This is a genomic window from Providencia sp. LY12, from assembly GCF_057621555.1.
In genome coordinates this window covers 4,255,417-4,313,087 of sequence record NZ_CM172594.1, presented here as the reverse complement: position 1 = coordinate 4,313,087, position 57,671 = coordinate 4,255,417, and the positions used below count along the sequence as shown (strand labels likewise).

55 protein-coding genes (2 of these 55 only partly in view) are annotated in these 57,671 nt (G+C 40.6%); 28 read left to right on the top strand and 27 right to left on the bottom strand.

The window, feature by feature from the left end; all coding sequences use genetic code 11:
• Together fdxH and fdoI are read left to right on the top strand one after the other, a co-directional pair.
• Positions 1 to 236 carry the end of a formate dehydrogenase subunit beta gene (gene fdxH / locus ACY3ZI_RS20490; RefSeq protein ID WP_036950684.1) on the top strand. The gene continues 709 nt to the left of window position 1, outside the view, so the window shows 236 of its 945 coding nt (coding positions 710-945); the start codon falls outside the window, past its left edge; it ends in the stop codon at positions 234 to 236.
• The gene (gene fdoI, locus ACY3ZI_RS20485) at positions 233 to 889 is read left to right on the top strand and encodes a formate dehydrogenase cytochrome b556 subunit (protein WP_036950687.1); all 657 of its coding nucleotides are present in this window, start codon (positions 233 to 235) and stop codon (positions 887 to 889) included. The genes fdxH and fdoI overlap by 4 nt, the downstream gene beginning before the upstream one ends.
• 71 nt (positions 890 to 960) lie before the next feature.
• On the opposite strand, the gene ACY3ZI_RS20480 is transcribed toward fdoI, so the two are convergent.
• Positions 961 to 1,614, bottom strand: a complete 654-nt coding sequence (locus ACY3ZI_RS20480) for a YoaK family protein (protein WP_487375764.1) — start codon at positions 1,612 to 1,614, stop codon at positions 961 to 963.
• Positions 1,615 to 1,927: 313 nt separating this feature from the next.
• On the opposite strand from ACY3ZI_RS20480, the gene fdhE reads away from it, so the two are divergent.
• The 6 genes from fdhE (at position 1,928) to ACY3ZI_RS20450 (ending at position 10,200) form a co-directional block, all read left to right on the top strand.
• Positions 1,928 to 2,863: a formate dehydrogenase accessory protein FdhE gene (fdhE, locus tag ACY3ZI_RS20475; RefSeq protein WP_036950693.1), complete on the top strand. Its 936-nt coding sequence runs from the start codon at positions 1,928 to 1,930 to the stop codon at positions 2,861 to 2,863.
• A 36-nt stretch (positions 2,864 to 2,899) separates the two neighbouring features.
• Positions 2,900 to 4,291 (top strand): L-seryl-tRNA(Sec) selenium transferase, encoded by a 1,392-nt coding sequence (selA, locus tag ACY3ZI_RS20470; protein ID WP_487375763.1) that lies wholly within the window; start codon positions 2,900 to 2,902, stop codon positions 4,289 to 4,291.
• Positions 4,288 to 6,156, top strand: a complete 1,869-nt coding sequence (gene selB, locus ACY3ZI_RS20465; protein ID WP_487375762.1) for a selenocysteine-specific translation elongation factor — start codon at positions 4,288 to 4,290, stop codon at positions 6,154 to 6,156. The genes selA and selB overlap by 4 nt, the downstream gene beginning before the upstream one ends.
• Positions 6,157 to 6,231: 75 nt before the next feature.
• Positions 6,232 to 7,890, top strand: coding sequence for an LTA synthase family protein (locus ACY3ZI_RS20460; protein WP_487375761.1), 1,659 nt, complete (start codon positions 6,232 to 6,234; stop codon positions 7,888 to 7,890).
• A 65-nt stretch (positions 7,891 to 7,955) separates the two neighbouring features.
• Entirely contained in the window at positions 7,956 to 8,957 is a 1,002-nt protein-coding gene (locus ACY3ZI_RS20455; RefSeq protein ID WP_036950702.1) for an NAD-dependent epimerase, read from the top strand.
• 76 nt (positions 8,958 to 9,033) lie between these two features.
• On the top strand, positions 9,034 to 10,200 hold the full coding sequence (locus tag ACY3ZI_RS20450) for a nucleotide sugar dehydrogenase (RefSeq protein ID WP_154638278.1): 1,167 nt from the start codon (positions 9,034 to 9,036) through the stop codon (positions 10,198 to 10,200).
• A gap of 73 nt (positions 10,201 to 10,273) precedes the next feature.
• Here the strand turns inward: ACY3ZI_RS20450 and ACY3ZI_RS20445 are convergent, their stop codons facing one another.
• Positions 10,274 to 11,476: an ROK family protein gene (locus tag ACY3ZI_RS20445; protein WP_036950706.1), complete on the bottom strand. Its 1,203-nt coding sequence runs from the start codon at positions 11,474 to 11,476 to the stop codon at positions 10,274 to 10,276.
• Between the two features lie 203 nt (positions 11,477 to 11,679).
• Here ACY3ZI_RS20445 and ACY3ZI_RS20440 point away from each other — a divergent pair, with 203 nt between their 5' ends.
• Together ACY3ZI_RS20440 and ACY3ZI_RS20435 are read left to right on the top strand one after the other, a co-directional pair.
• On the top strand, positions 11,680 to 12,498 hold the full coding sequence (locus tag ACY3ZI_RS20440) for a purine-nucleoside phosphorylase (RefSeq protein ID WP_211887601.1): 819 nt from the start codon (positions 11,680 to 11,682) through the stop codon (positions 12,496 to 12,498).
• Positions 12,499 to 12,622: 124 nt separating this feature from the next.
• Positions 12,623 to 13,879, top strand: a complete 1,257-nt coding sequence (locus tag ACY3ZI_RS20435; protein ID WP_036950710.1) for a nucleoside permease — start codon at positions 12,623 to 12,625, stop codon at positions 13,877 to 13,879.
• A gap of 76 nt (positions 13,880 to 13,955) precedes the next feature.
• Here the strand turns inward: ACY3ZI_RS20435 and ACY3ZI_RS20430 are convergent, their stop codons facing one another.
• Positions 13,956 to 14,819 carry a YicC/YloC family endoribonuclease gene (locus tag ACY3ZI_RS20430; RefSeq protein ID WP_132497006.1) on the bottom strand — a complete coding sequence of 288 codons (864 nt, stop codon included), beginning with the start codon at positions 14,817 to 14,819 and terminating at the stop codon, positions 13,956 to 13,958.
• A 123-nt stretch (positions 14,820 to 14,942) separates the two neighbouring features.
• Between ACY3ZI_RS20430 and rph the strand changes: the two genes are divergently transcribed.
• The gene (gene rph, locus ACY3ZI_RS20425) at positions 14,943 to 15,656 is read left to right on the top strand and encodes a ribonuclease PH (protein WP_036950714.1); all 714 of its coding nucleotides are present in this window, start codon (positions 14,943 to 14,945) and stop codon (positions 15,654 to 15,656) included.
• Between the two features lie 137 nt (positions 15,657 to 15,793).
• A complete protein-coding gene (gene pyrE / locus ACY3ZI_RS20420) occupies positions 15,794 to 16,435 on the top strand; it encodes an orotate phosphoribosyltransferase (protein WP_187128501.1) in 642 nt (213 codons plus the stop codon).
• A 54-nt stretch (positions 16,436 to 16,489) separates the two neighbouring features.
• Here pyrE and slmA read toward each other — a convergent pair whose 3' ends face one another.
• The 3 genes from slmA to coaBC all read right to left on the bottom strand — a co-directional run bounded on the left by slmA (position 16,490) and on the right by coaBC (position 19,003).
• The gene (slmA, locus tag ACY3ZI_RS20415; RefSeq protein ID WP_036950718.1) at positions 16,490 to 17,086 is read right to left on the bottom strand and encodes a nucleoid occlusion factor SlmA; all 597 of its coding nucleotides are present in this window, start codon (positions 17,084 to 17,086) and stop codon (positions 16,490 to 16,492) included.
• A gap of 233 nt (positions 17,087 to 17,319) precedes the next feature.
• The gene (dut, locus tag ACY3ZI_RS20410) at positions 17,320 to 17,775 is read right to left on the bottom strand and encodes a dUTP diphosphatase (protein WP_211887606.1); all 456 of its coding nucleotides are present in this window, start codon (positions 17,773 to 17,775) and stop codon (positions 17,320 to 17,322) included.
• Positions 17,747 to 19,003: a bifunctional phosphopantothenoylcysteine decarboxylase/phosphopantothenate--cysteine ligase CoaBC gene (coaBC, locus tag ACY3ZI_RS20405; protein ID WP_211887607.1), complete on the bottom strand. Its 1,257-nt coding sequence runs from the start codon at positions 19,001 to 19,003 to the stop codon at positions 17,747 to 17,749. The genes dut and coaBC overlap by 29 nt, the downstream gene beginning before the upstream one ends.
• 182 nt (positions 19,004 to 19,185) lie before the next feature.
• On the opposite strand from coaBC, the gene radC reads away from it, so the two are divergent.
• The 7 genes from radC (at position 19,186) to ACY3ZI_RS20370 (ending at position 24,756) form a co-directional block, all read left to right on the top strand.
• On the top strand, positions 19,186 to 19,851 hold the full coding sequence (gene radC / locus ACY3ZI_RS20400) for a RadC family protein (RefSeq protein WP_036950916.1): 666 nt from the start codon (positions 19,186 to 19,188) through the stop codon (positions 19,849 to 19,851).
• Between the two features lie 253 nt (positions 19,852 to 20,104).
• On the top strand, positions 20,105 to 20,341 hold the full coding sequence (rpmB, locus tag ACY3ZI_RS20395; protein WP_004265123.1) for a 50S ribosomal protein L28: 237 nt from the start codon (positions 20,105 to 20,107) through the stop codon (positions 20,339 to 20,341).
• A gap of 11 nt (positions 20,342 to 20,352) precedes the next feature.
• Positions 20,353 to 20,520, top strand: coding sequence for a 50S ribosomal protein L33 (gene rpmG, locus ACY3ZI_RS20390; protein WP_004265124.1), 168 nt, complete (start codon positions 20,353 to 20,355; stop codon positions 20,518 to 20,520).
• A 211-nt stretch (positions 20,521 to 20,731) separates the two neighbouring features.
• A complete protein-coding gene (rfaQ, locus tag ACY3ZI_RS20385; protein ID WP_132497010.1) occupies positions 20,732 to 21,796 on the top strand; it encodes a lipopolysaccharide core heptosyltransferase RfaQ in 1,065 nt (354 codons plus the stop codon).
• 1 nt (position 21,797) lies between these two features.
• Positions 21,798 to 22,922, top strand: coding sequence for a glycosyltransferase family 4 protein (locus tag ACY3ZI_RS20380; RefSeq protein WP_487375760.1), 1,125 nt, complete (start codon positions 21,798 to 21,800; stop codon positions 22,920 to 22,922).
• Entirely contained in the window at positions 22,915 to 23,712 is a 798-nt protein-coding gene (rfaP, locus tag ACY3ZI_RS20375) for a lipopolysaccharide core heptose(I) kinase RfaP (RefSeq protein WP_487375759.1), read from the top strand. The genes ACY3ZI_RS20380 and rfaP overlap by 8 nt, the downstream gene beginning before the upstream one ends.
• Positions 23,713 to 23,781: 69 nt before the next feature.
• Positions 23,782 to 24,756: a glycosyltransferase gene (locus ACY3ZI_RS20370; protein ID WP_211887612.1), complete on the top strand. Its 975-nt coding sequence runs from the start codon at positions 23,782 to 23,784 to the stop codon at positions 24,754 to 24,756.
• 43 nt (positions 24,757 to 24,799) lie between these two features.
• Here the strand turns inward: ACY3ZI_RS20370 and ACY3ZI_RS20365 are convergent, their stop codons facing one another.
• A complete protein-coding gene (locus tag ACY3ZI_RS20365) occupies positions 24,800 to 26,041 on the bottom strand; it encodes an O-antigen ligase family protein (protein WP_211887613.1) in 1,242 nt (413 codons plus the stop codon).
• Positions 26,042 to 26,396: 355 nt separating this feature from the next.
• On the opposite strand from ACY3ZI_RS20365, the gene mutM reads away from it, so the two are divergent.
• Positions 26,397 to 27,206, top strand: coding sequence for a bifunctional DNA-formamidopyrimidine glycosylase/DNA-(apurinic or apyrimidinic site) lyase (gene mutM, locus ACY3ZI_RS20360; RefSeq protein ID WP_487375758.1), 810 nt, complete (start codon positions 26,397 to 26,399; stop codon positions 27,204 to 27,206).
• Positions 27,207 to 27,209: 3 nt separating this feature from the next.
• On the opposite strand, the gene coaD is transcribed toward mutM, so the two are convergent.
• Positions 27,210 to 27,695: a pantetheine-phosphate adenylyltransferase gene (gene coaD / locus ACY3ZI_RS20355; protein ID WP_211887615.1), complete on the bottom strand. Its 486-nt coding sequence runs from the start codon at positions 27,693 to 27,695 to the stop codon at positions 27,210 to 27,212.
• A gap of 214 nt (positions 27,696 to 27,909) precedes the next feature.
• Between coaD and waaA the strand changes: the two genes are divergently transcribed.
• A complete protein-coding gene (gene waaA, locus ACY3ZI_RS20350; RefSeq protein ID WP_132497017.1) occupies positions 27,910 to 29,187 on the top strand; it encodes a lipid IV(A) 3-deoxy-D-manno-octulosonic acid transferase in 1,278 nt (425 codons plus the stop codon).
• Between the two features lie 205 nt (positions 29,188 to 29,392).
• Positions 29,393 to 30,856, top strand: a complete 1,464-nt coding sequence (locus ACY3ZI_RS20345; RefSeq protein ID WP_487375757.1) for an ArnT family glycosyltransferase — start codon at positions 29,393 to 29,395, stop codon at positions 30,854 to 30,856.
• Between the two features lie 89 nt (positions 30,857 to 30,945).
• Here ACY3ZI_RS20345 and rfaC read toward each other — a convergent pair whose 3' ends face one another.
• Genes rfaC through rfaD form a run of 3 tightly spaced genes read right to left on the bottom strand, consistent with a single transcriptional unit; the run spans position 30,946 to position 33,947 of the window.
• A complete protein-coding gene (gene rfaC / locus ACY3ZI_RS20340; RefSeq protein WP_487375756.1) occupies positions 30,946 to 31,908 on the bottom strand; it encodes a lipopolysaccharide heptosyltransferase RfaC in 963 nt (320 codons plus the stop codon).
• Positions 31,908 to 32,954, bottom strand: coding sequence for an ADP-heptose--LPS heptosyltransferase RfaF (gene rfaF, locus ACY3ZI_RS20335; RefSeq protein ID WP_108479147.1), 1,047 nt, complete (start codon positions 32,952 to 32,954; stop codon positions 31,908 to 31,910). Before rfaF ends, rfaC begins: the two co-directional genes overlap by 1 nt.
• Before the next feature lie 54 nt (positions 32,955 to 33,008).
• Entirely contained in the window at positions 33,009 to 33,947 is a 939-nt protein-coding gene (gene rfaD, locus ACY3ZI_RS20330) for an ADP-glyceromanno-heptose 6-epimerase (protein ID WP_036950761.1), read from the bottom strand.
• Between the two features lie 232 nt (positions 33,948 to 34,179).
• Between rfaD and ACY3ZI_RS20325 the strand changes: the two genes are divergently transcribed.
• Positions 34,180 to 35,373 (top strand): glycine C-acetyltransferase, encoded by a 1,194-nt coding sequence (locus ACY3ZI_RS20325; protein ID WP_487375755.1) that lies wholly within the window; start codon positions 34,180 to 34,182, stop codon positions 35,371 to 35,373.
• Positions 35,374 to 35,461: 88 nt separating this feature from the next.
• A complete protein-coding gene (gene tdh / locus ACY3ZI_RS20320; protein WP_487375754.1) occupies positions 35,462 to 36,487 on the top strand; it encodes an L-threonine 3-dehydrogenase in 1,026 nt (341 codons plus the stop codon).
• Positions 36,488 to 36,563: 76 nt separating this feature from the next.
• On the opposite strand, the gene ACY3ZI_RS20315 is transcribed toward tdh, so the two are convergent.
• Both ACY3ZI_RS20315 and envC read right to left on the bottom strand, forming a co-directional pair.
• Entirely contained in the window at positions 36,564 to 37,646 is a 1,083-nt protein-coding gene (locus ACY3ZI_RS20315; RefSeq protein WP_487375753.1) for a divergent polysaccharide deacetylase family protein, read from the bottom strand.
• 60 nt (positions 37,647 to 37,706) lie between these two features.
• Positions 37,707 to 38,999, bottom strand: coding sequence for a murein hydrolase activator EnvC (gene envC, locus ACY3ZI_RS20310; RefSeq protein ID WP_211887621.1), 1,293 nt, complete (start codon positions 38,997 to 38,999; stop codon positions 37,707 to 37,709).
• A gap of 418 nt (positions 39,000 to 39,417) precedes the next feature.
• Here envC and ACY3ZI_RS20305 point away from each other — a divergent pair, with 418 nt between their 5' ends.
• From ACY3ZI_RS20305 to cysE, 4 genes are all read left to right on the top strand, one after another.
• Positions 39,418 to 39,852 (top strand): rhodanese-like domain-containing protein, encoded by a 435-nt coding sequence (locus ACY3ZI_RS20305; protein ID WP_487377586.1) that lies wholly within the window; start codon positions 39,418 to 39,420, stop codon positions 39,850 to 39,852.
• A gap of 73 nt (positions 39,853 to 39,925) precedes the next feature.
• Positions 39,926 to 40,393 (top strand): protein-export chaperone SecB, encoded by a 468-nt coding sequence (gene secB / locus ACY3ZI_RS20300; protein ID WP_006660561.1) that lies wholly within the window; start codon positions 39,926 to 39,928, stop codon positions 40,391 to 40,393.
• A 9-nt stretch (positions 40,394 to 40,402) separates the two neighbouring features.
• On the top strand, positions 40,403 to 41,431 hold the full coding sequence (gene gpsA / locus ACY3ZI_RS20295) for an NAD(P)H-dependent glycerol-3-phosphate dehydrogenase (protein ID WP_108479153.1): 1,029 nt from the start codon (positions 40,403 to 40,405) through the stop codon (positions 41,429 to 41,431).
• A gap of 23 nt (positions 41,432 to 41,454) precedes the next feature.
• Positions 41,455 to 42,276, top strand: a complete 822-nt coding sequence (gene cysE, locus ACY3ZI_RS20290; RefSeq protein ID WP_036950776.1) for a serine O-acetyltransferase — start codon at positions 41,455 to 41,457, stop codon at positions 42,274 to 42,276.
• Between the two features lie 239 nt (positions 42,277 to 42,515).
• On the opposite strand, the gene trmL is transcribed toward cysE, so the two are convergent.
• The 14 genes from trmL to neuB form a co-directional block, all read right to left on the bottom strand.
• Entirely contained in the window at positions 42,516 to 43,019 is a 504-nt protein-coding gene (gene trmL / locus ACY3ZI_RS20285; RefSeq protein ID WP_006660558.1) for a tRNA (uridine(34)/cytosine(34)/5-carboxymethylaminomethyluridine(34)-2'-O)-methyltransferase TrmL, read from the bottom strand.
• Positions 43,020 to 43,139: 120 nt separating this feature from the next.
• On the bottom strand, positions 43,140 to 45,221 hold the full coding sequence (locus ACY3ZI_RS20280; RefSeq protein WP_487375752.1) for a polysaccharide biosynthesis tyrosine autokinase: 2,082 nt from the start codon (positions 45,219 to 45,221) through the stop codon (positions 43,140 to 43,142).
• A 32-nt stretch (positions 45,222 to 45,253) separates the two neighbouring features.
• Positions 45,254 to 45,682 (bottom strand): arsenate reductase/protein-tyrosine-phosphatase family protein, encoded by a 429-nt coding sequence (locus ACY3ZI_RS20275; protein ID WP_487375751.1) that lies wholly within the window; start codon positions 45,680 to 45,682, stop codon positions 45,254 to 45,256.
• Between the two features lie 22 nt (positions 45,683 to 45,704).
• The gene (locus ACY3ZI_RS20270; RefSeq protein ID WP_487375750.1) at positions 45,705 to 46,853 is read right to left on the bottom strand and encodes a polysaccharide export protein; all 1,149 of its coding nucleotides are present in this window, start codon (positions 46,851 to 46,853) and stop codon (positions 45,705 to 45,707) included.
• A gap of 330 nt (positions 46,854 to 47,183) precedes the next feature.
• A complete protein-coding gene (gene galE, locus ACY3ZI_RS20265) occupies positions 47,184 to 48,209 on the bottom strand; it encodes a UDP-glucose 4-epimerase GalE (RefSeq protein ID WP_487375749.1) in 1,026 nt (341 codons plus the stop codon).
• A 50-nt stretch (positions 48,210 to 48,259) separates the two neighbouring features.
• A complete protein-coding gene (locus ACY3ZI_RS20260) occupies positions 48,260 to 49,207 on the bottom strand; it encodes an NAD-dependent epimerase/dehydratase family protein (RefSeq protein ID WP_487375748.1) in 948 nt (315 codons plus the stop codon).
• Between the two features lie 3 nt (positions 49,208 to 49,210).
• Complete coding sequence (locus ACY3ZI_RS20255) at positions 49,211 to 49,954, bottom strand: glycosyltransferase family 2 protein (RefSeq protein ID WP_487375747.1); 744 nt, start codon at positions 49,952 to 49,954, stop codon at positions 49,211 to 49,213.
• Positions 49,917 to 51,056, bottom strand: coding sequence for an oligosaccharide flippase family protein (locus ACY3ZI_RS20250; protein WP_487377584.1), 1,140 nt, complete (start codon positions 51,054 to 51,056; stop codon positions 49,917 to 49,919). The genes ACY3ZI_RS20255 and ACY3ZI_RS20250 overlap by 38 nt, the downstream gene beginning before the upstream one ends.
• Positions 51,057 to 51,122: 66 nt before the next feature.
• Positions 51,123 to 52,178 carry an EpsG family protein gene (locus tag ACY3ZI_RS20245; RefSeq protein ID WP_487375746.1) on the bottom strand — a complete coding sequence of 352 codons (1,056 nt, stop codon included), beginning with the start codon at positions 52,176 to 52,178 and terminating at the stop codon, positions 51,123 to 51,125.
• A gap of 3 nt (positions 52,179 to 52,181) precedes the next feature.
• Positions 52,182 to 53,189: a glycosyltransferase family 52 gene (locus ACY3ZI_RS20240; protein WP_487375745.1), complete on the bottom strand. Its 1,008-nt coding sequence runs from the start codon at positions 53,187 to 53,189 to the stop codon at positions 52,182 to 52,184.
• On the bottom strand, positions 53,186 to 54,259 hold the full coding sequence (locus ACY3ZI_RS20235; RefSeq protein WP_487375744.1) for a glycosyltransferase family 4 protein: 1,074 nt from the start codon (positions 54,257 to 54,259) through the stop codon (positions 53,186 to 53,188). The genes ACY3ZI_RS20240 and ACY3ZI_RS20235 overlap by 4 nt, the downstream gene beginning before the upstream one ends.
• A complete protein-coding gene (gene neuC, locus ACY3ZI_RS20230) occupies positions 54,260 to 55,426 on the bottom strand; it encodes a UDP-N-acetylglucosamine 2-epimerase (protein ID WP_487375743.1) in 1,167 nt (388 codons plus the stop codon).
• Positions 55,423 to 56,691 (bottom strand): cytidylyltransferase domain-containing protein, encoded by a 1,269-nt coding sequence (locus ACY3ZI_RS20225; protein ID WP_487375742.1) that lies wholly within the window; start codon positions 56,689 to 56,691, stop codon positions 55,423 to 55,425. Before ACY3ZI_RS20225 ends, neuC begins: the two co-directional genes overlap by 4 nt.
• Positions 56,692 to 56,694: 3 nt before the next feature.
• Positions 56,695 to 57,671: the 3' portion of an N-acetylneuraminate synthase gene (gene neuB, locus ACY3ZI_RS20220; protein WP_487375741.1), read on the bottom strand. 64 nt of this gene lie beyond the right edge of the window; only the last 977 of its 1,041 coding nucleotides appear in the window; its start codon lies beyond the right edge, outside the window; it ends in the stop codon at positions 56,695 to 56,697.

The window sequence follows — 57,671 nt, the reverse complement described above, 5'->3', positions numbered from 1 at the left end:
ATCACGGATTACCAGAAAACCCGACCATCAGCCCAACAGTTACCTTCTGGAAAGGTATCTGGAAGCCGATTGCTGCGGTTGGTTTTGCGGCAACATTTGCGGCGGCAATTTTCCACTATGTGGGAATTGGTCCAAACCGCGTCTCCAAGAAAGATGAAGAAGAGGCTCTAGAAGATTTGCATAACGCAATGTCGTCTGACACTTCGAAATCAAAAGAAGGGGAGGATCAGAAATGATGCCAGATGATAACGACAAAATTATTCGCCACAAACCGATTGAAAGGATCAATCACTGGGCGGTTGTGATTTGCTTCTTGTTCACAGCTATCAGCGGACTGGGCTTTTTCTTCCCATCGCTGAACTGGTTTATGAACATTTTAGGCACGCCACAACTGTCTCGAATTCTGCATCCATTCGTGGGTACGGCGATGTTCTTGCTGTTCGTCTTCATGTTTTTCCGTTATTTCCACCATAACTTCATTAATAAAGAAGATATCAAGTGGGGGAAAAATATCGGTAAGGTACTGAAAAACGAAGAAGCTGGTGACGTAGGCCAATATAACCTCGGTCAGAAAGGGGTGTATTGGGTGGTCACTATCTGCTTACTGGCATTGGTTGTCACTGGTGTGATTATGTGGCGCCCGTTCTTTGCGGACTATTTCCCAATTCCAGTGTACCGTGCAGCGATTCTTATTCACTCGCTGTCAGCCATTGGCTTGATCCTGATGATTGTTGTGCATGCGTATGCGGCAATTTGGGTCAAAGGCTCTGTGCGTGCGATGGTTGAAGGCTGGGTGACACGTGGTTGGGCGAGAAAGCACCACCCACGTTGGTACCGCGAGCTAGTTGCTAAAGAAAAACAGCAACAAGAGCAGCAAGAGAAAAACTAAGCGTTTTTGTCTCGATGAATCAAGCCCACAACATTGATTGTGGGCTTTTTTTATAGCGAAGTTTGAGGCAATTAATCACGGATTGTGAAGCTGTAAATCAGCGCACATCCTAAGAGAATTAATACGGCAGAAAACCCGACATACTGGTAATTTACCGATAAAATCCCGCCAGCTAATCCCCCCGTAATAAAAGAGAGTACCGCCAAGAGTAAAACTTTTTTGCTACTGTCCCCAGGTACATTTTTCAAAAAGGCATTAATGCAGGATGTAGTCATGCCAGTAACATAGGTGGAATGGATCCCAACGGTTCCCGCCTTATTAAAATAACCATTTTGAATGCCCATCGATAAGCTGATCAGCAAAATGGCTAAATCAGGTGAATACAAAGACTGGATGAAAAAATAAATAGTGAAGACACCACTAAATATTAAAAATACCAGACCTAGAACAAAGCGATATAACACAATTGCGCTATGCTTGAGTCTGATCCAAGAACCCAAAAATGTTCCTGCAAAAAATCCTAATATGGAAATTGCAGAGAGTAGTAACATGCCAATATTCATTTTGGCGAGGTAAATCATACTTAAAATGCTATTTCCCGTTAGATGGCCAGTAAATACCTCAAAGATGACAAATGAGCAGGCATCGACAAATCCGCCAATAAAGGCAAGCAATAAAAAGAAGGGTGTGTGAGACTTCGCTTCGAAGTGAAATAATGCCGTCATATTATTACCCTTTATACGGATAGAGAGCTCACCATTATAGGTGCGAATTGGATTAACATCATGGAAATAACAGTAGTTATATCAAATAAAAATGTCCTAATACCAATTTGTTATTTCCACATACAAACCAGGGTTAACAACGGTGAATATTCGGAGGGCTAGAGTAGCCTATCAGCGACTTTTGTTTTATCCTGACGGGTAAAACGGCAAGACTTGCTGGTTAATCGAATATTTTCTTAGAGGCTTGCGGGGAAATGCGAATAGGCAATTTCTCGGAGTAAGTTGTTATAAAAAATATAAAAGAGAGAGAGCAATGGGTATTCGTATCGTCCCGAAAGAAGAATTAGGTCAAGAGAGATTAAAAGAGAAAGGCATCGGCTTTATTCCGCCTGTTTTATTCCCGAATTTAAAAAGCCTTTATCAACGTCGTGCAGAAAGATTAAAAGAGTTAGGCGTTGGTGAACATCCTTTTGCAGATTATCTGAACTTCGCTGCGGAAGTGGCAACGGCACAAAATAATGCGCAACATGACAATCCATTAGAGATGGATATGGAAGCGGTTTTAGCGCGTTCAATGGCAACGAATACTGCACCATTAGATGCAAAAACATTCCCACGCACGGATCACTGGCACAAATTATTACGTTCAATCATCGCCGAATTGATGCCGATCGTGCCAGATTCTGTCCGTACTGCCTTGGAAAACTTAGAAAAAGCATCAGAAGCTGAACTCGAAGAGATGGCAACTGCGCTGTTAAACGAACAGTTTGAAAAAGTCCCTGCGGATAAATCTATGTTCATTTGGGCGGCATTGTCTGTCTATTGGGCACAAATGGCGGCCAATATTCCAGGTAAAGCTCGCGCAGAACACGGAGATCACCGTCATTACTGCCCAGTGTGCAACAGCATGCCTGTTTCTAGCATTGTACAAATTGGGACTAGCCAAGGCTTACGTTATTTGCACTGCACACTGTGTGAAACAGAGTGGCACATGGTTCGTGTGAAATGCAGTAACTGCGAACAAACTCGCGACCTGAATTACTGGTCACTGGATGATGAAAATGCGGCAGTGAAAGCGGAAAGTTGCGGTGACTGTGGTAGCTATCTGAAAGTCTTATACCAAGAGAAAGAAGCCAAAGTGGAAGCGGTAGCGGATGATTTAGCTTCGATCATTTTAGACGCACGTATGGAAGAAGAAGGCTTTGCTCGTAGCAGCATTAACCCGTTCTTATTCCCTGGCGAAAAATAATCTGTTAGCTGCACAGTAAGAAAGAGAAGAGTGACTATGGATGAATCAAATGTCGCGCTATACCGCCAATTACCTGCCATCGATAAGCTTTTGCAATTCGATGAAGCGCAGGTGTTGGTAGAGAAATCGGGTCTGCATTGGGTTACGGAATGTCTTCGTGAAATGCAGGAACAAGCGCGAGCATCTATCGCACAAGACGGATGCTTACCGGATTGGCACGGTGATTGGTTAGCAGAACTTTCTGTTCGCCATCATAAATTGCAACACAGTGCGCTGAAAAACGTCTTTAATTTGACGGGAACTGTGTTGCACACCAATCTAGGACGTGCGGTGATGTCCAACACCGCCATCCATGCGGTCTCGCAAGTGATGAGCTCGCCAGTCACGTTAGAATATTCTCTTGATGGTGCAACGCGAGGGCATCGTGACCGTGCTATTGCTGACTTACTGTGCCAACTAACAGGGGCAGAAGATGCCTGTATTGTGAATAACAATGCGGCGGCGGTTTTACTGTTATTAGCCACCGTTGCCCCGCAGCGGGAGGTGATTGTCTCTCGCGGTGAGCTGGTGGAAATTGGGGGCGCATTCCGCGTCCCCGATGTGATGGCTCAGGCAGGCTGTAAATTGGTTGAAGTGGGTACCACGAACCGAACCCATTTACGGGATTATGAAAATGCCATTAATGACCAAACTGGGTTGTTAATGAAGGTGCATACCAGTAACTACAGTATTGAAGGCTTTACCGCAGAAGTTGAAGGGGAAGAGCTGGCCGTATTGGGGCAAAAATACCAATTACCAACGGCAATTGATTTAGGCAGTGGCTCGATGATTGATATGACCGCCTACGGATTACCTGCGGAGCCGATGCCACAAGCGTATTTATCTCAAGGCATTGATTTGGTCTCTATTTCAGGAGACAAATTACTGGGAGGACCTCAAGCGGGGATCATTCTTGGTAAGAAAAAATGGATTGATGCTATTCAAAAACACCCCTTAAAACGCGCCCTTCGCGTGGATAAAATGGTGCTAGCTGCGTTAGAAGCGACGCTAAAACTCTATCTAACCCCAGAAAAACTCACCACTGAACTGCCAACATTACGTTGGTTAACTCGTTCCCAAGAAGAAATTAGGCAGAGTGCCGAGAATATCCTCGTGAAGCTGCAAGCCTATTATGGGGATCGTTTCTTTGTCGAAGCTGAGCCTTGCTTATCGCAAATCGGTAGCGGTTCTCTTCCTGTTGACCGATTACCCAGCTATGCGATTACATTCGCGCCTCTTGATGGCAAAGGCGGTAATTTAGAGCGTCTTGCCAACCGTTGGCGTCAATTACCTCAGCCTGTGATCGGACGTTTAAAAGAGGGCAAATTGTGGCTAGACCTACGTTGTCTTGAGGATGAACACGAGTTAGTGCAGGCGTTATTGTCATGATTTTTGCGACAGCCGGTCATGTTGACCATGGTAAAACATCGTTAATTCAAGCGCTGACAGGCGTGAACACCGCGCATCTTCCAGAAGAGAAGAAACGCGGAATGACCATCGACCTTGGCTATGCGTATTGGCCGCAATCTGACGGTAGCTCAATCGGTTTTATTGATGTTCCCGGACATGAAAAATTTCTCGCGAACATGTTGGCGGGGATCGGTGGGATTAATCATGCCCTACTGGTGGTGGCGTGCGACGATGGAATAATGGCGCAAACCCTTGAGCATTTGTCGATTTTACGACTTGCGGGTTGCCAAGATGTCTCGGTGATTTTAACCAAAGCCGACCGTGTTGATGAGTTGAGAGTGGCAGAGGTCACTCAGCAGGTTCACGCGGAACTGCGTCGCCAAGGCTGGTTGAATGCGCCACTATTTATTACTTCAGCAAGTACAGGGCTGGGCATTGATGCATTGCGTCAATACTTACAGCAACTGCACCAACAACACAATTCTTCTACTAACCTGCAACAGCGTTTCCGTTTAGCCATCGACCGTATTTTCCATGTGAAAGGGGCGGGGATTGTAGTCACAGGAACGGCGCTAGCGGGTAAAGTGAATGTGGGTGAATCCTTATGGGTGACGGGGGCGGATACTCCAGTCCGTATTCGTGGGATTCATCGCCAAAACCAAGTGGCTGAGTTTGCTCAAGCAGGGGATCGCGTTGCGCTGAATTTAACGGGGAACATCGATAAAGAATCGATAACCCGCGGTGATTGGCTGCTGGCGGAGCAACCTGCTTTTATCGCTTCTCGAGTGATAGTGGAGTTGACCTGCGATGCGCCACTCAAGCATTGGCAACCCGTGCATCTTTACCACGGTGCAAGTCACATTACAGGGCGGGTCTCTTTGCTGACGGAATCAGGCGAAACTCCGATGTTGGCCGAGCTGATTTTAGATACGCCACTGTGGCTGGTGGATAATGACCGATTAATTATTCGCGATATTAGTGCGCGACACACCTTGGCTGGTGCGCGTGTTATTCGCTTAGTCTCTCCGCGTCGTGGTAAGAGACAACCTGAGTTTCTCGATTGGCTATCCCGTTTATGTGCAACGGATGATGAGCTGGCGCAGCTTAACCTACAGTTACCCAGCGGTGAGCTAGACTTAAACAGTTACGGTTGGTCGCGTCAGTTAACTCAGTTGGCATTAGATTCCTTACTGGAACAAGTTGATATCGTCCGTGTCGGCGATGTCGTACTTTCTGCGTTTAAGGCGCAGGTTGCCAAGGATAAATTGATTCAATCCCTCGAAAACTTCAATGAAGTTCATAGTGACCAGATTGGTGTGGGTAAAGCGCGATTGAAACGGATGGCGCTACCCACGATGGATGAAACCTTGGTATTCAAATTGATTAATGATTTGATTGCCGAGGGGGTGATTAAGCAGACTCGTGGCTGGTTGCATATGCCGCAGCATGGGTTAGTGTTTGATGCCAAGCAGCAAGGTATTTGGCAACAAGTGGAAGGGCTGTTCTCGCATCCTGAAGCTCGTTGGGTACGCGATATTGCCGTAGAAACAGGTCACGATGAAGATACTATTCGCCGTATACTGAAAAAAGCTGCACAAATGGGGATGATCGTAGCGATTGTGCGCGATAGGTATTATAGCAGCGAACAGATCCGCCAATTTGCCCAAATTATTTTGCGTCATTGTGCTGAGCACGAGGTGATTTTTGCCGCTGATTTTCGTAATGAATTGGGTATTGGTCGCAAACTTGCGATTCAAATTCTCGAATTCTTTGATAAAAGCGGCTTTACTCGTCGTAAAGAAGATGGGCATTATTTACGAGACAAAGGCATTTTTGTTGAATAAATTGTAGGGTTTCCGCCATTATAATGCTGGCAGTTTTATTAACCTCGATACCTTTTTGTGAATTGTGGAAGTCAAATGAATAAAAAACTAATTGCGAGTATTTATCTGGCGCTGATTTTTATTGGCTCGCTGTTTTTAGTCTTTGAAAAAAGTGGAGTTATCTATCCTGGTCTGATTTCCATTTGTGTTTATGCTGTCATATTCGGTGTTTTATTTACAGTCACTGCTCGTTTGGTTTTCTCTGCAATTATTACGAGTACCCTGTTTATTATCATCAAAATCTTTAATCAGTTAAAAGTTCACTATTATAAAGAGCAACTTTTCTTCACTGATATTAATTTGATGACGGATACCTCCAACTTAGGGACATTAGGTCACTATTGGTTGGCGGGCGTGGCGGTACTTGCGTTATTTATTCTGCTTATCATCAACGGTGTGATCAGTTGGCGCTTATCGACACCATGTAAACGCAAGATATCACGTGTGGTTAGTGTGCTCATGGTTATCGTGGGTTACTTTGGGGCGGATTGGGCAAGTACGCATTACTTTGATAAATGGTCACAAACGCTGCCGAAAGGTCGTGGTACAGTGACTAACTTGGTGATGTCTGCACAGAATGCGAAATACAAATCACCGCATTTTGTGGGTGATGCGAGCTATTTTGAACAAAAAGCGGCGAATGTTTCTTTGGCGAAGAATGAACAAACCGAAAAGCCTGACATTCTGCTGTTATTACAAGAATCCACAGTTGACCCTAAAGTTTATGATTTACCTGCGGGAACGAAACTGCCAGAGTTATTTATGTTCCAGCAAGATGCCAATATGATTGCACATAGTCCGATGCGTGTACAAACCTTCGGTGGTGGAACATGGTTATCTGAGTTTTCTGCATTAACGGGGTTAAATAGCGATGATTTCGGGGCACAAAAAAGCGGTGTGTTCTATTTTGTGGTCGACCATTTAAATAACAGCTTATTTAAAGAGATGAAAGCCAACGGTTATTACACGGTTGTCCTGACGCCATTTAATAAAGGGGCTTATCATTCTGGTCACGCTTATGAAACGATGGGCGTTGACCGTATCATTCAGCCTCAAGAGTTAGGTTATCCAGGCAAGTTGCAAGATAATTTATGGACGATCAGCACGGAAGATATGCTGAAGTACGTGAAAGAAATTTTGGCAACAGAAACGGACAAGCCCGTCTTTATTTTTGCATTAACCATGTATGAACACGGACCTTATAAAGAAGGTCACAGTGATGACTATGGAATTAAAGATAAGCTAGATAATAAAGATTCCGCAGGCGAATTTAGCCATTATATGGAAAAAATCGTCCATTCTGATGCGGCCATTCGTGATTTCGTTTCGTTTATGGAAACGCGCCAGCGTCCACTGATGTTCCTCTATTTTGGTGACCATCAACCGGGGATCAGTTTAGACAAATATAAGTCCACATTATCGTCTCCTGCTTATGCGACACAGTTTACCCTAAGAGATAATCTCAAAGCGGGTACCGCAATTAAAACAGGTGAGTTAACGGACATTTCATTCCTTGGTGGAATGTTATTGGAACGCGCAAATTTGAAAGTTTCGCCGTTCTATGAAGCGAATATTAAGATGCGCCATTTATGCGACGGTAAACTGAATGACTGTGAAGATAAGCAGTTACTCGATGGTTATCGCCACTATGTTTATCATGTGCTCGGTGTCGCCAATAAAGATGAGACCAAGTAGTTTATCTCTAATTAGTGCTAGAATGTTGATAAACCATCATTTAATAACGTAAGAAGATAACGAATATAAAATATTTGGTCACGGGAAGTGCCGGGTTTATTGGTTTTAGATTGTGTCAAAGACTGCTAGAAAGTGGGCATGAAGTTATCGGTATCGATAATATGAATGCCTATTATGATCAGGGATTGAAACAGTCTCGACTGCATATTCTTGAACAATATCCGCAGTTCCGGTTTATTCATCTTGATATCACTGACCGCGAAAAAGTGCTGGTGTTGTGTACTCAAGAGAATTTTGACCGCGTTATCCATCTTGCCGCACAGGCAGGAGTGCGTTACTCATTACAAAACCCATTTGCCTATGCTGACAGTAACTTGAATGGGCATTTAGCGATTTTAGAAGGTTGCCGCCAAGCGAAAGTGAAACACTTGGTGTATGCCTCTTCGAGTTCAGTGTATGGCGTGACCGATAAAATGCCATTCACTACCGACATGTCCACCGATCACCCTATTTCGTTATATGCCGCGACCAAAAAAGCCAATGAGCTAATGGCACACTCTTATTCACATCTTTATCAGCTGCCGACGACAGGCTTACGCTTTTTCACCGTGTATGGTCCGTGGGGACGCCCTGATATGGCGCTGTTTAAATTCACCAAAGCTATCTTAGCGGGTGAACCTATCGATGTTTATAATAACGGCGATCTGAGCCGTGATTTCACTTTCATTGATGATATTGTCGAAGGTGTTATTCGCGTTTCAGATATAATCCCGCAAGCAGACCCGCAAAATCGTTCTGATTCGCCAGCGCAAAGCAGCGCACCTTACCGCATTTATAATATTGGTAATGGGCAGCCTGTGAAGCTGATTGATTTTATTTCTGCATTGGAAAATGCGTTAGGAAAAGAAGCCATTAAGAACTTCTTACCGATGCAAGCGGGAGATGTTTACACGACATGGGCAGACACCGAAGACCTATTTAACGTCACCGGCTATCGCCCACAAGTTTCTATTGAACAGGGTGTTCAGGCGTTTGTTGATTGGTACAAGTCGTATTATCACCGTTAATATCGGTCATCAATACTATTTACCATCAATATAGTTTACCACCTGAAATATCCGCAGAAGGATTTGAGAGGCAAGTTTGAAAATAGCAATCGCAGGTACCGGCTACGTCGGTCTGTCTAACGCCATGTTACTGTCCCAGCACCACGAAGTGGTGGCGGTCGATATCATCCCTGAAAAAGTGGCGATGCTTAACAATAAGCAATCTCCGATTATCGATACCGAAATCGAACAGTTTCTAACGGAAAAACAACTCAATTTCCGTGCAACCGAAGATAAAGTCGAAGCCTATACGGGTGCACAATACGTGATTGTGGCGACCCCGACAGACTACGACCCAAAAACGAACTACTTCAACACCAATTCCGTGGAATCCGTTATTCACGATGTGAACAAACTGAACCCAGACGCAACCATTATCGTGAAATCCACTATTCCAGTGGGCTTTACGGAACGTCTGCGTGAAGAGTTTGGCTACACCAACGTGATTTTCTCCCCAGAATTCTTACGTGAAGGTCGCGCACTGTGGGATAACCTATACCCATCCCGTATCGTGGTGGGTGAGCGCTCTGAGCGTGCACAAATTTTCGCTGATTTGCTGTTAGAAGGCGCGATTAAAAAAGATGTGCCGGTGCTGTTTACTGACGGTACCGAAGCCGAAGCGGTTAAATTATTCGCCAACACCTTCTTAGCCATGCGTGTGGCGTACTTCAACGAATTAGACACTTATGCAGAAAGCCGTGGCTTAAATGCGCGTCAAATCATTGAAGGCGTCTCTTTAGACCCGCGTATCGGCAGCCACTACAATAACCCATCATTCGGTTATGGCGGCTACTGCTTACCGAAAGACACCAAGCAGTTACTGGCGAACTACGACGATGTGCCAAATAACCTGATTAACGCTATCGTGGAATCTAACCGCACGCGTAAAGACTTTATCTCCGATGCGATTATTGCTAAAGCACCGCGTAAAGTGGGTGTCTATCGTTTAGTGATGAAAGCGGGCTCTGATAACTTCCGTGCTTCTGCCGTACAAGGTGTGATGAAGCGTATCAAAGCGAAAGGGATTGAAGTGGTGGTTTACGAACCAGTACTCAAAGAAGATGAATTCTTCCGCTCGAAAGTTATCCGTGACTTAGAAACGTTCAAAGCAGAAAGCGACATTATTCTGGCAAACCGTATGGTGCCTGAACTGGATGATGTGGCGGACAAAGTCTATACCCGTGACCTGTTTGGTAATGACTAAGATTAAAATAGTCAGCGGTGATTTATAATGAAAATGCCCCACAGGTTGGGGCATTTTTTATTTTTATCCATTGTTATTCAGAGAGATAACTTTCCATCACCATTCCGCCTGCACCTTGGGCGACGATTTCATAAGAATCATTAGCTGGGTAAATGCGCGGTTTGATATGCGGGAAAATCGAGAGTTTTTGCTCAATAGATTTTTTGGTCATCTCAAAGAAATGGTTTTTTGGCGTGAGGGTTCCCCCACAAACCACCACATCCGCTTGGGTAATTAATACCGCGTTGGCAATCGCGATACCGTAGTAATAAGCGGCTTCTTCTAAGGCCTTAAGGCACACCTCATCATTCTGGGCAAGCGCCTGAAAAATAGTGTGATAGTTAATTTCATCTTCGGATTTGACGAGTTGGTTAATGACCGAGGGTTTGCCAAGTCTTAAATGCTGAATCACGCGAGATTTAATGGCGTGTAAGGAACTGTACTGCTTTAAACAGCCAAATGAGCCGCATTCACAACGCTGACCGTTGATGTCGATAGTTGTGTGTCCAAAAGCTTGGGCGGTGCTTATTGGCGTTGGGGCATATTGGTTGTTGATAATGGTTGAGCTACGAATGTCGGTGTCACAAGTGGTGAGTAAGAACCGCTGGCTGTCAGAAGCGTAGCGTAAACGGTACTCCGCAAAGGCCGCGAAGCTGATACCACTTCCTAACAGAACAAAGCAGGGAACACGCTGGGTAATATACTGATATAGCGCCTGAATTCGTGCGCTGTAGTCAGAGTAAGGTACTTTATCGCGTTCTAAAATATGGTCGATGGCAATGCCGATACCCAGTATTTTTTGAGTATCTAACTGATGCTCAGCAAGTAGGTCGTCCACGTTGTCCAATAGATGGTCAAGCATGTTTTCGGCGGTTTCGAGGTGCTCATACTTGATTTTGACTTTGCCAAGAATGTCTAACTTCAGATTTTGCAGAACAATCGTAGAGTAGATATCACTCATCTCAATGCCAATTAAGTAGCCATCAGCCGGATTGACACTGTACAAAATGGGTTTGCGTCCTCCTGTTGATTCCCCAAGTTCCGAAGTAGAGAGTAATTGGCACTTACTCAGTTCATCGAGGAGCCTAGCACAGGTCGCGGGTTTCATATTCGCGAGGGAGGTTAGCGCTTCCGCCCGGATTGGTCCGTGGTTAAGGATCAGCCTATACAGCGTTTTGAGTTTTTGCGTTTTGGAATTTTTGGATGTGCGAAATTCGTTCAATAAACGGTGTAACAATGGCTCCCCCTCCTGTTTTCGCTAGTGGAATATCCAGCTATAAAGCTAATCATTCAAGATTAACAGATTCACATGGCGAGTACTTTAACAGATATCATGTTTATCAACATTTTCTCAAAATGAGATTAAGATCGCTGTTAGATTTTCTAATTACGTTATTATCCCAACCATCTTCTTTATTTGATTTGATTGCGGAGCGCATTATGCACAACACCAAAGATATCTTAGAAAGCTTAAGTTTTATCCAATCTCGTACGGATATGAAGCCCACTGTTGGGATCATTTTAGGGTCTGGATTAGGCCCATTTGCTGATACGTTAGAAAATGCGGTGCATATTCCTTATAGCGAAGTGCCACATTTTGCGAAGTCTGAAGCGGTAGGTCACGCGAACGAGTTAGTGATCGGGACGATTGCAGGTAAAACAGTGGTGGCGATGAAGGGTCGTTTCCACTATTACGAAGGTTTTTCTCTGGATCAAGTGACGTTCCCTGTGCGTTTAATGAAAGCGCTGGGTGTGGAAAAATTGATCATTACAAATGCCTGCGGAGCGGTGAATACGAACTTTAATCCGGGCGACCTGATGGTTATCACTGATCATATTAACCTGACGGCGAATAACCCATTAATGGGACCAAATAATCCAGAGTTGGGCGTACGTTTCCTTGATGTCAGCGAAGTTTACAACAAAGAGCTGCGCCAAACGATTTTGGATGTTGCGAAGGAGCAAGGCGTGTCTCTGCGCCAAGGTGTGTACGCATGGTGGACGGGTCCAACTTATGAAACGCCAGCCGAAATTCGCATGATCAGAACTCTTGGGGCTGATGCGGTGGGGATGTCGACAGTACCTGAAGCGCTGGTGGCTCACCATTCTCAGATTAAAACAGTCGGTATTTCCTGTTTGACCAACATGGCATGCGGTATTTTAGAACAGCCTTTAAGCCATGATGAAGTGATTGAAACGGCAGAAAAAGTGAAGGCAACCTTCTTAAAATTAGTAACGGGTGTGATTGAGCGCTTCTAGCTTTTTATCAAATTAAGATTTTCATCAAATTAATAGAAAGACAGTGCGGGAGCGGTTTTCCTTTGGGGCATTATCGCCGAACTGAGAATGTTACCCGCCAAATTCACTCCAAACGGAGTCTAGTATGAATATTAAGTCTCGTTTAAAGGTCATGCTTTTTCTGCAATATTTTGTTTGGGGAAGTTGGCTGGTGACATTGGGTGCCTACATGATGAAAACCTTGGATTTTTCAGGGGCTGAAGTCGGTATGGTGTACAGTTCGAAAGGGATTGCCGCTATTTTGATGCCCGGATTAATCGGCATCATTGCGGATAAATATATTCCTGCAAACCGCCTGTATATGCTTTGCCATATTATTTGTGCCGGTTCGTTGTTTTACGCTGCGACGGTGGCGGATCCTTCAGTGATGTTCTGGGCAATGTTAATCAATGCGATGGCATTTATGCCGACTATCGCCCTGTCGAACACCATTAGCTACTCATCGCTAAGTCAGTATCAGCTAGACTCTGTTGCCAATTTCCCGCCAATTCGTGTCTTTGGTACCGTAGGGTTTATTGCGGCGATGTGGAGTATTAGTTTACTGAAATTTGAGTTGAGCAGTATGCAGCTGTATGTGGCGGGAAGTTGCTCGTTGCTGCTCGCGATGTATTCCCTGACATTACCAAAAATGGCGGTAAATAAGCAGGCTATTACCACCAGTTGGATGAGCAAGCTTGGGTTAGATGCCTTAGTGTTGTTCAAAAAGCCGATTATGGCGGTATTTTTTCTGTTTGCGATGCTACTGGGTGCGGTTCTGCAAATTACCAATACCTTTGGTAGCCCATTCTTGCATGATTTTGCACGTAATCCGCTGTATCAAGACAGTTTGATTGTTCAGTACCCGTCGATTTTGCTGTCAGTTTCCCAAATGGCGGAAGTGGCGTTTATTCTCGCTATCCCATTCTTTTTAAAGCGTTATGGTATTAAAACCGTCATGCTGCTCAGTATGTTGGCATGGACATTGCGATTCGGCTTCTTTGCCTTCGGTGACCCATCGACTATCGGCTTGATGTTCTTAATTATGTCGATGATTGTGTATGGCTGTGCGTTCGATTTCTTTAATATTTCCGGTTCTATTTTCATTGAACAGGAAGTGGATCACCGTATGCGTGCCAGTGCTCAAGGGTTGTTTATGACCATGGTGAATGGTGTGGGTGCCTACTTTGGGGCGATATTGAGCGGATTGGTCGTTGACTACTTTAGTGTGGATGGCGTGAAGGATTGGCAGTCAATCTGGCTGGTGTTCTCGTCCTACACCGTAATATTGGCCGTGATCTTCTATTTCTCTTTCCATTATAAGCACCAGCGTGAGAAACCGTTGGAAATGGCAAAAGCGGGTTAAGATTGAGTTTGATTTAATAAAAAAGCCAGCGAATTCAGTGAATAAGCTGGCTTAAAGTTACTCTGAAAAGTGAATTTTATTCGATGTTTTGAATCTGTTCGCGCATTTGCTCGATCAGCACTTTAAGTTCAACAGCAGAGTTAGTCACTTCACTATTAATAGACTTAGAGGCAAGGGTGTTTGATTCACGGTTAAACTCTTGCATCATGAAATCAAGACGGCGACCGCTGGCTTCTTTTTTCTTCAGAATATTGCGCGTCTCTTTGACGTGAGCTTCCAGTCTGTCTAACTCTTCGGCGACATCAACACGCTGAGCCAGCAAAATAAGCTCTTGCTCTAAGCGATTACTATCTACTTGGATTTGCGCGTCGTCTAACTTGCTTTGCAGGCGGTCACGTTGCCATTGCAGGATTTCAGGCATATGTTGGCGAACTTTGGCAACTTCAACCAAAACACCATCCAGACGTTGCTCGATAAGGCTATGCAGCGCTGCACCTTCTGCTTCACGGCTTTGGATAAAGGCATCGATGGTTTCATCTAAGCCTGCCATTAGCTGTTCACTAATTGCGTCTAAATCTTGTTCACCAGCGGACATCACACCCGGCCAGCGTAAGATTTCTAACGGATTAATCTCACCTTCGTGGCTGTAATTTTTTACCCAGTTTGCTGCGCTAATCAGCTGGCGAGCTAAATCTTCATTGAGCAGTAACTCACCACGGTGAGCACCATCTAAGTCAAAACGTAGGTTACATTCGACTTTACCACGGGTTAGACGGGAACGAAGGCGTTCACGGATAACTGGCTCTAAGCTGCGAAATTGCTCAGGTAAACGGATATAGGTTTCTAAATAACGCTGGTTTACGGAACGCAGCTCCCAAGCCGCATTCCCCCATTCACCCTTGATATCACGGCGGGCAAAAGCAGTCATACTACGGATCATAATTCGTTCCTATCATTCATTAAGATAACAGGATTATAGCGCTATGACGGATGACAGGATAGGCATTATCCGATTAACAACGTATAATACGTGCCAATTTGAGTTGATAACGGAGATAACACCATGCGCCCAGCAGGTAGATTAGCAGACCAGATGCGCCCAATAAAAATTACGCGCAATTATACAAAGCATGCGGAAGGCTCTGTTCTTATTGAGTTTGGCGACACTAAGGTGTTATGTAACGCGACTGTTGAAGAGGGTGTTCCTCGTTTCTTAAAAGGTCAGGGGCAAGGTTGGGTAACCGCAGAATATGGTATGTTACCTCGCGCAACAAACTCCCGTAACCAACGTGAAGCGGCAAAAGGGAAACAAACCGGTCGTACTATGGAAATTCAACGACTGATTGCGCGTTCATTACGTGCTGCGGTTGACCTGAAAAAACTTGGCGAACACACCATTACGTTGGACTGCGATGTTATCCAAGCGGATGGCGGTACACGTACTGCGGCGATTTCAGGCGCGTGTGTTGCCTTGGTTGATGCACTGAACAACATGGTTGCTCAAGGTAAATTAGCGAAAAGCCCTCTGAAATCCATGGTTGCAGCGGTATCTGTCGGTATCGTTAACCAAGAAGCGCTGTGTGATCTTGAGTATGTTGAAGATTCTGCTGCAGAAACGGATATGAACGTCGTGATGATGGATGATGGTCGAATGATTGAGGTACAAGGTACCGCAGAAGGTGAACCATTCAGCCATGAAGAGCTGTTGGCTCTTCTAGCATTAGCGAAAACGGGGCTAGACACCATTTTCGAAGCTCAGCGAGAAGCGCTGAAATAAATTTATTATTAAATAGGCGGCTGAAAAGTCGCCTTTTTTATGCCCGCAGTTTATTGATGAAGTTGTTTACTGATAAAGATAAACCGCAAAAGTCGTTTCAAAAAAAGACCAATACTAATTAATGAGGAGAATGACCAATGAAAGCCTATCAGCGCGATTTTATTGAACTTGCCATGAAAAAACAGGTACTGAAATTTGGTGAGTTTACGCTGAAATCAGGTCGTAAGAGTCCCTATTTCTTTAATGCGGGGCTGTTTAATACAGGGCGTGACTTGGCTCTTGTCGGTCGTTTTTATGCACAAGCGTTAAAAGAAAGTGCGATTGAGTGTGATGTAATTTTTGGTCCAGCCTATAAAGGTATTCCGATTGCGACCACAACTGCAGTCGCATTGGCAGAACATCACGATATCGATATGCCATACTGCTTTAATCGTAAAGAAGCGAAAGATCACGGGGAAGGCGGCACATTAGTGGGTAGCCCGCTACAAGGACGTGTTGTGGTTGTCGATGATGTGATTACGGCAGGTACGGCAATTCGTGAGTCGATGGAAATCATCAAACAGCAAAAAGCAACGTTGAGTGGCGTGTTGCTGTGTTTAGACCGCCAAGAAAAAGGGAAAAGTGAAATTTCTGCAGTACAGGAAGTGGAACGTGATTACGGATGCAAAGTGTATTCGATCATCACAATGAGCGATTTAATTACGTATTTAGCAGAAAAAGAAGATATGCAACAGCATCTTGCTGCGATGAAAGCGTATCGTGAGCAGTATGGTATTTAATTGAAAAAAAGCCCTCGCCCAATAATGGGCGGGGTGAGTAGTATAAATAAGCGGTTATTGTAACTGAGCCAAAATTAAAGGCCAGCGAGCTTCGAACTCTACCGTTGGACGGTAACGAAACTCAGAACGTACGAAGCGGGACAGCATACCTTCACAGAAGGCTAATAGTTGAGAAGCTAATAGTGATTCGTCATGGATAAAGCCTTGTCCATCACGAATTTTTTTCTCTTTTAATACTTGTCGCAGCTGTGATTCGATACGTTCGAATAATTGGTTAATGCGCCCTTGCAGCCTATCTTGCTCGAACATTAGCGCATGACCCGTCATTATACGCGTTAATCCAGGGTTTTTCTCTGAGAAACCTAAAATTAGCGCTAAAACCAGTTTAATTCGGACAAGTGTATCTTTTTCGTCCGTTAAAATCAGGTTGATGCGGGAAACAAGTGAATCTTCAATAAATTCAATTAAGCTGTCGAACATCTTCATTTTGCTTGGAAAATGACGATATAGCGCAGCTTCTGAAACACCAACTGTTGCAGCGAGTTTTGCCGTTGTAATACGCTGGCTGCCATCGCTACTTTCTAACATTAACGCAAGAGCCTGCAAAATCTCATCACGTCTGTTACGTTTTTGTATTGTATTCTCTGCCATGTCTGATAAGACCCCTGCTAAAACAGCAAGACAAACTATCCAAAATTTCGCTCTGAGTAAAGTCACACTCAGAATAAAACAGGTTTAAAATATGTAGAGATTATAATCAAATCTAATCCATTCACGAGGTGCAAAAATACCGTACTGATTGTTTTTATTCATAAATATAGACGCTTGTAGGGCGCCTATATTCGGTATTTCAACGTGAATAGGTTCGACTTATTGTCGGCCCATTATTGGCGACCAGAATGACCGAAACCACCTTCACCTCGTTCAGTCGCGTCAAAGTCATCCACAATATTGAATTGCGCCTGAACAACAGGAACAAAGACCATTTGTGCCATACGTTCACCCGGTTCAACGGTGAATGCTTTGTCGCTACGGTTCCATACTGACACCATCAGTTGACCTTGGTAGTCTGAATCGATTAAACCAACTAAGTTACCCAGTACTACACCATGCTTATGACCTAAACCTGAACGTGGCAGAATTACTGCGGCAAGTTGCTCGTCTGCAATATGGATAGCTAGACCCGTTGGGATCAATTCAGTTTGACCCGGTGCTAAATCGATAGGTGCATCAATACATGCACGTAAATCTAAACCCGCAGAGCCAGTGGTTGCGTAAGTTGGCAGTGGAAACTCGTTCCCAATACGGGCATCAAGAATTTTCAGATCGATCTTTTTCATAACGTTGGAGTATCTCGTCAAGTAAATGGTGGCTTAATTCAATTTTACTACTGTGTGGTAATCGAACATCACCGTGGGCATCAAATAGATGTAGTGCATTGTTATCACTATTAAAGCCATTATCCGCTAAGGAAACGTCATTCGCACAAATTAAATCAAGTCGCTTTTGTTGGCGCTTTTGTCGTGCATATTCTTCGACATTTTGGGTCTCTGCCGCGAAACCGACTACATAAGGGCGATTTTGCGTAAGTTTTCCTACACTTGCCACAATGTCAGGGTTTTGTACAAGGGTAATGGAAACTTCATTCCCTTGTTTCTTAATTTTATTCTCAGCGACGGTTTTAGCTCGGTAATCTGCAACCGCAGCACAGCCGATAAAAATATCTTGCTCAGTAATAGACTGGTGTACTTGTTCATACATCTCAAGGGCGCTCGTCACGTTAATGCGGTTTACACCATTCGGTGTTGCCAGATTAACAGGACCTGCTACTAGAGTGACCTTCGCTCCGCGTTCACTGGCAGCTTGCGCGATGGCAAAACCCATTTTTCCAGAACTATGATTACTGATAAAGCGTACAGGATCCAAATCTTCACGGGTTGGACCTGCCGTAACCATGATTGAAATCCCCTGTAGGTCTGAACGTGATTGCTGACCTAAACATGATTGAAAGTGCTGACCAGCCAATTTCACGATAGCTAATGGGTCAATCATACGCCCTGGCCCCACATCACCACATGCTTGGCTGCCTTCATCAGGACCCCAAATCATACACTGGCGTTGTTGCAGTCTGATTAAATTATCCTGTGTTGCTGCAGCGCGATACATTTGTTGATTCATCGCAGGCACGACGGCAATAGGCGCCGCAGATGCAAGACAAACGGTCGTAAGTAAATCATTCGCCATGCCAGCGCTTAATCGTGCGATTAAATCGGCAGTAGCTGGCGCTAAAATAATTATATCAGCCCATTTTGCCAATTCAATGTGACCCATTGCGGCCTCAGCGGCAGGGTCTAGCAAATCATCAGCGACCGGATAACCGGAAACGGCTTGCAAAGTAAGAGGTGTAATGAACGCTTTTGCCGCAGGTGTCATGACAACACGTACAGATGCCCCTTCATCACGCAGTCGGCGAGTGAGTTCAGGGATTTTATAAGCGGCTATTCCACCACTGATACCAAGAACAATTCGCTTACCTAATAATGAGTTAACTGAAGTTTGTTGAGTCATGGTCTCTGTCCGATTTGGTCAACATGGGGGGCATCTTACCATATCAATGAGCTTGGTGAGAGAGCCGATTTTGTATCCCGATGCTATTTTTGCGAAGCGCTACGCAAAGGCTAGTTTATATGGTTGCCCTGTGTATGTTGGTTGACTACAAAGAGGGCAACGACGTGAAAGAGGATGAGTCGATGCACGAATACATGGAGCTTTTACCACGAGAAAAAATGTTGGCATATGGAGCTGCATCATTATCTGATGCAGAGTTATTAGCTATTTTCTTACGTACAGGAACACGAGGTGAACCCGTTTTACAACTTGCTCAGCGTTTACTTCATGAGTTTGGTTCACTCTATCTATTAGTGCAAGCTGACTACGCAAAGCTGATTGAATGCAAAGGCTTGGGGGCTTGTAAATTAAGTCAGTTGCAAGCCGCTAGCGAACTCGCAAGGCGTTGTTTTTCTGCGCAAGTGCTTTGTGATGACATCATGGATAACCCCAATACATTGAAATCGAGGTTGCTTGAATTGTTTTCAGGGCAGGAGCGAGAGGTTTTCATGGTGCTATTTTTGAATAACCAGCATCAGGTGATTTGCCAGGAAGAGATGTTTAAAGGCACTATCAATCGCGTTGAAGTGCATCCAAGAGAAATTATCCGGTTTGCCATGAAAATGAATGCCAGAGCGATAGTGCTTGCTCATAATCACCCATCAGGAAACCCTGAGCCAAGCATGGCAGATAAGTACGTTACTGAGAAAATTCAGAGTGCTTGTGACATGATGGGGATTAAATTACTTGATCATTTTGTGGTTGGACACAAATCTTGCACCTCATTTGCAGAGCGTGGATGGCTGTAAAATCATTTTTTTGACTAAAAAATGACAACTTTTGCTGTGTTGGGCTTGAGTGAAAACGATTGAAAGCGTATACTACGCCACCTTTAAGGATCTCGGGTTTGACGAGAAGAGCCTATCTCAGTAAATTTTTTTGCTAAGATAAAGATATTTTGTTGATCACTTAAAAGTTTGCTGAGATGGGCTCCTAAGCCTGACGAGGCAGTCAAGCCCAGAACAAAAAAGCTCGAGCTGATTAGATTTTTGGAGAATAGACATGTCACGAGTCTGCCAAGTTACCGGCAAGCGTCCAATGAGCGGTAACAACCGTTCACACGCATTAAACGCGACCAAACGTCGTTTTTTGCCAAACCTGCACTCTCACCGTTTCTGGGTTGAGTCTGAGAAACGTTTCGTAACACTGCGTGTATCTGCTAAAGGTATGCGTGTTATCGATAAAAAGGGTATTGATGCTGTTCTTGCTGAACTGCGTACCCGCGGTGAGAAGTACTAAGGAGCTAAAAAATGGCTAAAGGTATTCGCGAGAAAATCAAGCTGGTTTCTTCTGAAGGTACAGGTCACTTCTATACCACTACGAAGAACAAGCGCACAATGCCAGAAAAACTGGAACTGAAAAAATTCGATCCAGTTGTTCGTAAGCATGTGATCTACAAAGAAGCAAAAATCAAATAATTTTGCTTTCTGCGTACGAAGAACCCAGCTTAGGCTGGGTTTTTTTATGTCAAAAATTAGCCATAAAGTGGCTATCCATAGGGATATTGATTAAAAACTATAACCATTAATCTGAACGTAGTAACATATTCAGTATTCATGGAATTAATAACGCATTTTATTGTCAAATATCCATATCAATTTATCTACTAGACCTGATTAAGAGCTCCTGGTGAAAAAACAGTATAAAAAAATTCTTGTAATCAAGATGCGGTTTCATGGTGACATGCTACTGACGACGCCTGTTATCAGCTCATTAAAGCAAAATTATCCTGATGCCCAGATTGATGTTTTGCTTTATCAGGACACCATTCCCATTTTGTCGGAAAACCAAGAGATCCATACACTATATGGTATGAAAGGTAAGAAAAGCGGTGGTTTGAGCAAAGCCTGCAACTTTTTAAGTCTACTGTTTAAATTACGTCGTAATCAGTACGATTTGGTGGTTAACCTTGCCGACCAGTGGATGGTTTCGTTACTCGTTCGCGCCATTCCCGCAGAAACTAAGATTTCGCACGATTTCGGTCATCGTGATTCGAAATTTTGGCGAAATAGCTTTACGCATCTCACTCCCCCTGAAGGGGAGCATGTTGTTTTAAATAATCTTTCTGTATTAAAACCGTTAGGGATCCAAGAACTTAAAACAGACCTAACCATGTCTTATGCGGAAGATGATTGGAAAAAAATTGATCAAAGACTGTTAGATCTTGGCGTTCACAGTAGCTATGTCGTGATCCAGCCAACCGCCCGACAAATTTTTAAATGTTGGGATAATGAAAAATTCTCAGCCGTCATTGATGCATTGCAGTCTCGTGGCTATCAAGTGGTATTAACGTCAGGCCCAAGCAAAGAAGATTTAGCGTGTGTGAATGAAATTGCGGAGAATTGCCAAACCAAGCCAACGACTGAGCTTGCAGGAAAAACATCCTTCCCTGAATTAGGCGCATTAATTGCACACGCTGCTCTTTTTATTGGTGTCGATTCTGCACCAATGCATATTGCTGCCGCGGTTAAAACTCCCATTGTTTGCTTATTTGGTGCCACAAACCATATTTTCTGGCGTCCATGGAGCGATAATGTGGTGAAATTCTGGGCGGGGGACTATGAAAATATGCCACCTAGAGATGAACTAGACCGCAATAAAAAATATCTCTCCGTGATCCCTGCGAGTGATGTGATTGAAGCAACGGAGCAAATGCTACCGATGAATATGCGCTCAATGATGGGAAGGTACTAAGATGGTATTGGCATTTTGTCTGTATAAATATTTTCCATTTGGCGGGCTACAACGCGACTTTTTACGTATCGCGATGGCTTGCCAAGCTCGTGGACATCAGATTCGCGTTTATACCCAGTCATGGGAAGGTGAACGCCCAGAACAGTTTGAAATTATTATTGTTCCTACTAGTTCAGGCACTAACCATGGACGAAATGCCCAATATTGTGAATGGGTAATGGCACATCTGAAGCAACATCCTGTAGATAGAATTGTTGGCTTTAATAAAATGCCGGAGCTGGATGTATATTTTGCTGCGGATGTTTGTTATGCGCAAAAAGTGGCTGAAGAAAAAGGCTTTTTCTATAAGCTGACCCCACGCTATAAACATTATGCTGCTTTTGAAAAAGCCGTCTTCCAGAAAGGAAAGGCAACGCAGCTAATGATGCTCACTCCTCATCAAATTGCCCATTTTGAAAAGCATTATGGAACGGAAAATAACCGTTTTCACATGCTGCCTCCGGGTATCGCCGTTGACCGAAAATATAACCAACAGATTGCGGATGCTAAGCGTATTTATCGAGAAAAGAATCAAATTCCGGAATCTGCATTTTTACTGCTTCAAGTTGGGTCTGATTTTAAACGCAAGGGCGTTGATAGAACGCTCAAGGCGATGGCTGCACTGCCTGAAAACATCAGAAATAACACACTTTTGATGGTGGTAGGGCAAGACAAACCCGCTAAATATCAACGATTAGCGGAAATGTTGGGAATCGCTAAACAAGTTTCATTTTTTAGCGGACGCAATGACATTGCGGAGCTAATGGCTGCTGCGGATATTTTGATGCATCCGGCTTATCAAGAAGCGGCTGGGATTGTCCTGCTTGAAGCGATTGTTGCTGGATTGCCAATTATAGTCACTGAAGTGTGTGGTTATGCGTCCTTTATTGACAAAGCACAGTGTGGCGTGGTGGTCAATGAGCCGTTTGAACAGACGGTTTTAAATCAGGCTCTATGCGATAGTCTGCAAGATCCACAGAAACGAGCTCAGTGGATAAACAATGCGAAATACTATGCGGATACAGAAGATCTGTATAGTTTACCGGAAAAAGCGGCCGATATTATTTTAGGATGCTCTAATGGTTGAGTTAAAAGCGCCTTTTAACGAATTATGGAAAGGTAAAGACCCATTTGTTGAAACAGATAAACTGGATGGCGAAGTTTTCCGTGCATTGGAAACGCGCAGAACATTGCGTTTCCAGCTTGATGATAAAAGCTATTTTATTAAGATTCACTATGGCACGACGCTAAAAGAGGTTTTGAAGAATTTATTTTCATTCCGTTTACCTGTCTTAGGTGCAGATCGTGAATGGAATGCAATTCATCGATTGACTGAAGCTGGCGTTGATACCATGAACGGGCGTGCTTTCGGGCAAAAAGGGTGGAACCCACTTCGACGTCATTCATTTATTATTACTGAAGACCTCACTCCAACAGTGAGTTTAGAAGATTACTGCGCTAATTGGGCAACTCAACCGCCTAAATTTAGAATTAAGCAAATGTTGATCCAGCGAGTTGCCGAGATGGTACGTAAGATGCATCGCATCGGAATTAACCATCGCGACTGTTATATTTGCCATTTCTTACTGCATCTACCGTTCACAGAAAATTTGCAAGATTTAAAAATTTCAGTCATCGATTTGCATCGCGCACAGCTACGGTCGTCAGTTCCTACCCGCTGGCGAAATAAGGATTTAATTGGTTTATACTTTTCGTCACTAGAAATCGGCTTAACTCAACGAGATATTTTTCGGTTTATGAAGTTTTATTTTGAAATGCCGTTGCGTGAGATTTTGAAGAAAGAGCAACGATTAGTGCGAATCTCTGAGCAAAGAGCAGAAAAAATTCGCCAAAGAAGTTTAAAATATCGTTTATAAAAGATACTCAATATTAGCATCATAGACAGTTATTCAAACATTGTGATTGATTAGGTAAAAGGTAACGACATGATAAACAATGATATGATTAAATCATTGATAAAAATAAACGATAATCAAAACAGTGAAGATAGTTATTTTCACATTGGCTATGGTGTTGATGAGAAGTTTTTATACGGTGTCGGTACGTCAATTGCATCGGTTCTTCTCAATAATCAAGAAACAAATTTCCATTTTCACCTTTTTGTCGATAATTTGCCTGATGAAAAACTATTCCGTGGATTAGTCGAAAATACTCCACATAAGTTAACTATTTACTTTATTGATAACGAAAAATTTAAGCAGCTGCCGCTTCCATCTAAAGCGTGGAGCCATGCAATCTATTTTAGATTGCTCATTATTTCATATCTCTCGGATACCATTGATAACTTGTTATATCTTGATGCTGACATCATTTGTAAAGGCAATATGGCAGAGTTAAAGACTTTACAATTTGATGAAAATACCTTTGTTTATGCAGTGAAAGATAAATTCTGTAGTGAAAAACAGCGTTTATCGATCGATATGAGCAAGTATTTTAATTCAGGTTTTTTATATATGTCTCTCAAGTATCTGGCTGAGAGCGATATTCCAAATAAAGTTATTGAGTTAGTTGAAAAAAATGATTTCTCACATCCGGACCAAGATGCATTAAACGTTTTACTCAACGATAAGTTAGTCAATATTAGTGAAAACTATAATTATATGTTTTCTCTTGATTGGTATATTACGAGTAAAGGGCATCTGACTAAGATCCCTGATAGTGTGGTTTTTATTCATTTTGTGGGGCTAACCAAGCCTTTCCATGAGTGGGCAAATTTCTATGAAGAATACGATTATTTAGAGCGTGCCCGCAAGAATTCACCTTGGAAAGATATACCGTTATTAAAGCCAGAAGGCTATAAACAGTTGTCTCGTAAGAAATCTCATCTAAGAAAAAATGGTAAATATCTTCAGTTTATCATGACGACAATTCAATACTTAATGAAAAAAGCGTCCCATTAGATGTTGCATTAAAAAAGCCATCAGTATTGATGGCTTTTTTGTGTCATTTTTTCACCAAAACGTTATTTATCAAGATCGCAGTGAGTATGTTGTACAAAATAAAGATATCTAAGAAGATAAATTCAAATAGGCAGTAGACTAAAAAATAGCCAATAGATGATACCAATAAACCAATATTAAGAATATTTTTTTCGATTTGAATGCTTCTAACAAGGTCTCTAATATTAATAAAGAACGTAATGCTAAATAGAATTAATCCAATAAAGCCAATGTTATAAAGTATATTAAGAAAGAAAGGCTCATCATTGTTATAGAAACTTTCATTTCTATTTTTCGAGAATCCCATACCACCTTTAAATTGAGGGGCATCGTTGTCTTTCAAAAACTGGTCATAAGCGACAGAGCCATAACCAATACCAACAAGTTGATTTTGTAGTGTTTGAGTAAAAATAGGAAGGCGTGAAAGGACAATCTTGTCTCTTGTAGAGGTGATATTTTGTGCAGATACGGTTTGCTCTACCTTATTTTTAACCTGTGGTATCGTAAAGTAAGAAACTACAATTATTGTTAGGCCTAGTGTGGCGAAACCAATAGAACTTAATATAAATTTTTTATAGTTACTTGAAAGTAAAAATAAAATAATAATAGATTCAATAACAACAGAAAGAAACCCGCCTCGGCTGCCAGTATAGAGTAAAAATAAAAATGCCATAACAGATAGGAATAGCATTGAAATTTTTAATATTTTCTTCTTAAAAAGGAATATAGCGCTAAATGTAAAAGGGAAAAGTAGTGTCATATAGTGAGCAAACCCATATCTCAGTTGAAGATACATTGGCATGTCACTACCTTTTATAATTTTTAAAATAGGCGTAATAAAAAGAATAAATGCTAGGGTGGAAATTAAGGCATATGTGATGACTTTCTGGGATTTATTCTGATCATTTTGAAATACAATCAAAAATAAAGTAATAACAAAAATATAACGCCAATCATCAAATATCGCTTTGAGTGCGTCAGCGGTAAAACCTGAATATGTAAAGAAGGTCGCGCAAAATAAGCACCAAGCTAAAAAAAGGAATAAAAATTTTCGACCGCTAATGAGTTGGCTGAGTCCACTGAGAACGTTAATTTTTTTTGTAATTGCAATATATACAGTAAATAGAAAAAGCAATGCAGTTGATATGTTTAAAATTCCTTGGGTGTCATTCGTGAACATGCCAAGAGTCATTATAACTAGAAGTACAAAAGGAAGTTGGTTGATGGCATTACGTGTGTTATTCACAAAAATTCCTACATTAGTACGTTTAAAGTGCTCAGATTATGAGTAGTCTTAGGGTGAAAATATCCGAATAGATACCTATAAGCCATTGGTAAAAGAAATAAAAATAGATATATCTATTTTTATATTTGTCTGCTAATCGTTATTGCTTGTCAGGGCTACTATCTGAATCTTAGTCTATCTGTGCGAATGTTTTTAGGTGTAGACACCTAGATACTGAAAAAATTAATGAGTTATCAATATATTGGGTAGCATTCACACTTAGATAATTTTTATTTATGTTATAACAATAATTATCCATGTTATAGAGGTAATATGCGATTATTAATTAAGTTTTTCGCCAAATTGAGAGATAACAATGCCAGAACTTCCCGAAGTTGAAACCAGTCGCCGAGGTATTGAACCGCATTTAGTCGGCAATACAATCAGTTATGCAATTGTGCGTAATGAACGGTTACGTTGGCCGGTAAGTGAACAAATCATGCGTTTATCTGATGAAACCGTGATTAGTGTCCAGCGTCGGGCAAAATATCTGCTTATTGAACTGCACAAAGGGTGGATTATTGTCCATTTAGGAATGTCTGGCAGTGTGCGAATTCTAACGGAAGAGATACCCGAAGGGAAACATGACCATGTAGACCTTATCTTGGGTGACGGTAAAGTACTGCGCTACACTGACCCTCGACGCTTTGGTGCATGGCTTTGGTGCGATGATTTAGCATCTAGCTCCGTTCTCGCCCATTTAGGTCCTGAGCCTCTCTCTGATGAGTTCAATCCTAAATATCTCTTTGATTTAGCAGCTAAACGTAAGGTTGCAGTCAAACCTTGGTTGATGGACAACAAAGTCGTTGTTGGGGTAGGGAATATCTACGCTAATGAAGCGCTTTTTGCATCAAGAATCTCCCCAGAAAAGCTGACTAACACACTGACACTCAATGAAATTACCGAACTGGTTACACAGATTAAAAAAGTGCTGCAACGTTCAATAGAGCAAGGTGGAACCACCCTCAAAGACTTCTTACAGTCAGATGGAAAACCGGGTTACTTTGCTCAAGAGTTATTTGTGTATGGAAAAAAAGGCGAGCCTTGCTCTTTGTGCGGAACCTCGATTGAAAGTATCAAACAAGGACAGAGGACAACCTTTTATTGCCCTCAATGCCAGAAATAATCGCTAGATTTTGTTAAGTTTTTTCAACATAGCCTCAGCAACAACAGGCGGTAAAAACGACGAAATATCTCCATCATGAAGCGCGACATCTTTAATTAATGAGGATGAAACGAAAGATAAGCTTTGTGATGGCAGTAAAAATACTGTTTCTAGCTCCGGAACAAAATGGCGGTTCATATTAGCCAGCTGCCATTCATATTCAAAATCTGCCACTGAACGTACGCCGCGAATCAAAATATTCGCATTGTTTTTCTGTGCAAAATTCGCCATTAACTCAGAAAATCCAACCACTTCGACATTCTCTAAGTGTGCTGTAACTTGCTTCGCGAGCTCAACACGCTCTTCCAGATTAAACATAGGGCTTTTGCGTTGACTATTTGCGATAGCGAGTAAAACGTGATCAAACATCGCAGCGGCACGGGTGACGATATCGACGTGTCCAGAGGTAATCGGGTCAAAGGTTCCCGGATAAATAGCTTTATGGGTCATGATATTGCTATCTCTTTGTTTATTATTGCTTATCCTAATATATCGATAGGAATAAGTGACGGTGAAATCCACATTAACGGCAATTGCGTTCTCTTGCAACAATCACTGGTAAGCATCCATTTATTTTAAGTCTCATTTTAGGCACAGATTCTACACACTTTCAGTAATGGTTTATGGTAAGATACCGCCAATTTTGGTAAGTGAATCAGATCGAATGTTATTGCGTGTATATCAGGTACTTCTTTATCTCATCCAGCCATTGATTTGGATACGCTTATTATTGCGTAGCCGTAAAGCCCCTGCGTATCGCAAACGCTGGGGGGAACGCTATGGTTTTTGTGGTGGCAAAGTTGTTCCTAAAGGTATTTTATTACACTCAGTTTCTGTGGGGGAAACCCTTGCGGCAGTACCGTTAGTGCGTGCACTTCGCCATCACTATCCATCACTCCCTATCACTGTGACAACAATGACGCCGACAGGGTCAGAGCGTGTTCAGTCGGCATTTGGTGACGATATTAGTCACGTTTATCTCCCTTATGACTTACCAGGCTCAATGAGCCGTTTCCTTAATCAAGTTGATCCTAAACTGGTGATTATTATGGAAACAGAACTCTGGCCAAATATGATCAACCAATTGCATAAGCGTAATATTCCATTAGTTATCGCGAATGCTCGGTTATCTGAACGCTCCGCTGCGGGTTATCAAAAGCTTGGTAGCTTTGTGAAGCGTATGCTGCAAAATGTCACGATGGTGGCAGCTCAGCATCAAGAAGATGGTGAACGTTTTATTCAATTAGGGTTAAGACGTAAGCAGTTAGAAGTGACGGGAAGCTTAAAATTTGATATTTCCGTTACCCCTGAACTGGCTGTTAAAGCGATTACCTTACGCAGGCAGTGGGCCGCACATCGCCCTGTATGGATTGCGACAAGCACCCATGAAGGTGAAGAAGCCATTGTTTTGCAAACTCACCAACAGTTGCTGAAAAAATTTCCTAATTTATTACTCATTTTAGTCCCAAGGCATCCAGAACGTTTCGCAAAAGCGGAAGAGCTGACGCAAAAAGCAGGGCTAAGCTTCATTCGTCGTAGTAGTGGCGTTATCCCATCTCTAGAAACCCAAGTGGTTATTGGCGATACGATGGGGGAATTGATGTTACTGTACGGAATTGCAGATATTGCTTTCGTTGGCGGGAGCTTAGTTGAAACGGGCGGTCATAATCCACTTGAAGCAGCTGCGCATGCATTGCCTGTTTTAATGGGACCGCATACTTTTAATTTTAAAGATATTTGCGCGAAATTAACCCAAGCAGATGGGTTGATCACCGTGACGGACAGCGAATCACTGGCTCAAGCCGTCACGAGCCTGCTATCCGATGAAGATTATCGACTGTATTATGGTCGACATGCCGCAGAAGTATTACATGAAAACCAAGGCGCATTGCAGCGTTTACTTAAATTGTTGCAGCCTTATTTACCTCCTAGAGAACAGTAATATTCAGCAAAATATTGATAACTTGAATATTACTATAATGAGTAATAACAATTTCTCTCATTTCTGATTATTTTGTTTAAACTATAGTAAACTACCCAGTCACGTTTTTGCATACTCAGCCGAGCGAGAGGTAGCACTCTACAAGCTCGACGTAAAATAATGCGTATTTCCCTTTAACTTTATTGATAATTTCGCTGAAAAAAGAATGCCGACAACCAATCAACCAACTTCAAATAAGTATGTGTATCTTTGGATCATTGGCTATGCCATTGCCTGGATCCTTGCGAGTTTCTTTTTTGACCCGACCGTTCCTTACGATACGGTCGAAGCCGTTAACTGGGGAATGAATGGTGAGTGGGGATCCCCAAAAAACCCGTGGTTTGTCGGTACGATGATGTGGCCTGCCATCCATTTGGGGATTTCTTATAGTTTTTATTGGTATTTCAGCCATTTTATCGGTATTGGATTTGGGTTACTTGGGGTATGGAAACTTGCCTACCGGTTAGCAGGGCGCCGCGACCTTGCATGGTTTGCGATGCTGATGATGAATTTATCAGGTGTCATTAATTTCGATATTATTCCTTATAATGATAACTATATTTTAGTGACATTCTGGCCTTGGGTGATTTATCTCTTCCTGCGTGCCGTCGAAGATAACCCACTGTGGTGGCTACCTTTTGCTTTAGTTGCCGGCCTGGCAACAATGGGGAAATACTCCACGCTAGCTTTAGTTGGCTCCGTTTTCTTGCTCACCCTTTTTGTGAAACAAGCACGTCAAAGCTATCGCTATCCGGTGTTTTATCTAGCGATAGCACTGTGGTTTTCGATGATCTTGCCAAACTTCTTCTGGTTGATGGCGAGTGATTTTTCAGCTGTTAAATGGGTAGATTCGCAAATTGACCCGGGTTTTAACTTACACACCACGGAAGCTGCGTTAAGTGTGTTTTACCCGCTGATTATCGCAGCGATTATCTTATATTGTTGCGGCGGAAAAATCGGTTGGCCGAAAGCTTTATCGAACCGCATGGCAAACTTCATTATTTTATTTCCATTAGCCGTGATTTACGGTTGGTTCTCGTTCCATGATGGTGGGCGAATTACTGAGTGGTTACAGCCATTTATGATGGCCTGTGCGCCTTTATTTGTCGGCTCAATCACTGTAATGCCGAAAAAGTCACTGAAAAAACCGTTGATTGGTTTGGCGGTGGTTGGCGTCTTAATGGTATCTGGCTATCTCGTTGTTCAAGCAGGAAATATTCGCGGAGCGGGTCAGAAATTTATTGGCGTGAAAACCTTAATCGCTGAAGGTGAACAACGTTGGTATCAACGTTACGGAACACCAGTCAAATATGTTGGTGGTGAGGATAACCTACATCAATGGTTTATTATCTATGCCCAAGATAGACCGCATGTTATCCAGCCTTGGACGTTAGAAAACCATATGCCACCGAATGTGTACAATCGTGATATCACTGAAGCAGAAATTCGTGAGCATGGTGCTATTTTATTAGGGCGCAAATATGATGATTGTGCCCACGAAGATTTCGCCAAAGTACGCAAGTTCTGGCCTCAATTTACGATTGAAAAAGAAGATGTGATTTATCGCTCTGAACCGGATGCTGAGCCGAAAACTATGTGTTTTGGGTTTATTGCCCCAGAGAAAAAATAAATCTTTTATGCAGTGAAAAAAATAATTAAGCGGTCAAATGACCGCTTAATTTTTATGGGAGATAGGTTTTAGATAATGCTCTGAGTGGGCTATAACTCGGTGCGCAGCTGTTGGAATACAGTATCGGCTTTAATGCTATCCATTCTATTATCTACGCTTTTTATCTCATTTTGCCCTTTTCCATAACCACCAATTAAACCGGGGTTTGTTGGACCAAACAGCGTAAAATTCGGTTTATCCAGCGCGGCGGTTAAATGGCTTAAACCTGTATCGACAGAAACTACTGCCTTTGCGTCTGCAATCTGTTGCGCGACTTGTGCCAGCGTTAATTTTGGTAAAACTTCAACAAAATCAAAATCCTCAGCTAGTCTCATCGCTCGTTGATGCTCATGCTCTGCACCCCAAGGGAGTTTCACTCTCAGCCCAGTTTCCTTCATTAACTGAATCAGTTCACGCCAATGAGACTCAGGCCAATGCTTATCATCGCGGGTTGTGGAGTGCAAAAACAGCACATAGGGTGTTTCAGTTTCGTCGGTTGACTGCAAGAAATGGCGAGCTATCGCGTAATCTCCTTGGGTCCTAGGGCAAGTGTACCCGAGGCTTTTAGCAAATAATTGGCGAATACGCTCTACCGCATGTTGCTGTTTACTAATGGAATAACGATGGTCGTAGAAGAAGCTAGCAATTGGCTCGCGGATACTATGGCGGTCATAACCATGTTTAGAACCGTGAGCAAGGCGAGTGACTAGTAACGCACTTTTAAGTAACCCTTGCGCATCGATCACTGCATCGTAGCGGGTTTCCTGTAATTGGCGACGAAATGCTGCACGTTCGGCACGAGTTGGCGCAGAAAACCAATTTTTTCGCCAGCGACGGATTGCCACCGGAATCACTTTATTCACGGCGCTATGCCAGGTGGGGATTTGAGCGAATCCCTCTTCGACCACCCAATCAAATTGGATATTCGGTATTGCTACCTGCGCATCGGTTAATGCAGGCAGAGAGTGCAAAACATCTCCCATAGATGATGTTTTTACTAATAACACTCTCATTATTTAATACCTATATTTAAACGCGTGAGGGCATCCAGTACCATTTGCGGTTGAATATCAATTAAGCTCTGATGATAGCCACTTTCGCCGTCACCTTTACGCACTTTGTGGTAACCCGTAATCAGGCGGATAACTTCCGCTTTATCGGACAGTGGTGGAGTAAAGTCAGGGCTGCTTGGGCCATAGAGTGCGACTAACGGTTTATCGAGAGCCGCAGCTACATGCATTAAGCCAGAATCATTACTCACAATGGCTTGGCACGCATCAATAAGATTAACGGCTTGTTCTAACGACGTTTTTCCTGCGAAATTGAGGCAGTAATGACGAGCGTCATCCGTTAAATTTTGGCGGATTTCTTCACCTGCTTCATGGTCTTTTTGAGAGCCAAATAACAGAACTTGGTAGCCTTTCTCGCTAATTAATTTCTGGGCGAGCGCCGCATAGTGATAGTGTGGCCAGCGTTTTGCGGGACCAAATTCAGCGCCTGGGCAGAAACCAATAATTGGACGAGAAAAATCAATATTAAATTGACTAACAGTATCGCTAACTTGCTGTTTATCAGTGACTAATTTAGGCCATAGAATTGGGGCGGGAATATCATTGGCAGATTTGATGAGCTGCTTGTCATACGCTAATGCTACATAGCGTTGCACCATCAGCGGAAATGCTTGTTTATCTAATGGGCGTAAATCATTGAGCAGCCCATAACGCATTTCACCACGCCATCCCGTTCTTTTGGCGATTTTTGCAAAGAACGGCACCAGAGCAGATTTCAATGAATTAGGTAAAACAATCGCCTGATCGTACCCATTTTTCCGCAAATTGATGCCTAATTGACGACGTTCGCCAATTTCGAGCTTTCCATGGCCTAATGGCATGGAAATCGCTTCAGACACTTCGGGCATTTTCGCCAATAACGGACGGCACCAATCCGGTGCCATCACATCTATCTGAGCATGAGGATGCAGCGCCTTGATCGTACGATAAAGGCTCTGTGACATCATCATATCCCCTACCCATGAGGGGCCAATCACGAGTATTTTCATAGGCTCAGTTTTCATAGGTACGGTTTTCATAGGCACTGTTTTCATAAAAGACGATTACGCGTCTTTATTCAGCCATTGCATATATTCGGTCACGCCTTCAGCAACGGTTTTAAACGGTGCGGTGTAACCTGCGGCGCGTAATTTAGTCAGATCCGCCTGAGTGAAGCTTTGGTAGCGACCTTTTAATTTCTCAGGGAATTCAATGTATTCGATAGATACATTTTTATCTTTATGGAATTCAGTGACGGCATCGGCAACAGCTTGGAATGATTCCGCGCGACCTGTACCACAGTTGAAAATGCCAGAAACGTTATTTTCCCAGAACCATAAATTTACTGCTGCCACATCGCCAACGTAAATGAAGTCACGACGGAAAGTATCGCTTCCTTCAAACAGTTTCGGGGTTTGCCCTTCATTAATTTGTTTGTTTAAGTGGTAAGCCACGCTCGCCATGCTGCCTTTATGGTTTTCATTTGGTCCATAAACGTTGAAATAGCGGAAGCCACACACTTGAGACTGAGCTTCAGGCATGATGCTGCGGACATATTGGTCGAATTGGAATTTAGAGTAGCCGTATACATTCAGTGGTTTTTCAAATTCACGTTCTTCGATGAAATTATCGCTACGTCCGCCGTATGTCGCTGCGGAAGAGGCATACAGGAAGGGGATTTCACGCTCTAAACAGTAATGCAGCAGTTCTTTAGAAAATTGATAGTTATTATCCATCATATACTTACCATCCCACTCAGTGGTGGATGAGCAAGCACCTTCATGGAAAACAGCGTCAATATCGCCAAAATCATCACCCGCAATAACGCTCACGATAAAGTCTTCTTTATCCATGTAATCGGCGATATCGAGGTCAACAAGGTTGGCAAACTTAGTACCATCTTTCAGGTTATCCACCACCAGAATATCGGTGCGACCCATTTCATTCAGGGCTTTAATAATATTGCTGCCAATAAAACCAGCTCCGCCAGTGACTACGATCATCGTGAATACCTCAAGTGGGTTAAGAATAAATAGATACAAAATTGGGGTCTATAATAACACCTCTTTGTGCAGACAACAGTATATCGACCAGATAATTGTCCTAGTTGTCATACCTCTTTAAAGGGCATTATCGTGATCTTGCCTACAAACTTAACTTATTTGCTCACCAGATATCGCTAGTTCTAGTGACTATTATTAAACTCTGTAAACAACTTCTTTACAGGAACAAATCATGTCAGAACAATTTTACCAGCAGATTAAACAACAATTGGTGCAAATAGAAGCTGAAGGCTTGTTTAAACATGAGCGCATTATTACGACCTCTCAAGACGCGGATATTGAAATCCAGGGTGGACAGCGCGTTATTAACTTCTGTGCAAATAACTATTTAGGCTTAGCCAATCATCCCGCGTTGATTGAAGCGGCAAAACAGGGTATGGATAGCCATGGCTTTGGTATGGCATCGGTTCGCTTTATTTGCGGTACCCAAGACAGCCATAAAGTTCTTGAAAAGAAAATCGCGGATTTCCTTGGAATGGAAGATGCGATCCTTTATTCCTCTTGTTTTGATGCCAATGGCGGGCTTTTCGAAACGCTACTGGGACCAGAAGACGGCATTATTTCTGATGCGTTAAACCATGCTTCCATTATTGACGGTGTTCGCCTGTGTAAAGCCCAGCGATATCGCTACAGCAATAACAATATGACGGAATTAAAACAGCGCCTTGAAGAAGCGAAAGCTGCGGGTGCGCGTCATATTCTGATTGCGACTGACGGTGTTTTCTCGATGGATGGCGTGATTGCTGACTTGAAAACTGTCTGTGACCTTGCAGATGAATATAACGCATTGGTCATGGTAGATGACTCTCATGCTGTTGGTTTTGTTGGTGAAAACGGTCGTGGTAGCCACGAGTATTGTAAAGTGATGGGGCGAGTTGACATCATTACTGGCACACTGGGAAAAGCATTAGGTGGTGCATCGGGTGGTTATACTGCCGCCAAAAAAGAGGTTGTCGAGTGGTTACGTCAACGCTCTCGTCCGTATTTATTCTCTAACTCTTTGGCACCCGCTATTGTTGCTGCGTCCATTAAGGTGATCGATATGATGACCGAAGGGCAAGAGCGCCGTGAGAAATTGTGGCGTAATGCGGTGTTATTTAGAGAAAAAATGACGGCTGCAGGATTTACATTAGCAGGCGCCGATCATGCAATCATTCCTGTGATGTTGGGTGATGCCAAAATTGCTCAGCAATTTGCTTCAGAACTATTAAAAGAGGGTATTTATGTCACTGGATTTTTCTATCCGGTAGTTCCGCAAGGGCAAGCGCGAATTCGCACGCAAATGTCTGCTGCACACAGCGAAGAGGATATTTTACACGCTGTTGATGCATTCACCCGTATTGGCAAAAAGCTTCAACTAATTTAGTTATAAATTTGATTTTCTTATGAAATTAATGCAGTTGTGAAATTAAAGTGGTCATTAAATTAATGTAATCATAAATAAAAGGTCGCCTATGAAAGCACTGTCCAAATTAAAAGCAGAACCAGGTATATGGATGACAGACGTTCCGAAACCGGAACTGGGACACAATGATGTGATGATTAAAATCCGTAAAACCGCCATTTGCGGTACGGATGTTCATATCTACAACTGGGATGAATGGTCGCAAAAAACGATTCCAGTTCCGATGGTGGTGGGTCATGAATATATAGGGGAAATTGTTGAGATTGGGCAGGAAGTTAAAGGGTTTAAAATTGGTGACCGTGTTTCTGGCGAAGGGCATATTACCTGCGGTCATTGCCGTAATTGCCGAGGTGGGCGTACCCACTTATGCCGTAATACCATTGGCGTCGGTGTAAATCGCCCAGGATGTTTTGCTGAGTATTTGGTGATCCCAGCGTTTAACGCCTTTAAAATTCCAGACAATATTCCCGATGAAATTGCAGCAATTTTTGACCCATTTGGTAATGCGGTACATACGGCACTATCGTTTGATTTAGTGGGGGAAGATGTGCTGGTTTCGGGCGCAGGTCCTATTGGTATTATGGCGGCAGCAGTTTGCCGACATGTTGGTGCTCGCCATGTGGTGATCACTGACGTGAATGATTATCGCCTTGAATTAGCGAAAAAAATGGGTGTCTCCCGCGCGGTGAATGTGAGCCGTGAAAATCTTAAAGACGTCATGAATGAACTGGGCATGAAAGAAGGCTTTGATGTGGCGCTAGAAGTTTCAGGGGCGCCCGCTGCTTTCCAAACTATGCTAGATACAATGAATCATGGTGGCAGAATTGCGCTATTAGGTATTCCTCCATCATCAATGACAACAGACTGGAGCCAAGTTATATTTAAAGGTCTGTTTATCAAGGGAATTTATGGGCGTGAAATGTTTGAAACTTGGTATAAGATGGCGACACTCGTGCAATCAGGCCTCGATTTATCACCAATCATAACTCATGAGTTTTCTATTGATGATTTTCAAAAAGGCTTTGATGTGATGTGCTCAGGGCAGTCAGGAAAAGTGATTTTAAACTGGGATTAATGCAGAATTAGCTTATGAGTTTAAAGGGTTTATTGGCGAAGGCCTTTAAACCCTTTTCTATGTTTAGTCTTACCCGTTATGGTATTTTCTTTTCTGTAATCAGGGGCTGTAGGGTTTTATCTTGATAAATGGCCTCGACCACAAACATGAGTAGCTCAATGCCCTGAAGTCGGGTGGTTGGGAGTTCGATATCGCATACGCCTAACTCTGCGGGACTGACTGATTTTTCAGGTTGCTCCGCAGCATCGTTGGTCAGTTCTGGCTCCGCAAGAGTTGGTGTAGCATCATCAGAATCTACCGTTGTTTTAGCCGCTTCATGAGGTTTTGCCTCTGATTTGAATGGCATTTTTGTCTCTGGCTTTGTCACTGGCAGAGTTGGATTAACGCCTTCAGGTTGCATTCTGAGCGTTTTACGTGGTTCGCCAGTTGCTGGCTGATAGCCGACCAGTGAACTGACAGGCACAAGCTCAATATCAGAGGGAACCAGTGGAATAAATTTTTGTAAGGCGCGCACGGTTGATGGATGCGGGTGACCAATAGCCACCGCGCTGCCATGTTTACGCGCGTAAGCAATGGCTTTATTCAACTGTGTACGGGTTTCTTCTTCAGATTGGTGATTATCAATAAAAATATTGCGCTTCGTAGAGGGAACGCCAAATTCTTTAGCAGCATTCAATGCTTGCGTATTACCAATCGTGACGCTATCCAAGAAAAAGAGGTTCGATTGCGACAGTGAGCGCATCACATTGCGCATCCCAGAAAGGCTGGAGGTCATCTCGCTGCCCATATGGTTATTCATTCCTTTAGCGTGAGGAACTCGGCTAATGGCATTTTTGATGATGCGGTCAACCTCTTCAGCACTCATCGAGGGTGCCAAAGTGTCTTTTTCGAGAGGCTGTTTACTCAATGGTTTCATGGGCATATGGATTAAAATATCCCGCCCTTGCTGATAGGCGGTTGCTGCGACTTCAGCACCATGAGGTGAGTTAGGTAAAATAGCAATGCTAATGGCCGCCGGTAACGCTAGGATTTGATTATCTTCTTTGGCTCGGTAACCGAAATCATCAATGACAATAGCGAGTTTGGCGGCACTCGCCTGAGAGCTGACCAGGATAAGGAGCAGGCTAATCAGTGATTTCATCGGCGAGTGTTTTAACATAATTATTTTCCTAACTTTTTATAGCCTAGCATTTTATAGGTAGTGTGAAAGGTGGTTGTACTACCTTCCTAGCCACGGGCGAGGGTTGACGGTTTTACCTTGTCGGCGAATTTCAAAGTAAAGTGCAGGGCGTTCTTGACCGCCACTACTTCCCACTAACGCAATTGGCTGACCTGCGCGGACTTCTTGTCCCACATTTACCAGCGCACTTTGGTTATAGCCATATAGGCTCATATCCCCTTTACCATGCTCAACGACAACAACCAAACCATAACCTTGAAGCCAGTCAGCGAGTAGTACACGACCATCCGCAATAGCCTTAACTTGGGTGCCTTCATTTGCGGCGATCACCATCCCTTTCCAACGTAATTCGCTGGAGATCACATCTCCATAATTATGTAGGGTGGAACCGCGTACTGGCCAGATAGCTTGGCCTGCAGGACGACCTAAACCGCCTGTTCGAGACATAAGTGATTGTTCACTTTCAGATGGCTTATACGTGGAGCCTTTCTGTTTGGCTTTCCTTTCCTTTTCAGCTACTTGAGCACGAATTCGCGCGGCTTCACGAGCTTCACGCTCAGCGCGTGCTTTGGCTTCGCGTTCTGCTTTAGCAATTTTGTCGCGTAGTCTGGCTTCGTTCTGCTTTAAGACCGCGAGATTTTTTTGATCTTCTTTTAATGAGCTTTCTAATACGGTTAAGGTTTTTTGCCGTGACGCTTGCGCATTATCGAGCTTTTGTTTTTCTTGCTGCTGGCGTGTGAGCGTTGTTTTCTGCTCAGCTTGCTTTTTTTGCTCTAATTGTTTCTGTTCGTGCAGCTCTTTGGTGGTTTCTTCTAGATCAAGAATATTTTTTTCACGAGCTTGGTTGAGGTAACCATAATACGCAAGAATTCGCTCTTCCCGTTGACCTTCTTCACCCTTTAAGAGTAGTGATAAACCTTGGTGTTTACCAAGTCGGAATGCAGCATCTAACTGCTCAGCAAGTAGTTTTTCTTGCTCATTTTTTTTCTTTTGCAGCCGACTGATATTGCTAGATAAGGCGGATATTTCTTTATCTAGCTGTTTTAATTGGTTTTGTGTTAGGTGCAAATCACGGCTTGCTGCTGAAATACTTTGTTCTTGCTCTTTAAGTTGCTGAAGGAGATTACTTTTTTTAGTTTGCTGTTCTTTAACGCTTTTTTCTTTTTCAGCAATGCTTTTTAGCAGGTCATTTAATTGACCTTTATTTTCGGTGATCTGATTCGCGAGCGCGACGTGAGAAGGCGCCAAAGTGAATAACCCCAAACCAAGCAGGGCGGGGATCATTGCCTGACGAACAAAAAACGTCTTTATTCGATGGGATGTATGGGCCATTGTGATAGATCACCTCAATTAAATGCAATAACTGATTATTTCATCTGCAAGTCGTGCTTTCCAGTGTTCTCTTAAAAATAGTCATAAAAACGCTTAAAAATTAAGAATATTGCTATTATACCATTTGATACTAAGTCAAATTATAGGCGTATTATCACTGAATTTTACTGTATATACTCTATTTAGATGGGAATTAATTTAGCGTCAAAGTCTAGTCGGAGCATGTTTATGTTAAAATGCCTGCGTACAGCTTTGAGAAAAAAATTCTTTTTTCAGTAAAAAGGTGTTAACTCTGCGAGTGTTTTCGCAAAAAAGACATTCTAGTTTGCGCTAACTGGCTGTAATTAGCTCAGCACAAAGGTATACTCTGAACCCTTTGATATTCGTTTTTAACTAACGGGAGTAATTGCCCCCCATGATCCAAGAAATCATGCAATTTGTCGGTCGTAACACGTTTGTTAGTCTGACTTGGATAGTGTTATTTGTTGCCGTGGTCGTGATGACCTTCAGAAGCCTATTCTCTAAAACTAAAGTCATTGCGCGCACTCAAGCGATTACAATGATCAATAAAGAAGAAGCAATTGTTGTGGACTTACGTACTCGCGAAGAGTTCCGCAAAGGGCATATTATTGATTCTATTAACTTAACACCATCTGAAATTAAAGATAATAATTTGGGTGAGCTGGAAAAACATAAACAGAAATCTGTGATTATGGTTTCTGCAAGTGGAATGGAAGCAACTAAACCTGCTGAACAGCTTGCTCATCATGGCTTTGAAAAAGTCTTTGTCCTGAAAGAAGGGATCGCTGGTTGGGCGGGTGAAAACCTACCACTGGCTCGTGGTAAGAAGTAATTATCCGGCACTGTAAAATGTGCCGGCAACTGAATATATCTCGAAACTCTAATATGGAAGTAAGGTAATTATTATGTCAGAACAAAACAACTCAGAAATGGTATTTCAAATTCAACGTATCTACGCAAAAGACGTTTCATTTGAAGCACCTAATGCACCTCAAATCTTTCAAAAAGAGTGGCAGCCAGAGATCAAATTAGATTTAGATACTTCTTCAACTCAGCTAGCTGAAGGCGTATATGAGGTTGTTCTGCGTGTGACAACTACCGCTACTCTGGGCGAAGAAACTGCATTTCTGTGTGAAGTTCAGCAAGCGGGAGTGTTCTCCATTGATGGTATCGAAGGCACTCAAATGGCACATTGCTTAGGTGCATACTGCCCGAATATCCTGTTCCCATATGCGCGTGAAACTATCACGAACATGGTGGGTCGTGGTACTTTCCCACAATTGAACTTAGCGCCAGTTAACTTTGATGCACTGTTCATGAATTACTTACAGCAGCAACAAGGTGAACAAGCGCAGAACCCTGAAGTTCAATAAGGTCGCTTAATGAATACTGCTTCAATGACAGTGATCGGTGCCGGCTCGTACGGCACCGCTTTAGCCATTACTCTTGCGCGTAATGGTCATCAGGTGGTGTTGTGGGGGCATGACCCAGCACACATCCGTAAATTAAACCAAGAACGTAGCAACCAAGCATTTTTACCTGGTGTTTCTTTCCCTGATAGTTTATCTCTCGAAACGGACTTAAAAAGCGCCGTTGAAGCGAGCCTGAATATCTTGATTGTGGTACCTAGCCATGTATTTGGTGATGTGCTCAAGCAAATCAAACCGTATCTAAAAGCGGGCTCCCGCATTATTTGGGCAACCAAAGGGTTAGAGAGAGATACCGGGCGTTTGTTGCAAGATGTAGCGCGTGAGGTATTAGGAAACGAAATTCCTCTGGCGGTGCTTTCTGGCCCTACCTTCGCCAAAGAGCTTGCAGCTGGTCTCCCTACGGCTATTTCAGTCGCCGCATCCGATAGCCAATTTGGTGATGATTTACAAAAATTATTCCATTGCGGTAAAAGTTTCCGTGTCTATAAAAACCCTGACATGATTGGTGTGCAACTCGGTGGCGCAGTAAAAAACGTTATCGCAATTGGCGCAGGGATCTCCGATGGTATGGGCTTCGGGGCAAACGCACGTACAGCGTTGATCACTCGTGGGTTAGCTGAAATGAGCCGCTTAGGTGTATCACTGGGCGCTGATCCATCCACATTTATGGGTATGGCAGGACTTGGCGACCTAGTGTTAACCTGCACCGACAATCAATCCCGTAACCGCCGTTTCGGTATGATGTTGGGAAATGGTGTCAGTGTGGAAGAGGCGGAAAAAGAGATTGGGCAAGTGGTTGAAGGCTATCGTAATACCAAAGAAGTGAAAGCCCTTGCGGAGCGTGCCGGTGTTGAAATGCCAATCACGGAACAGATTTATCAAATTCTCTACTGCAATAAAAATGTGTTAGAAGCCTCCCAAGCATTGCTCGGGCGTGCAACTAAAGATGAAATTGCAGATATGCCTAAGTTACCAAGCTAATAATAATATAGAAGAGAGCCATTATGTCGCGTGAAGAACTGGATAGAATTTGGGGTTACATTAAGGAAGAAGCCAAGGCGCTTGCTGACTGTGAGCCTTTGCTTGCCAGTTTTTTTAACGCGACATTACTGAAGCATGACAACCTCGGTAGTGCGCTTAGCTATATGTTGGCGAACAAGTTGAGTTCACCGATTATGCCCGCAATGGAAGTCCGCGAAATTGTGGAAGAAGCATATCGTAATGACGAGCAGATGATTTTCTCTGCGGCGATGGACCTTTCTGCTGTCCGTTTACGAGACCCTGCGGTTGATAAATATTCTACGCCACTGCTGTATTTGAAAGGTTTTCACGCCCTACAAGCCTATCGTATTGGGCATTGGTTATGGGGTGAAGGGCGTAAAGCGTTGGCCGTTTATCTACAAAACCAAATTTCGGTCTCTTTTGGGGTCGATATCCATCCAGCTGCCCGTATTGGCTGTGGGATCATGCTCGACCACGCGACGGGGATCGTGATTGGTGAGACGGCGATTGTCGAAAATGATGTGTCTATTCTTCAGTCTGTTACGCTAGGCGGTACCGGTAAAACCTGTGGCGACCGTCATCCTAAAGTACGTGAAGGGGTGATGATTGGCGCTGGCGCTAAAATTCTGGGCAATATTGAAATTGGTCGCGGCGCAAAAATTGGCGCTGGCTCTGTAGTGCTGCACCCAGTTCCTCCTCATACCACAGTGGCGGGAGTTCCTGCGCGTATTGTCGGTAAGCCAACAAGCGATAAGCCATCGCTGGAGATGGATCAAAACTTTAATGGCAACGTTGATGGTTTTGAAGGCGGGGATGGGATTTAGCTGGTGAAAAAAGTGCAAGATTCGAGTTCAACTCAGTTTGTTGAGCTACTTAGGTGCCGCTATTCTCAGCTAAGTAAGAAACATTCACCTGTCTTTTTAGAAGTAGACTTGCTTAAAAATCTCGATCAGTATAATAGCCATTCAGATGGATTAACTGATGTCCGTAATATTGAAATAGAGAATTAGGCATCATATTAAGATTAAAAAAACAAAGGAGCTTAAGCAGCTCCTTTGTTGTTTTAGTCTTTCAGCAGCGCACCCGGATACCCAAGCTGGCGCCACGTTTCGAAAACTACAACGGCGACCGAGTTAGAAAGATTCATACTGCGGCTTTCAGCCAGCATCGGGATACGAATTTTCTGCTCGATTGGCATATTGTCGAGAACATAAGGCGGTAAGCCGCGAGTTTCTGGTCCAAACATCAAATAATCATCTTCCCGATAGCTCACATTGCTGTGGCTCGGTTTACCTTTGGTTGTCAACGCAAACACACGAGCGCCCGTTGGCGACTGATTATTATCAGGATTTAACCCTTCACTTTCTAAGAATGCGTAATAGTCATGATGATGTTTGATATCCGCAAATTCGCTGTAATCTAGCCCTGCACGGCGTAAGCGTTTGTCATCCCAAGTAAAACCGAGGGGATGGATCAGGTGCAGACTAAAGCCTGTATTGGCGCATAAGCGGATGATATTCCCAGTATTTGGTGGGATTTCAGGTTCGAATAAAACAATATGTGGCATAACGTTAACGGCTATTGGTCGGGATGAAAAAGATGATGCAGAGTTTACGCGCAAATTTGGAAAGATGCATTAGTTGTGTAGGTATGAGAGTGAAAGGCGAGCGGGTGGCTCGCCATTCGATTAATACTGGTAGACATAATGATAATCGTCAGATTTTTCATCAATGCCATTAAGAATGGTGCCAGTAATTTCAATATTATTTTGCTTGAAATGTTTAAGTGCGCGTTCAATTTCTTTAACGGTATTCACGCCATAATAGGCCACTAAAAGTGATGTGCCGGTATATTTTCCGATGATAGCGGGATCTGTAATCGCAAAAATGGGCGCAGTATCCAACAAAACCATGTCATATTGATGTTTAACTGAGTCCAATAAATGCTTAAATTGCTCGCTCATAAGCAGTTCTGAAGAGTGCGAGGTGCTTTTCCCTCGACTAATAATGTCTAAATTCTCAATAACTTGTTGGTGTGTCGAGACTGGATTTTCCCTATGTTGGGATAAAAACTCTGAAAGCCCAGATTTATTTTCTAGCCCAAATGTTTTATGGATATGTCCTTTGCGTAAATCAGTATCGATAAGCAGAATTTTTTTACCTGCATTGGCGAGGACGACAGCCATATTTGCAGTAATAAAACTTTTTCCTACATTTGGGGATGCACTTGTCACCATCACAATATTATTGTCTTGGTTCATAACAGAAAAATAGACACTTGTTCTTAATGAACGAATGGACTCTATTGCCATATCTGCTGGTTTTTCAATGGATAGGGGCTTTTTACTTTCGCGATACCGTGATTTTTTTTCATCCAACGAGAATGGAACGGCGGCATAAACACGGAGGTCTAGCGCCTCGAGATCTTCCGTGTTCTTAATTTTATTATTGAGAAGCTCTTTCCCGATCACAAATGCACAACCTATTACGAGACCTAATAAGGAGGCCAGCGCCATGATTAAGCTTTTCTTGGGAGCAATGGCTGCGGGATAAGATTCTGCGGAGTCAATAATTCGCACATCGGCAGTGATCCCTGAATTCAGCACACTGAGTTCGCGTTGCTTGGTCACCAACTGATTATAAATAGCTTGCTCGGATTCAACATCACGAGTTAAACGAATAATTTGCTGCTGGGTGTTTGGCAGCTGTTGAATGTTTTTGCTGGCTTTTTCTTTCTCAAGTAGCAATTTTTGGCGTGTATCGAGTAAGGCTTGATAAGCCGGGTGGCTGCGGGTATATCGTTGTTGAAGCTCCACTTCTTTAAAAGTAAGCTCATTTAGCCTTTCTTCTACATGCAATGCACTCTCAAGTGCAGATTTGGCCTCTAGCGTTAGGTCAATGGACTCATTTTGTTTACGAAACGTATTTAACTGATTTTCATAATGATCGAGCTTGTTTTTTATTTTTGGTATGTAATTATCTAGAAAAATCAACGTGTTGTTTGTGGCTAGTTTTCTGTGTTCTCTATTTTGATTAATATAATTCTGAATAACATTATCCAAAATCTCGATATTTTCTCGTTGATTTTCCCCTTTAATTGTTAAGTTAATGATACCAGAGCCTTTACTGGCTTCATTCATACTGAGACGGCGTCGCAAATTTTCGATAGCAGAATAACGATCATTTTTTATTAAGGTCAGTTTTTCCCCACCTTGAGCTGTAGATGAATCAATCAATAACTGAATTTCTCCCTGCTCTAAAGGGGTGCCAATTTGCCCATGATAAGTTTGGCCAGCAAGATTTAATGTATATTGGTGACTATCTAGAAAGGTTAACGTGGCGGGCTGGCCGATTAAATCTGAAGGCAATTGGTACTTTGCAATATGAACAGCGGCCGCATCACTTAGAAATCTGGAAAATATCTTTGAAGGTAAAATCCGAATATCTAAATTCAAATCTGACACCGTTTCGCCTAACACCATTCTGGATTTAATGACTTCAATTTCTGAATCGATTTGCCCGTTATTGCCACCAAAAAGTATTCCATCGTTCATTTTTTCTAATAGTGATGCTTGGTTTACTTTATCGTACTGTAATGTAGCATTCGCTTGGTAAATAGGAGAAGCGAGCCAGCAATACACTCCGGCACTTAAAATGGCGGCAATAGTAAACGCCGCTATCGTTAGCGTGTTAGATTTCAGTGTTTTTAATATAGCGAGTAAGTCGATTTCATCGGTGTTCGGCACATGCTTTTTTTCTGTATTGTTCATAGAGTTAGTTTTTAAATAAGTTTAAATAGAGGTTAAATCTTTCCTTGCCACGACTCGGCTGCTTTTTCCATAAGCTGATAAACATGCACAAACATCTCCTCGCTATGTTTATAAGGATCTGGGATTTCGGTTTTATTTAGCCATTCACCAAATAGCATGACTTTTCCTCGGGTTTGCGGAAATTGCCGATAAAGTTTTTGGGTATGAGTGTTTTCCATTACGAGGATCAAATCCGCCATCTGGCATAAATGCCCGGTCAAACGACGAGAACGATTATCCTCCAAAGAGAGGTGATGGCTTTTTGCTATATGACGAGCTTGAGCATCAGCCCGTTGATTCTCCAGCGCAATCAGCCCTGCGGAGTGGATCATTTTTTGGGGGAAAAGCTCCTGCATTAAACGCTCCGCAGTGGGTGACCGGCAGATGTTCCCCATGCACACGATAAGAATGTTATTGAACATAAGTATTTGATTAAAAATAAAATTACCATGCATGAATACGCTTAGTCCCTTCGGCAAGCTGGTTGTATGAGGCGATGGTTGGCAGTAATTGGGTGATTAAACGGTTCCACCGAACAACGGGTGCTGCTGTTACATAAACAAGGTCATAAGGTTGTAATTTAAATTCAGTTCCCATCACGAGTGATGTCGCATCGGAGAGGTCGAGTTGATAAATTTCTGCCATTTTAGAAAGGGGGTTTTCGTCTTCAGAATCTGCTATTGGTGTGGGTTTATGCGTTGACCGAATGACAAAAATCCCTGTTGCACTTGCGGTTGTTTGGTTGAGCCCATTGGCTTTACTTAGCGCTTCAGTGATGCTCATTCCTGCACGGTCGATAGTCAATGTTGATGGTTTCCCCACTTCTCCCATCACAAAGACCTTTTGCGCATCATTACGGGGAACATAGAGAACATCGCCAGATAGCATTAAGTAGTTTTGGGTTAAATCACCGTATTGGATTAGAGATTGCAGCGAGATTTTTATCTCTTTGCCTTCGCGGGTGAGGATCACATTGTCCCAGTCCGCTTTTTCGGTTAACCCGCCTGCGGTATTAAAGGCTTCTAAAATAGTGAGAGGGACATTAGTGATGGGCAAGGAACCCGGCTTAGTCACTTCGCCAGACACATAAATTTTTTGCGAACGAAAGGCGGCAATGCTGACATCGATTTGTGGTGCTTCAAGGTAAGCAGCTAGTCGGGTACTGACTAATTTCCTGATTTCACTGATTGTTTTACCAAGAACGGAGACTTTTCCAATATAGGGATAATAAATGGTGCCATCTGCGTGAACCCAATTCCCTGAATCAGCAGCGCTGCGATAGGAGCCCGCGGGGATAGTGAGTTCAGGGTGATTCCATACGGTAATTGCCAGCACATCACCCACGCCAACACGATAGTCGTAATCGGCTAGCTGCTTTTCAAGCTGAGGATTAGATTTTGCAATCACGGGGGCAACTTGCATTTCACTTATCAGCTTAGGGGAGATAGGGTAAATATCCACAAGCTGGTTGATATCTTGCTTACCAGTATCAATAACCCTCTTTCCTGATGTGGAAATATAGGCTCCCGGGACGAGATGACACCCAGAAATTAGGATGCTCATTGTGATAGTTATGAAAAATTTACTGAACATGATAATAGCCCTAATCAGGATGGATAATGGTAATTTTTAGCAATCGAAGTTACACGACATAAAGTCAGCTCGGGATAATAGTTCAGTTTTAAATAAAAAACCAAATAATTCATCCAAAAATCGATGTTATATAAAAATATAATAAAACAAAAAATGATATTGATGAGATGGATGTTTTGTGAGTGAGAGGTGGTTTGAGGAATAGACCAGAAGCGAACTAGGAAGTGAGTAGGTTAACTGTATGGTGAGAATAGAGTTTGAGGGAATAAAAAATGGAAAATAAAAAGGCGAGCTAGAGGCTCGCCTAATTGATGCTATATCAAGAATGATTTAGCTTTGATAACCGTTAGGATTCATAGATTGCCAGCGCCATACATCATCAGCCATATCCTGAATGTTATATTTGGCTTTCCAACCAAGCTCGCACTCTGCTTTTGCTGGAGTTGACCAATATTCAGCAATATCTCCTGCACGACGTTCAGCAATTTTATAAGGGATTGGTTTACCGACAGCTTTTTCAAAAGCAGCGATCACTTCCAGCACGCTGGTTCCGGTACCTGTACCCAGATTATAGATATAAAGCCCTGAGTTTTTATTCATATGATTTAACGCAGCAATATGCCCATCAGCTAAATCCATCACATGGATATAATCGCGGACGCCAGTGCCGTCTTTGGTGGCATAATCCCCGCCGAATACAGCAAGTTCTTTACGGCGACCGACAGCCACTTGAGCAATAAACGGAGTCAGGTTATTTGGGATGCCATTCGGGTCTTCACCCATCAAGCCGGAGTTATGTGCACCAACTGGATTGAAGTAGCGTAGTAAGGAAATGGACCATTCGCTATCAGAGATACTGAGGTCAGTTAAAATACGCTCAACCATATATTTGCTCGTACCATATGGGCTATTGGTATTTCCGACAGAGGATTCTTCAGTTAACGGGGTATGTTCAGGCTCACCATACACAGTCGCAGAGGAGCTAAAAATTAAGCTTTTAACACCTGCCTGACGCATGCTTTGCACTAAAACTAAGGTGCCATTCACATTCACATCATAGTATTCAATCGGCTTTTCGACAGATTCACCTACTGCTTTTAACCCCGCAAAGTGGATCACTGAGCTAATGGAATGCTGAGCAAAAATGGTTTCCAAAATAGCTTCATCACGAACATCGCCTTGATAAAACGTCGGTTTAGTTCCCGTGATAGTTTCAATGCGATTAAGCACCTCAAGGTTAGCATTATGAAGATTATCTAAAATAATCGGCTGAATACCTTGTTGGATCATTTGTACGCAGGTATGGCTGCCGATATAGCCAAGACCGCCGGTGACTAATACGCAAGAACTGCTCATGGTTGCATCCTGTCTATATATTCCAAAATTGAGATTATGAAAAATGGGTTTTATTTAAACTCATATTGCACAGTATTGGCGATACCTTGTTCCAAAGTAACAGGTGGAACAAAAGAGGTATTTCCAATGTAATTGGATTTAAATTGTGTACGAGCACAGAATTTTTTCACACGAATACTACTAACTGGGAATTCTTTCCCTGTGAGTTTAGAAAGTACATCAAAGCAGTAGCCACCTAAAATCCCAACTGGATATGGAATGCTGATATTAGATTTTGGCTTATTAAGGGCACCACAAATGACCGTTGTTAATTCGTTCATTGTAAAATCAGGCTTATCGATGTAATTGAATACATGCTTTCCTTCAGTGAAGGTGGTTGCGAATGTAATAAACGCTGCAATATTTTCTACATAAGCCATTGATTTTTGGTTGTTACCAGAACCGATCATTAAGAATCGACCAGACGCAATTTGGCGGAATAGGTTATAAACGTTACCACGGTTATTTTCACCAAATACAACGGTCGGACGAATAGTGACTAAGATATTGTCCGCAGATTTTGCCTGCCATGCATCGTAAACGTATTCAGCTTCTAACTTAGATTTACCATAGTGGTTAAATGGATGATATTCGCCATCTTCCCCGGTTTCTTTTTCAACAAAGCCATAAACAGCAACCGATGAGGTGAAAACAATATGTTTGATACCCAATTGTTCAGCGACATCACAGACGTTTTTGGCACCATCAACGTTCACTTCATAGTAAAGGCTAATAGGGTGAACGTTATCTTTGTGTTTTGCCGATAGGTTAATAATAACGTCACTACCTTTCAGTGGTTCGATAAGCGTTTCAGGTTTGGTGACATCGCCAAATTCCCATTTTTCAGGGTGGGCTTCACTTTTTTCAATATCAACAATTTTGAAATCGATATTTTTAGATTTTAATTGGTTTGACAGACGTGTTCCGATAAAACCGGAACCACCGATGATAGTTAGCATAAATTATCTTCTCTTTTTTAAGGCATTGACTATGTAATGAGAAAAGTAATACATGGATTTTATTAGTGAAAATTGCAGCTCATTACGATAAATAAACCATTGCCATTGCATGGTTTTTATTTTATTCGCGGATATTGATTTTTTAGATATTCTATATTTTGCGAGAGGCTCTTGAATACAATATGCTTTTCTTGATTTATTTAATATATTTAGCCACATTACATAATCCTCATGGCCAAGTTTCTTTTGAAAAAATGTACCTAGCTTTTTTCTGTTATATATACCTGTTAGGTTACCAATAAAGTTAGATTTTAACATGTCAGTATATTTAATTATTGGTGGAGATTTCCTGTGTTGTAGTATGATATTACTATCATCGGAAAATGTAGTGTAATTGGAACATACAACATCCCATCCACTATTTAGTAGAAGCATTTGTTTTTCTAGTTTATTAGGGCTCCAAATGTCATCACTATCTAGAAAGCAAATAAAATCACCTGAACAATTTTTGATTGATATGTTTCTTGAGGAAGAAACTCCAAGATTAAATTCATTTTTAATAAGTTTGATTCGGCTATCTTGAATTGAATATTTTTTTATAATCTCAAGCGTCATATCATTAGAACAATCATCAATAATTATTAACTCCCAATTTAAATATGTTTGAGATATAACGCTCTCAATTGACTCTAAAATTGTTTTTTCTGCATTATAGGCTGGCATTACAACTGATATTAAGCTTGGCATACTTTAATTTTCTCAGGAAAAATAATGTAATTAACAATGATAGGATAGACGATGTTAGCTGTGCTATTGTTGCTCCAATAATTGAAAAGTAATGAATGAGAGAAAAACTGATTATACAATGAAAAAATGAAGAGATTATTACTTGATACATGATTAATTTTGTTTTTTGATGAAACATTAAATAATTATTTAATATCATAACTATAGCTGATGAAGTAAATGATAAGATAAAAAATGGGAGTAGTTCCATAGAAGGTAAATATCTATCATCAAAGATAAATGAGAATAAGTAATCTATAGAGAACAAATAAAAAATAGAGCCGATAATTATTATTAAGATCACTAGAAAAATACTTCCTTTAGTATTTAAACCATTGCTCATTTTATAAAAAAAAGAAGGTTGAATTATTTTATTTATAGTAATGGTTATTACACCTAAAACAGAGCTAATTTGAAACCCCAAGGAATAGATGGCTAGATCATTTAATGATAGTAAACTCCCAATATAAAACTTATCAACATTTCCTTTAATCCATGAGCTAATCATTGAGATGCATAAAGGAAGGCAAAATAAAAATATCACTTTAAATGCTGATAATTCTGCGTTAGCTAAAATTATATGGTTATATTTTATTCTTATAATATAAATAAGAATAGATAGTGTAATGAAGTATGTTAATACAAGGGCATAAATTCGACTCTGAAATGTTGGCTCAAAGAGTATAAAAAACAAATATAACGTGATTACATTAATTACACTATTGAATAACAGTATTGCTCCCGCATATTTGAATTTACCTTCTAATCTAAGTAAAGTAGTAACAAGAAAAAGAATAGCATTAGTAAAGGCGATAAAGATAGTTAAAGATAAAAACGAGTCATAAATAAATATGAAAAGAAAGATAATTAAAGATAAATATAGAACAAATAATAAATATGACTTTATGTATATCGATAATTTGCTGGTTTTAAAATAATTAGATGATAGCCATCCTTCAAAAGCAAAACTAATAATAAAGCTAAAAAAAACATAGATAGAAATAAATAACTCAATATTACCATATTCACCTAATGACACATGACGAGTAATAAATGGTATCATGAGGAAAGGGAGAGCTTTATTTATAATATCAAATATAAAATAGAGTAACTTGTCTATATTCATTTTCTAGTTGTCAAAAATAAAATTTCTATAAGGTAAATACGCACTTTCAATTCCATATCGTAAGTCTGTAAGGATAAACTTAAAGTAATTTACGGAAAAATAAGTAATGAAAAATAATAATATTATCTCTTTGGTTATTTTCTTTTTACTTATATAGTTATAATTAAAGGCTATATATAATAATGATACATTTGTGGAAAATGATAGTCGATTAATAAGGACTCCATTATCTTTAAATATCAATGTGAATAGAAATGTCATCAAGTATATATTTTTACAAAAATTTAAGTCTTCTCTCTTACATAGGCTATTATTAAAAATAAATAGAAAAAGCACACCACCTAACCTATATAACTGTGAAATCAGAGACATTGGTTCATTATAGCGTGTAGAATAAGTTAGTATTTTATTAGCATGATAATTATTAAAGGTTATAGTATTATCAATAAACCAAATAAGTACGTTAATTAAATCAAAATAGCCTACTAGAAACGAAAATAGGATAACAAATAAAAAGTTAGGTCTACTGATTTTTATTTTTTTTAGCGGGTAAATTAAAAGCATGATAAAACTTGACACATGAAATAAGGTGCCAATAAAAGAGTAAAAATAGTACTTTCGCAAGTTTAATATATAGTTAAAAGCTAGTAGGTAAAAAGGAAGAGATAAACCTTGCCTAATTGTTGATGTTAATGAAACTATAGAATATAAGATAAAGAAAAAAAGAGAAAGTGTTTTACAAGAGTTATTCTTTATAGCTAAATGGAAAAATAATAAAGTAAGCATAAAAAAAGATAGTGACGCTTCTGGATAATTTAAGCCTAACCATCTAAATAATTTAAAGAAAAATTCAAATAAAAAATCAAAATTTATTTTTTCTTCATAGTTATATATGTGCTGATACTCAATAAAATCAGCTCCTACATTTAAACGTCCACCTATGAAAAATATAGCAATAAATGTTGATACTATATAACAAGTATAATCAAAGTTTTTATAAACAAGTGATATTAGAGTAAGTGTTATTAGTATAACAAAAAATAATATATAAAATTCCATAAGTTAAATGTACTGAATTGAATTATATTTATCTTTAGGTATAGACTGTTGCTTTATTTTTCCTAAAGGCTTAATTAATTCAGGTAAATCTTCAGTACCAATAATTTCCACATTAATAGGATAATGAAAGTTATAGATAGATCCTGAACATATTGTAATAGCTGTATTAAATTCTATATTTTTAAAGTTTAATATTTCAATTGGAAAAGATGATGGGAAGACAATTATGTCTTTTTTAAATAGTTTTTTATAGTCTGTCCTATCTCTAGGATGCGGCTTTATATATATTTTTTTATTTGAATTTTTAATGATGATATCATGATAGATTTTTATTTTTTTACTTTCTGACATGAATCCATCTTCACTAAAGGGTTGTGTTAATATTATTAAATTATTATCACTGCTTAATATTTCAGGTATGTCAAAAATATTATATATCTCTTGCTGTTGTTTAAGTGTTAGTGAATTAAACAGGTTTTTTAAATCTAATTTTTTAGTCTTATATTTTATATCATGAGGGGCTTTATCTGGATATTGCAGATAAATATTTTCAATCATATTGCTTCTTCCATATCCAGGAGTTACACCAAGAATCTTTTTTAAGATAGGAAAGTTCGGATAAGCGCCAACAAGATAGTTTCCATTTCCGTGTTCATAAAGATTTAGTTTGAGATTTCTATGTATAAAATATTGAGAGATAACACTTTGGTCTACAAAAACATTGATTGAGGTATTATTATTTGTAAATTTTTTCAAAAAATGGTTAAGTGATATTTTAATTCTATATTTAAAGAGAATGAATTTCAATATTCTATTTTGTTTTAGTGATATTTGAAGGCATTCACTAAAATATTCTAGTTGAATTATTTTTTTGAAAAAAGAACTATTTTCTAATGCTTTTTCAATGATTATGACAGACTTTTCTTTTTCTTTATTATAGATATTGGCACAGACTAATAATGTAATAAAATGCTCCCATGTGGTCTTACATACAAAAACATTTTTTTTCATTTTTTCACCTGATGAAGCATTGTCATCCATTGATTTGTTATATTGCATATTGATAGTTCTTTAACAGAAGATTTAGCATTTTCAGCTAAATAGTTTATTTTTTTTTGATCGTTTATTAGCATTTCTATATTTTTTGCTAAGGAATCAGTACAACCATTCTTAACTAGAATTCCATTATGGTCATGCTGAATTAAATCTGATGGTCCATTTGGACAATCAAATGATATACATGGTAAGCCACATTCCATTGCTTCACCCAATACCATAGGGAAGCCTTCAAATCTGGATGAAAGAATGAAAATACTAGAGTATAGCATTTCTCTTTTTATATCATTAGATTTTCCCATTAAATAAATATTAGAGGCTCCTAATGAATTTATTTTTTGTAATAATTTCTCATGTTCATTACCTTCGCCAAAAATATTTAATCGCCAATTTTTGTTATTTATTTTTGAGAATGCATCAATTAGTATGTCGAAACCTTTTTGCTTCTCCAAACGTCCAACTGCAATCAGTGTATGATTTTCTAAATTAGAGACCGATGTGCTCTCGAAACTTAATGGATTATGGATGGTTATTACATTATTGAAAATTTGGCTAAACTTTTTTTCATCTTTAGTTGTTAACACAACTATTTTATCAAATTTTTTATAAATTAAATTTCTGATTTTTCTTACTAAATAATTATAGTAATTAAAATGAACATGTTCGTATGCTATCCAATTACTTTCTTTTTTTGAAAAGTATAATTGAAAGGCAGTAGGAAATGAATTTGCTATTATAAAATCAAACGAGTTTTCTTCTAGATAATTCCTCAATTTTTTTATATTTGTTAAATGCTTTAATAGCCTTTTTAGTGACCCTGGTTTTCCATCATAGTGCAAGCTTTCATTCAAAAATGAAATTTTTATTTTTTTATCTATATCGAAGTGACAATAATCATTTGATTTGTATAAACTTAGTATTTCTACTTCTATATTATGTTTAGATAGAGCGTTTGATAGGTTTGCTATAACTCGTTCTATTCCGCCAATAAAAGTGATATCGGCAAGGATAAATAATATTTTCATTTAATTCTCATTATTTTCAAAATCAAAAAAAATTTTAGGGCTATTATTATCTTTGGCTATAAATCCTTTGATAATTTTCAATGCGTTTTCTTTTGAATTATTTTGTGAGTATGGATTAATTGAGTTTTTAACAATAGCTTGGAATTCATTAGATTGGCTATAAAGAATAGACTCAACTATTTTGGATTTTATACATACACAGTCAATTGTGCTTTTTGCTTTAATTCTACCGCCTTGACGAAAACCAATATTTATTGTTGGTATTTTTAATGATGGCATTTCTATTATGCCAGATGAGGAATTTCCGACTAATCCACATGAATATTTACATAAAGCTAAGTATTCTTCAGGTAATAATGATGTAATATAACGAGTTTTTTTTTGTTCGCAAAATTCGCTAATTAAAGATGAAATTATATTTGATCCAGTATCTGAATTTGAACCAATGAAGATATAGTCATAAATATTTGAAAGTTCATTAAGAGCGCTGAGAAGTTCAGATACTTGTTGCTCTATAGGGGTACTCATTAGAGTTTCTGGATGGAAAACAACTACAAAATACTCTCTATTAAGAATGCCATATTTTTTTTCTAACGCGTTTTTAGTTGGCAAAGATAATGATAAACTATTTTCTGCGCCTAAAGAGCCTATGTTAAATACGGAATTAGGGTGTTCACCTAATTGGATGATGCGTTGTCGATATTCATCGGTCGATGCTAAATGTAGTTTAGACATTTTAGTAATCGAATGTCTTATGAATTCGTCATAGTTACCTAATGTTTGTTCTCCCCCATGCAGGTGGATAATTGGTAAATTATGCATTGCAGCAGCAATAGCAACAGAAAAGATTTCATATCTATCACCTAAAATCATAACAGCATCAAAATGGTTATCTTCAAAATACTGCCCAAATTTATCTAAACATATAGCCATTGATTTTAGTATTTTTTGATTGTTAGATGTATTTAGCTCTATATCAATTAATTTATCAATTACAAAACCATCATCCTTTATATTCTTATAAGTTAAACCAAATTTCTCATCGCAGTGCATACCAGTAGCTACTAATGTCAGTTCAATATCAGGGTCATTTTTTAATGCAATTAATAGTGGTTTCATTATGCCATATTCAGCTCTTGAGCCGGTAACATATAATATCTTTTTCATTTTAAAGCATCACCTAATTCTTTTTCTAAGTGTAAATAAGCTTCTTGAGTGAAATGCAAACCATCATAGGTAAACTCAGATTTTAGATTTCCAAACGCATCATAAAAATCACTACTTAATCTTATGTATTTGAGTTTGCCATTATATTTATGTATTTCATTATTTAGATACTCATTTAGCAACTCAATGACATGATTATTTCTATCTATACGGCCTCTAATTGGTGGTACAGACAATATATAGATGTTAGCAGTTGGATTAATTAATAATATCTTTTCTACCATGTTAGTAATCCAGAACCACGTTTTTTCGGGTGTCCAATCGTTTAGAGTAATGTCATTTGTTCCTGCAAAGATAACAATAGTATTGCCGATGCTTGTAATTAAGTTTTTATCTAATATTAATTCAATGTATTTTTCTGAGCTAATTCCAGAAATCCCTAAATTATTAACTTCTTTTTCATTTAATTTTTCAATATTCCAATTGTCAAATATAGAGTGCCCTATTAAAGTAATTGGATATTCTTTATTAAATAGCTCTTTTTTTTCATTAATCCTATTCTTTATATTCTCAAGTAAGGTTTTTTCTTTTTCTTTTTTTGACTGAATACAAATGGCAAGTTCAAAGTCTAAAGCATCATCAATATCAATAGAGTCTTTTTTAGACATAAAGTATGCTGTGGCCTTAGGACCAAAGAAATGTTTTTGTTTTAAGTAAGAACTGTTATATCCAATAAATATCGCTCCATTAGGGGTATAATATTGCGAATCTTGTCTTCGATAATTACTGAAGTCTAGGTTAAAATGTTTTAACGAGTTATCTGAATCAATTGGTTTAATTAAGTCTGTACTTTTTTCACTTTCAGTTACTGAAACTAGAAACTCATGTTTATCATTGGATTCAAAAATACCTATAGCCTCTTTAATATGAGACTCATCACGGAATGGTGATGTCGGTTGTAATAATACAAAGTAATCATACTGAGGTATTTTTTTTAATATATTATCAATAACCATGAATGAGGTAGCTTGATCTGATGCTAATTCCTTATCTCGAATAATGACTTCAGCACCATATTTCTCTGAAATTTCTTTATATTCTATGGAGTCAGTTGATACGATAACTCGTTCGAATAATTTTGAATTAATAGCGGCTTCGATTGTATAAGCTATTAATGGTTTACCTAGTAGCATCAAAATATTTTTATTTGGTAATCCTTTTGAACCAGAACGAGCTGGAATAATGGCTATCTTTTTTAATGTCATAAACTACACCTCTTGAGGTAAATAGCCTGAATGTTTAATTAATTGATCTTCTTCAAAATTATTTTCAGCTTTTGTACCTAAGATATCGTACCAGTACATAGGGCTGATACCATTTCCAGGGCGCTTTGTTGTTATATTTTCAATAGTGTAGATCTCACCTTTTGTAATATTTCTTTTGGCAACTATTGATTTTCGTGCAACAATTTTATTTTTTCTCTCTGACTCAGTTACCTGCTTTTCTTTGCTTCCTAAAGCTAACTCTATAGTACGAATGCCTTGGCATAATAAATATAGCTCATCAGGGGTAACTGAGGCTTTATGGTCTGGGCCGTCAAAATTTTTATCTAGAGTAAAATGTTTCTCAATAAAAGTAATACCAAGAGGTACTGATGCTATTCCTGCATAATATCCAGGAGAATGGTCAGAAAAGCCTATTTTATAATCTTTAAATATTTCTTTAAATCCAGTAATAGCATTTAAGTTTACATCTTCAAAAGGTGTTGGATATTCGGTATTGCAATGTAATATAGTAATATCTTGTGCTTTTATTCCATTCTGATGAAGCACATTAAGAGCCATTTTTATTTCATCTATAGTAGCCATTCCTGTAGAAATGATAATTTCTTTATTAGGAATTTCTAATTTCGCAATTTTTTCTAAATAAGGTAAATTAAGTAGCTCACCGGACGGAATTTTCCATTTTTTTTGATTTCGTGATGCAAGAAAATCTATGGAGTCAAAGTCAAATGGAGTTGAGAAGACATCTAAACCTAGTTGCTTGGCATATTCTTCAAGTTTTATGAATTCCTCATATGGTAGTTCTAATTTTCTGGTCATCTCTAACTGTGATTCATTAGAGCCAGTTACTTTTATCTGGTATTCAGCTTTTGGTGCAATCTTAGATATTAATTGATCTGCTTTAAATGTTTGAAATTTTACTGCATCAACACCCGCTTTATATGCCTCATCGACCATTTTTT

Coding starts and splice junctions, on each gene's coding strand:
- fdoI (WP_036950687.1), top strand. CDS start 233: ATGATGCCAGATGATAACGACAAAATTATTCGCCACAAACCGATTGAA.
- ACY3ZI_RS20480 (WP_487375764.1), bottom strand. CDS start 1,614: ATGACGGCATTATTTCACTTCGAAGCGAAGTCTCACACACCCTTCTTT.
- fdhE (WP_036950693.1), top strand. CDS start 1,928: ATGGGTATTCGTATCGTCCCGAAAGAAGAATTAGGTCAAGAGAGATTA.
- selA (WP_487375763.1), top strand. CDS start 2,900: ATGGATGAATCAAATGTCGCGCTATACCGCCAATTACCTGCCATCGAT.
- selB (WP_487375762.1), top strand. CDS start 4,288: ATGATTTTTGCGACAGCCGGTCATGTTGACCATGGTAAAACATCGTTA.
- ACY3ZI_RS20460 (WP_487375761.1), top strand. CDS start 6,232: ATGAATAAAAAACTAATTGCGAGTATTTATCTGGCGCTGATTTTTATT.
- ACY3ZI_RS20440 (WP_211887601.1), top strand. CDS start 11,680: ATGCACAACACCAAAGATATCTTAGAAAGCTTAAGTTTTATCCAATCT.
- ACY3ZI_RS20435 (WP_036950710.1), top strand. CDS start 12,623: ATGAATATTAAGTCTCGTTTAAAGGTCATGCTTTTTCTGCAATATTTT.
- ACY3ZI_RS20430 (WP_132497006.1), bottom strand. CDS start 14,819: ATGATCCGTAGTATGACTGCTTTTGCCCGCCGTGATATCAAGGGTGAA.
- rph (WP_036950714.1), top strand. CDS start 14,943: ATGCGCCCAGCAGGTAGATTAGCAGACCAGATGCGCCCAATAAAAATT.
- pyrE (WP_187128501.1), top strand. CDS start 15,794: ATGAAAGCCTATCAGCGCGATTTTATTGAACTTGCCATGAAAAAACAG.
- slmA (WP_036950718.1), bottom strand. CDS start 17,086: ATGGCAGAGAATACAATACAAAAACGTAACAGACGTGATGAGATTTTG.
- dut (WP_211887606.1), bottom strand. CDS start 17,775: ATGAAAAAGATCGATCTGAAAATTCTTGATGCCCGTATTGGGAACGAG.
- coaBC (WP_211887607.1), bottom strand. CDS start 19,003: ATGACTCAACAAACTTCAGTTAACTCATTATTAGGTAAGCGAATTGTT.
- radC (WP_036950916.1), top strand. CDS start 19,186: ATGCACGAATACATGGAGCTTTTACCACGAGAAAAAATGTTGGCATAT.
- rpmB (WP_004265123.1), top strand. CDS start 20,105: ATGTCACGAGTCTGCCAAGTTACCGGCAAGCGTCCAATGAGCGGTAAC.
- rpmG (WP_004265124.1), top strand. CDS start 20,353: ATGGCTAAAGGTATTCGCGAGAAAATCAAGCTGGTTTCTTCTGAAGGT.
- ACY3ZI_RS20380 (WP_487375760.1), top strand. CDS start 21,798: ATGGTATTGGCATTTTGTCTGTATAAATATTTTCCATTTGGCGGGCTA.
- rfaP (WP_487375759.1), top strand. CDS start 22,915: ATGGTTGAGTTAAAAGCGCCTTTTAACGAATTATGGAAAGGTAAAGAC.
- ACY3ZI_RS20370 (WP_211887612.1), top strand. CDS start 23,782: ATGATAAACAATGATATGATTAAATCATTGATAAAAATAAACGATAAT.
- mutM (WP_487375758.1), top strand. CDS start 26,397: ATGCCAGAACTTCCCGAAGTTGAAACCAGTCGCCGAGGTATTGAACCG.
- coaD (WP_211887615.1), bottom strand. CDS start 27,695: ATGACCCATAAAGCTATTTATCCGGGAACCTTTGACCCGATTACCTCT.
- waaA (WP_132497017.1), top strand. CDS start 27,910: ATGTTATTGCGTGTATATCAGGTACTTCTTTATCTCATCCAGCCATTG.
- ACY3ZI_RS20345 (WP_487375757.1), top strand. CDS start 29,393: ATGCCGACAACCAATCAACCAACTTCAAATAAGTATGTGTATCTTTGG.
- rfaC (WP_487375756.1), bottom strand. CDS start 31,908: ATGAGAGTGTTATTAGTAAAAACATCATCTATGGGAGATGTTTTGCAC.
- rfaF (WP_108479147.1), bottom strand. CDS start 32,954: ATGAAAATACTCGTGATTGGCCCCTCATGGGTAGGGGATATGATGATG.
- rfaD (WP_036950761.1), bottom strand. CDS start 33,947: ATGATCGTAGTCACTGGCGGAGCTGGTTTTATTGGCAGCAATATTATT.
- ACY3ZI_RS20325 (WP_487375755.1), top strand. CDS start 34,180: ATGTCAGAACAATTTTACCAGCAGATTAAACAACAATTGGTGCAAATA.
- tdh (WP_487375754.1), top strand. CDS start 35,462: ATGAAAGCACTGTCCAAATTAAAAGCAGAACCAGGTATATGGATGACA.
- ACY3ZI_RS20315 (WP_487375753.1), bottom strand. CDS start 37,646: ATGTTAAAACACTCGCCGATGAAATCACTGATTAGCCTGCTCCTTATC.
- envC (WP_211887621.1), bottom strand. CDS start 38,999: ATGGCCCATACATCCCATCGAATAAAGACGTTTTTTGTTCGTCAGGCA.
- secB (WP_006660561.1), top strand. CDS start 39,926: ATGTCAGAACAAAACAACTCAGAAATGGTATTTCAAATTCAACGTATC.
- gpsA (WP_108479153.1), top strand. CDS start 40,403: ATGAATACTGCTTCAATGACAGTGATCGGTGCCGGCTCGTACGGCACC.
- cysE (WP_036950776.1), top strand. CDS start 41,455: ATGTCGCGTGAAGAACTGGATAGAATTTGGGGTTACATTAAGGAAGAA.
- trmL (WP_006660558.1), bottom strand. CDS start 43,019: ATGCCACATATTGTTTTATTCGAACCTGAAATCCCACCAAATACTGGG.
- ACY3ZI_RS20280 (WP_487375752.1), bottom strand. CDS start 45,221: ATGAACAATACAGAAAAAAAGCATGTGCCGAACACCGATGAAATCGAC.
- ACY3ZI_RS20275 (WP_487375751.1), bottom strand. CDS start 45,682: ATGTTCAATAACATTCTTATCGTGTGCATGGGGAACATCTGCCGGTCA.
- ACY3ZI_RS20270 (WP_487375750.1), bottom strand. CDS start 46,853: ATGTTCAGTAAATTTTTCATAACTATCACAATGAGCATCCTAATTTCT.
- galE (WP_487375749.1), bottom strand. CDS start 48,209: ATGAGCAGTTCTTGCGTATTAGTCACCGGCGGTCTTGGCTATATCGGC.
- ACY3ZI_RS20260 (WP_487375748.1), bottom strand. CDS start 49,207: ATGCTAACTATCATCGGTGGTTCCGGTTTTATCGGAACACGTCTGTCA.
- ACY3ZI_RS20255 (WP_487375747.1), bottom strand. CDS start 49,954: ATGCCAAGCTTAATATCAGTTGTAATGCCAGCCTATAATGCAGAAAAA.
- ACY3ZI_RS20250 (WP_487377584.1), bottom strand. CDS start 51,056: ATGATACCATTTATTACTCGTCATGTGTCATTAGGTGAATATGGTAAT.
- ACY3ZI_RS20245 (WP_487375746.1), bottom strand. CDS start 52,178: ATGGAATTTTATATATTATTTTTTGTTATACTAATAACACTTACTCTA.
- ACY3ZI_RS20240 (WP_487375745.1), bottom strand. CDS start 53,189: ATGAAAAAAAATGTTTTTGTATGTAAGACCACATGGGAGCATTTTATT.
- ACY3ZI_RS20235 (WP_487375744.1), bottom strand. CDS start 54,259: ATGAAAATATTATTTATCCTTGCCGATATCACTTTTATTGGCGGAATA.
- neuC (WP_487375743.1), bottom strand. CDS start 55,426: ATGAAAAAGATATTATATGTTACCGGCTCAAGAGCTGAATATGGCATA.
- ACY3ZI_RS20225 (WP_487375742.1), bottom strand. CDS start 56,691: ATGACATTAAAAAAGATAGCCATTATTCCAGCTCGTTCTGGTTCAAAA.